Annotated in this window: 54 protein-coding genes and 1 tRNA gene (1 of these 55 only partly in view); 42 read left to right on the forward strand and 13 right to left on the reverse strand. The window is 32.7% G+C overall.

What is annotated here, in order from left to right; genetic code table 11:
- From ABS764_RS13965 to ABS764_RS14110, 30 genes are all read left to right on the forward strand, one after another.
- Window positions 1–756 carry the 3' portion of a TylF/MycF/NovP-related O-methyltransferase gene (locus ABS764_RS13965; RefSeq protein WP_408082402.1) on the forward strand. 12 nt of this gene lie to the left of the window's left edge, so only the last 756 of its 768 coding nucleotides appear in the window; its start codon lies off the left edge, out of view; the stop codon is at window positions 754–756.
- Window positions 753–1,460, forward strand: a complete 708-nt coding sequence (locus tag ABS764_RS13970) for a class I SAM-dependent methyltransferase (RefSeq protein ID WP_408082403.1) — start codon at window positions 753–755, stop codon at window positions 1,458–1,460. The genes ABS764_RS13965 and ABS764_RS13970 overlap by 4 nt, the downstream gene beginning before the upstream one ends.
- Window positions 1,441–2,562, forward strand: coding sequence for a glycosyltransferase (locus ABS764_RS13975; RefSeq protein WP_408082404.1), 1,122 nt, complete (start codon window positions 1,441–1,443; stop codon window positions 2,560–2,562). The genes ABS764_RS13970 and ABS764_RS13975 overlap by 20 nt, the downstream gene beginning before the upstream one ends.
- Window positions 2,555–3,520: a glycosyltransferase family 2 protein gene (locus ABS764_RS13980; RefSeq protein WP_408082405.1), complete on the forward strand. Its 966-nt coding sequence runs from the start codon at window positions 2,555–2,557 to the stop codon at window positions 3,518–3,520. Before ABS764_RS13975 ends, ABS764_RS13980 begins: the two co-directional genes overlap by 8 nt.
- Before the next feature lie 51 nt (window positions 3,521–3,571).
- A complete protein-coding gene (locus ABS764_RS13985; protein ID WP_408082406.1) occupies window positions 3,572–4,684 on the forward strand; it encodes a glycosyltransferase WbsX family protein in 1,113 nt (370 codons plus the stop codon).
- Window positions 4,685–4,712: 28 nt separating this feature from the next.
- Window positions 4,713–5,618 carry a glycosyltransferase family 2 protein gene (locus ABS764_RS13990; protein ID WP_408082407.1) on the forward strand — a complete coding sequence of 302 codons (906 nt, stop codon included), beginning with the start codon at window positions 4,713–4,715 and terminating at the stop codon, window positions 5,616–5,618.
- The gene (locus ABS764_RS13995) at window positions 5,615–6,517 is read left to right on the forward strand and encodes a glycosyltransferase family 2 protein (protein ID WP_408082408.1); all 903 of its coding nucleotides are present in this window, start codon (window positions 5,615–5,617) and stop codon (window positions 6,515–6,517) included. Before ABS764_RS13990 ends, ABS764_RS13995 begins: the two co-directional genes overlap by 4 nt.
- A complete protein-coding gene (locus ABS764_RS14000) occupies window positions 6,514–7,731 on the forward strand; it encodes a hypothetical protein (protein ID WP_408082409.1) in 1,218 nt (405 codons plus the stop codon). The genes ABS764_RS13995 and ABS764_RS14000 overlap by 4 nt, the downstream gene beginning before the upstream one ends.
- Window positions 7,732–7,748: 17 nt before the next feature.
- Window positions 7,749–8,429: an FkbM family methyltransferase gene (locus ABS764_RS14005; RefSeq protein WP_408082410.1), complete on the forward strand. Its 681-nt coding sequence runs from the start codon at window positions 7,749–7,751 to the stop codon at window positions 8,427–8,429.
- 21 nt (window positions 8,430–8,450) lie between these two features.
- Window positions 8,451–9,437, forward strand: a complete 987-nt coding sequence (locus ABS764_RS14010; protein WP_408082411.1) for a glycosyltransferase family A protein — start codon at window positions 8,451–8,453, stop codon at window positions 9,435–9,437.
- Window positions 9,434–10,333 carry a glycosyltransferase family 2 protein gene (locus ABS764_RS14015; protein ID WP_408082412.1) on the forward strand — a complete coding sequence of 300 codons (900 nt, stop codon included), beginning with the start codon at window positions 9,434–9,436 and terminating at the stop codon, window positions 10,331–10,333. The genes ABS764_RS14010 and ABS764_RS14015 overlap by 4 nt, the downstream gene beginning before the upstream one ends.
- A gap of 8 nt (window positions 10,334–10,341) precedes the next feature.
- Window positions 10,342–11,256, forward strand: a complete 915-nt coding sequence (locus ABS764_RS14020; RefSeq protein ID WP_408082413.1) for an alpha-1,2-fucosyltransferase — start codon at window positions 10,342–10,344, stop codon at window positions 11,254–11,256.
- Entirely contained in the window at window positions 11,253–11,918 is a 666-nt protein-coding gene (locus ABS764_RS14025) for an acylneuraminate cytidylyltransferase family protein (RefSeq protein ID WP_408082414.1), read from the forward strand. Before ABS764_RS14020 ends, ABS764_RS14025 begins: the two co-directional genes overlap by 4 nt.
- Before the next feature lie 50 nt (window positions 11,919–11,968).
- The gene (gene neuB / locus ABS764_RS14030) at window positions 11,969–13,009 is read left to right on the forward strand and encodes an N-acetylneuraminate synthase (protein WP_408082415.1); all 1,041 of its coding nucleotides are present in this window, start codon (window positions 11,969–11,971) and stop codon (window positions 13,007–13,009) included.
- 105 nt (window positions 13,010–13,114) lie between these two features.
- Window positions 13,115–13,519 carry an endonuclease domain-containing protein gene (locus ABS764_RS14035; protein ID WP_408082416.1) on the forward strand — a complete coding sequence of 135 codons (405 nt, stop codon included), beginning with the start codon at window positions 13,115–13,117 and terminating at the stop codon, window positions 13,517–13,519.
- 40 nt (window positions 13,520–13,559) lie between these two features.
- On the forward strand, window positions 13,560–14,681 hold the full coding sequence (gene neuC, locus ABS764_RS14040; protein ID WP_408082417.1) for a UDP-N-acetylglucosamine 2-epimerase: 1,122 nt from the start codon (window positions 13,560–13,562) through the stop codon (window positions 14,679–14,681).
- A gap of 103 nt (window positions 14,682–14,784) precedes the next feature.
- Window positions 14,785–15,408, forward strand: a complete 624-nt coding sequence (locus ABS764_RS14045) for a transposase (RefSeq protein ID WP_408082418.1) — start codon at window positions 14,785–14,787, stop codon at window positions 15,406–15,408.
- Between the two features lie 57 nt (window positions 15,409–15,465).
- A complete protein-coding gene (locus tag ABS764_RS14050; RefSeq protein ID WP_408082419.1) occupies window positions 15,466–16,857 on the forward strand; it encodes a CDP-glycerol glycerophosphotransferase family protein in 1,392 nt (463 codons plus the stop codon).
- Window positions 16,848–17,933 (forward strand): glycosyltransferase family 4 protein, encoded by a 1,086-nt coding sequence (locus ABS764_RS14055; RefSeq protein WP_408082420.1) that lies wholly within the window; start codon window positions 16,848–16,850, stop codon window positions 17,931–17,933. Before ABS764_RS14050 ends, ABS764_RS14055 begins: the two co-directional genes overlap by 10 nt.
- An 82-nt stretch (window positions 17,934–18,015) precedes the next feature.
- Window positions 18,016–19,449, forward strand: a complete 1,434-nt coding sequence (locus ABS764_RS14060) for an MBOAT family O-acyltransferase (protein WP_408082421.1) — start codon at window positions 18,016–18,018, stop codon at window positions 19,447–19,449.
- A 298-nt stretch (window positions 19,450–19,747) separates the two neighbouring features.
- Complete coding sequence (locus ABS764_RS14065) at window positions 19,748–20,080, forward strand: GIY-YIG nuclease family protein (RefSeq protein WP_408082422.1); 333 nt, start codon at window positions 19,748–19,750, stop codon at window positions 20,078–20,080.
- A 306-nt stretch (window positions 20,081–20,386) separates the two neighbouring features.
- A complete protein-coding gene (locus tag ABS764_RS14070; RefSeq protein ID WP_408082423.1) occupies window positions 20,387–21,259 on the forward strand; it encodes a hypothetical protein in 873 nt (290 codons plus the stop codon).
- 48 nt (window positions 21,260–21,307) lie between these two features.
- The gene (locus tag ABS764_RS14075) at window positions 21,308–22,453 is read left to right on the forward strand and encodes a glycosyltransferase family 4 protein (protein ID WP_408082424.1); all 1,146 of its coding nucleotides are present in this window, start codon (window positions 21,308–21,310) and stop codon (window positions 22,451–22,453) included.
- A 2-nt stretch (window positions 22,454–22,455) separates the two neighbouring features.
- On the forward strand, window positions 22,456–24,000 hold the full coding sequence (locus ABS764_RS14080) for a glycosyltransferase family 2 protein (protein ID WP_408082425.1): 1,545 nt from the start codon (window positions 22,456–22,458) through the stop codon (window positions 23,998–24,000).
- Window positions 23,997–24,992 (forward strand): glycosyltransferase family 2 protein, encoded by a 996-nt coding sequence (locus tag ABS764_RS14085; RefSeq protein ID WP_408082426.1) that lies wholly within the window; start codon window positions 23,997–23,999, stop codon window positions 24,990–24,992. The genes ABS764_RS14080 and ABS764_RS14085 overlap by 4 nt, the downstream gene beginning before the upstream one ends.
- A complete protein-coding gene (locus ABS764_RS14090) occupies window positions 24,992–25,975 on the forward strand; it encodes a glycosyltransferase (RefSeq protein WP_408082427.1) in 984 nt (327 codons plus the stop codon). The genes ABS764_RS14085 and ABS764_RS14090 overlap by 1 nt, the downstream gene beginning before the upstream one ends.
- 412 nt (window positions 25,976–26,387) lie before the next feature.
- Complete coding sequence (locus tag ABS764_RS14095; protein WP_408082428.1) at window positions 26,388–27,509, forward strand: glycosyltransferase family 4 protein; 1,122 nt, start codon at window positions 26,388–26,390, stop codon at window positions 27,507–27,509.
- Window positions 27,506–28,591 (forward strand): glycosyltransferase, encoded by a 1,086-nt coding sequence (locus tag ABS764_RS14100; RefSeq protein WP_408082429.1) that lies wholly within the window; start codon window positions 27,506–27,508, stop codon window positions 28,589–28,591. Before ABS764_RS14095 ends, ABS764_RS14100 begins: the two co-directional genes overlap by 4 nt.
- Entirely contained in the window at window positions 28,584–29,930 is a 1,347-nt protein-coding gene (locus tag ABS764_RS14105) for an O-antigen ligase family protein (RefSeq protein ID WP_408082430.1), read from the forward strand. The genes ABS764_RS14100 and ABS764_RS14105 overlap by 8 nt, the downstream gene beginning before the upstream one ends.
- A 168-nt stretch (window positions 29,931–30,098) precedes the next feature.
- A complete protein-coding gene (locus tag ABS764_RS14110) occupies window positions 30,099–31,487 on the forward strand; it encodes an exopolysaccharide biosynthesis polyprenyl glycosylphosphotransferase (RefSeq protein WP_408082431.1) in 1,389 nt (462 codons plus the stop codon).
- Window positions 31,488–31,506: 19 nt separating this feature from the next.
- Here the strand turns inward: ABS764_RS14110 and ABS764_RS14115 are convergent, their stop codons facing one another.
- The gene (locus ABS764_RS14115; protein WP_408082432.1) at window positions 31,507–32,646 is read right to left on the reverse strand and encodes a lipoprotein N-acyltransferase Lnb domain-containing protein; all 1,140 of its coding nucleotides are present in this window, start codon (window positions 32,644–32,646) and stop codon (window positions 31,507–31,509) included.
- A 182-nt stretch (window positions 32,647–32,828) separates the two neighbouring features.
- Between ABS764_RS14115 and ABS764_RS14120 the strand changes: the two genes are divergently transcribed.
- Both ABS764_RS14120 and ABS764_RS14125 read left to right on the forward strand, forming a co-directional pair.
- Window positions 32,829–33,551, forward strand: a complete 723-nt coding sequence (locus ABS764_RS14120) for a CDP-alcohol phosphatidyltransferase family protein (protein WP_408082433.1) — start codon at window positions 32,829–32,831, stop codon at window positions 33,549–33,551.
- Window positions 33,535–34,398 carry a glycoside hydrolase family 25 protein gene (locus ABS764_RS14125; protein ID WP_408082434.1) on the forward strand — a complete coding sequence of 288 codons (864 nt, stop codon included), beginning with the start codon at window positions 33,535–33,537 and terminating at the stop codon, window positions 34,396–34,398. Before ABS764_RS14120 ends, ABS764_RS14125 begins: the two co-directional genes overlap by 17 nt.
- A gap of 96 nt (window positions 34,399–34,494) precedes the next feature.
- On the opposite strand, the gene lptB is transcribed toward ABS764_RS14125, so the two are convergent.
- The 3 genes from lptB to ABS764_RS14140 form a co-directional block, all read right to left on the reverse strand.
- Window positions 34,495–35,235, reverse strand: a complete 741-nt coding sequence (gene lptB / locus ABS764_RS14130; RefSeq protein WP_408082435.1) for an LPS export ABC transporter ATP-binding protein — start codon at window positions 35,233–35,235, stop codon at window positions 34,495–34,497.
- A 90-nt stretch (window positions 35,236–35,325) separates the two neighbouring features.
- Window positions 35,326–36,147 (reverse strand): twin-arginine translocase subunit TatC, encoded by an 822-nt coding sequence (gene tatC, locus ABS764_RS14135; protein WP_408082436.1) that lies wholly within the window; start codon window positions 36,145–36,147, stop codon window positions 35,326–35,328.
- On the reverse strand, window positions 36,147–37,112 hold the full coding sequence (locus ABS764_RS14140; RefSeq protein ID WP_408082437.1) for a KpsF/GutQ family sugar-phosphate isomerase: 966 nt from the start codon (window positions 37,110–37,112) through the stop codon (window positions 36,147–36,149). Before ABS764_RS14140 ends, tatC begins: the two co-directional genes overlap by 1 nt.
- Before the next feature lie 85 nt (window positions 37,113–37,197).
- Between ABS764_RS14140 and ABS764_RS14145 the strand changes: the two genes are divergently transcribed.
- Entirely contained in the window at window positions 37,198–39,393 is a 2,196-nt protein-coding gene (locus tag ABS764_RS14145; protein ID WP_408082438.1) for a RecQ family ATP-dependent DNA helicase, read from the forward strand.
- A gap of 107 nt (window positions 39,394–39,500) precedes the next feature.
- Here the strand turns inward: ABS764_RS14145 and ABS764_RS14150 are convergent, their stop codons facing one another.
- Window positions 39,501–39,740 (reverse strand): hypothetical protein, encoded by a 240-nt coding sequence (locus tag ABS764_RS14150; RefSeq protein ID WP_408082439.1) that lies wholly within the window; start codon window positions 39,738–39,740, stop codon window positions 39,501–39,503.
- Window positions 39,741–39,881: 141 nt separating this feature from the next.
- Here ABS764_RS14150 and ABS764_RS14155 point away from each other — a divergent pair, with 141 nt between their 5' ends.
- A complete protein-coding gene (locus ABS764_RS14155; RefSeq protein ID WP_408082440.1) occupies window positions 39,882–41,462 on the forward strand; it encodes an NAD(P)/FAD-dependent oxidoreductase in 1,581 nt (526 codons plus the stop codon).
- Between the two features lie 15 nt (window positions 41,463–41,477).
- Here the strand turns inward: ABS764_RS14155 and msrA are convergent, their stop codons facing one another.
- Both msrA and msrB read right to left on the reverse strand, forming a co-directional pair.
- Entirely contained in the window at window positions 41,478–42,092 is a 615-nt protein-coding gene (msrA, locus tag ABS764_RS14160) for a peptide-methionine (S)-S-oxide reductase MsrA (RefSeq protein WP_408082441.1), read from the reverse strand.
- Window positions 42,093–42,121: 29 nt separating this feature from the next.
- Window positions 42,122–42,673, reverse strand: a complete 552-nt coding sequence (gene msrB, locus ABS764_RS14165) for a peptide-methionine (R)-S-oxide reductase MsrB (protein ID WP_408082442.1) — start codon at window positions 42,671–42,673, stop codon at window positions 42,122–42,124.
- Window positions 42,674–42,982: 309 nt separating this feature from the next.
- On the opposite strand from msrB, the gene idi reads away from it, so the two are divergent.
- From idi to ABS764_RS14190, 5 genes are all read left to right on the forward strand, one after another.
- Window positions 42,983–43,510: an isopentenyl-diphosphate Delta-isomerase gene (gene idi, locus ABS764_RS14170; RefSeq protein WP_408082443.1), complete on the forward strand. Its 528-nt coding sequence runs from the start codon at window positions 42,983–42,985 to the stop codon at window positions 43,508–43,510.
- Between the two features lie 29 nt (window positions 43,511–43,539).
- Window positions 43,540–43,950 carry a 6-pyruvoyl trahydropterin synthase family protein gene (locus ABS764_RS14175; RefSeq protein ID WP_408082444.1) on the forward strand — a complete coding sequence of 137 codons (411 nt, stop codon included), beginning with the start codon at window positions 43,540–43,542 and terminating at the stop codon, window positions 43,948–43,950.
- Window positions 43,951–44,018: 68 nt separating this feature from the next.
- A complete protein-coding gene (locus tag ABS764_RS14180) occupies window positions 44,019–44,987 on the forward strand; it encodes a type I phosphomannose isomerase catalytic subunit (RefSeq protein WP_408082459.1) in 969 nt (322 codons plus the stop codon).
- Window positions 44,988–45,044: 57 nt separating this feature from the next.
- On the forward strand, window positions 45,045–45,311 hold the full coding sequence (locus tag ABS764_RS14185) for a hypothetical protein (RefSeq protein WP_408082445.1): 267 nt from the start codon (window positions 45,045–45,047) through the stop codon (window positions 45,309–45,311).
- Window positions 45,312–45,389: 78 nt separating this feature from the next.
- Window positions 45,390–45,463, forward strand: a tRNA-Thr gene (locus tag ABS764_RS14190).
- A 126-nt stretch (window positions 45,464–45,589) separates the two neighbouring features.
- Here the strand turns inward: ABS764_RS14190 and lgt are convergent.
- The 5 genes from lgt to ABS764_RS14215 all read right to left on the reverse strand — a co-directional run bounded on the left by lgt (window position 45,590) and on the right by ABS764_RS14215 (window position 50,511).
- The gene (gene lgt, locus ABS764_RS14195; RefSeq protein WP_408082446.1) at window positions 45,590–46,516 is read right to left on the reverse strand and encodes a prolipoprotein diacylglyceryl transferase; all 927 of its coding nucleotides are present in this window, start codon (window positions 46,514–46,516) and stop codon (window positions 45,590–45,592) included.
- A gap of 58 nt (window positions 46,517–46,574) precedes the next feature.
- On the reverse strand, window positions 46,575–46,823 hold the full coding sequence (gene yidD / locus ABS764_RS14200; RefSeq protein WP_408082447.1) for a membrane protein insertion efficiency factor YidD: 249 nt from the start codon (window positions 46,821–46,823) through the stop codon (window positions 46,575–46,577).
- 63 nt (window positions 46,824–46,886) lie between these two features.
- Window positions 46,887–48,365: a cysteine--tRNA ligase gene (cysS, locus tag ABS764_RS14205; RefSeq protein ID WP_408082448.1), complete on the reverse strand. Its 1,479-nt coding sequence runs from the start codon at window positions 48,363–48,365 to the stop codon at window positions 46,887–46,889.
- Between the two features lie 79 nt (window positions 48,366–48,444).
- A complete protein-coding gene (gene folE, locus ABS764_RS14210) occupies window positions 48,445–49,116 on the reverse strand; it encodes a GTP cyclohydrolase I FolE (RefSeq protein WP_408082449.1) in 672 nt (223 codons plus the stop codon).
- Window positions 49,117–49,314: 198 nt separating this feature from the next.
- On the reverse strand, window positions 49,315–50,511 hold the full coding sequence (locus ABS764_RS14215; protein ID WP_408082450.1) for a pyridoxal phosphate-dependent aminotransferase: 1,197 nt from the start codon (window positions 50,509–50,511) through the stop codon (window positions 49,315–49,317).
- 125 nt (window positions 50,512–50,636) lie between these two features.
- Here ABS764_RS14215 and ABS764_RS14220 point away from each other — a divergent pair, with 125 nt between their 5' ends.
- Window positions 50,637–51,953, forward strand: coding sequence for an aspartyl protease family protein (locus ABS764_RS14220; RefSeq protein ID WP_408082451.1), 1,317 nt, complete (start codon window positions 50,637–50,639; stop codon window positions 51,951–51,953).
- 41 nt (window positions 51,954–51,994) lie between these two features.
- Here the strand turns inward: ABS764_RS14220 and ABS764_RS14225 are convergent, their stop codons facing one another.
- Window positions 51,995–52,384: a DUF1573 domain-containing protein gene (locus ABS764_RS14225; protein WP_408082452.1), complete on the reverse strand. Its 390-nt coding sequence runs from the start codon at window positions 52,382–52,384 to the stop codon at window positions 51,995–51,997.
- A gap of 236 nt (window positions 52,385–52,620) precedes the next feature.
- Between ABS764_RS14225 and ABS764_RS14230 the strand changes: the two genes are divergently transcribed.
- Together ABS764_RS14230 and ABS764_RS14235 are read left to right on the forward strand one after the other, a co-directional pair.
- Window positions 52,621–55,254: a valine--tRNA ligase gene (locus tag ABS764_RS14230; protein WP_408082453.1), complete on the forward strand. Its 2,634-nt coding sequence runs from the start codon at window positions 52,621–52,623 to the stop codon at window positions 55,252–55,254.
- A gap of 845 nt (window positions 55,255–56,099) precedes the next feature.
- Window positions 56,100–57,314: a 3-oxoacyl-[acyl-carrier-protein] synthase III C-terminal domain-containing protein gene (locus ABS764_RS14235; RefSeq protein ID WP_408082454.1), complete on the forward strand. Its 1,215-nt coding sequence runs from the start codon at window positions 56,100–56,102 to the stop codon at window positions 57,312–57,314.
- Window positions 57,315–57,671: the final 357 nt, after the last annotated feature.

Here is a 57,671-nt window from a genome sequence, read left to right on the forward strand (position 1 = left end):
TATAGAATTAAAACAAAAATAACCACATATTTTAGAAAGAATAAAAAAGAGCATTCTTCAGAAAAAAAATCTTCAGTTAATAATGATTTTACCCTATTTGAAAAAAATGTAATAAGTCAGGTCAAAGATTTTACAATGACGTCTCCTGAAAGAATAGTTTCTTTAATCAGAGCTATGGAATATATTAATATAAATAATATTGAAGGTGATATTGTAGAATGTGGAGTTTGGAAAGGAGGTAGTATAGGTGCTTGTTTGTTAACATTAATAAAGTTAAATAAATTGGATAATAAAATATGGTTGTATGACACTTTTGAAGGAATGAATGAACCTACTGATTTGGATTTAGACATAAACGGAAATTTAGCATCTGATAGAATGCAAAATGAAGATATTGAAATTTCATGGCTGTGGGCTAAGGCAGAACTGGATATTGTTAAAAAAAACATCAATAGTTTCGAATATCCAAAAGAAAATATTTACTATGTAAAAGGTCCTGTCGAGGAAACTTTAATGACTAAGCAAATACCTGATAAAATCGCATTTTTGAGATTAGACACAGATTGGTATGAATCAACTAAAATAGAATTAGAAATTTTATATTCCAGATTAGTGCCAGGCGGGGTTTTAATAATTGATGATTATGGACACTGGGGTGGATGTAGAAAAGCAGTTGATGAATTTTTTGGAAAAATGGATTTTATTCCTTTTTTTAGTCGTATTGATTATACAGGAAGAATTATAATCAAACCATGAAACCAGATAATTTTATAAATATTCCCTTCAATAATAGCAATCTGGACAGATATTATATCCGTACTTCCATTTTTAACGCTATAAAGGATATAATTCCTAAATTTAAACACAATTTGTTGGATATAGGTTGTGGTAAAATGCCTTATAAAGATTATATTTTAAAAAATTCTAAAGTAATAAATTATGTAGGATTGGATATTGAGGATGCTTTAGAGTATGATCAGTCAGTAAAAGCTGATTATACTTGGGATGGAAAAACAATGCCTTTTGAAGAGGCTAGTTTTGAATGCGCTTTTGGAACAGAAGTTTTAGAGCATTGTCCAGAGCCTGAAGTAGTACTAAAAGAAGTATATAGGGTTTTAAAACCGGAAAGTATTTTCTTTTTTACTGTTCCTTTTTTATGGAATTTACATGAAGTGCCTCATGATGAATATCGATATACTCCTTTTTCTTTAAAACGGCATTTAGAAAATTCAGGATTCAGAGATATTGAAATCAAAGCATTGGGAGGATGGCATGCTTCAATGGCGCAAATGTTAGGATTGTGGGTAAGAAGAAGTCCAATGTCTAAAAGAAAACGTAAATACTTATCAATTTTCTTAAAACCAATAATAAGCTATTTGATAAAAAGAGAAAAGAATACCGATGTGAATTTTATTGAAGGTCAAATGATAACAGGATTGTATGGAACAGCAAAGAAATAGAATAGCTATGGTTTCCCCTTCTCAAAATGCTTACTCAGAGACCTTTATACAGGCACAAAAAGAAGGTTTAAAAGGAGAAGTATTTTATTATTACGGAGGGCATTTACCGCAATACTTAGAAGGTCGCGGTTTATTAAATAGCAATTGGAATAAAGTCACAACCAAGTTGAAACAAAAATTGAAATTAACCCAATTTTCAAGTGGTGAATTAGCTTTTATACAATCGTTGAAAAAAAATAAAATTCAACTGACTTTTGCTCAATATGGAATTACAGCTCATAAAATTGTCAAAATTTGTAAGTATTTAAAAATCCCCTTAATTACCCATTTTCATGGCTATGATGCGTCAGTTAATCGAGTTATAGAAGACTGTAATAATTATAAAGAAGTTTTTGATTATAGCGCCTATGTTATTGCCGTTTCTCATTCTATGAAAAACAAATTAAAGGAATTGGGTTGTCCTGAAAAAAAAATAGTTTACAATACTTGCGGACCCAATGACAGTTTCTTTGAAATTAATCCTCAATTTTCAGAATCTATTTTTGTTGGATTGGGAAGATTTGTTACAAAAAAAGCGCCTTATTATACCATTTTAGCTTTCAGTCAGGTGGTTCATAAATTTCCGCTAGCAAAATTAGTTATCGGAGGACAGGGTGAATTGTATGAACTGTGTAAAAATCTAGTGCGTTATTATCAATTAGAAAAAAATGTAATTCTTCCGGGAGTATTATGCAGGGAAGAGTTTACAGCCTATTTAGCTAAAGGTTTAGCTTTTGTACAACATTCAGTAACGGCTGATAGTGGAGATCAAGAAGGAACTCCGGTGGCGGTTTTAGAAGCAAGTGCAGCAGGATTACCAGTAATTGCTACTCATCATGCAGGCATTCCCGATGTTATTCTGGACGGAGAAACAGGATTATTAGTTGATGAACATGATGTTGAAGCCATGACTCAAAAAATGATACAGCTTCTGGCTAATAAAAAATTAGCTCAACTGATGGGAGAAAAGGGAAAAGAAAGAATTAGGAAATATTTTTCTTTAGAAAAGCATTTAGAAACTCTTGACCAAATAATAGATAAAACCGTTCTTGAAAATGAATAATCCTCTTGTTTCCATAATCATACCAACTTTAAATAGAGCACATCTTATTGGTGAAACCCTCGATAGTGTTTTAGCACAAACCTATAAAAATTGGGAATGCATTATTGTTGATGATGGCTCAACTGATAATTCTATGAATATAATTTCTAACTATGTTGATGCAGACTCACGTTTAAAATTCTATAATCGTCCAATAGATCGAATCAGAGGAGCAAATTCTTGTAGAAATTACGGTTTTCAATTAAGCAAAGGTGAATTAATTCAGTGGTTTGATAGTGATGATTTAATGTTGCCAGATTATATATCGGAAAAAGTAATTTGTTTTTCTGAGGATTTAAATATGGTTATGTGTTCAGGATTTTATTGGTATCCTATAACAGGTGAAAAAATACCTTATGATTTAGTAGTAAAAAATTATTTATTTAATGATTATGTTCGTTGGGAAAGTAAGGTATTAACCCCATCTGTTTTATTCAAAAGAAAATATCTTTCTGGAAAAAAAATATTTAATACTAAAATGACAAGAGGACAGGAATTTGAATTGTTTTCGCGTTTGTTTTTTAATTTAAATGAAAAGGATTATTACATAATTAATAAATCATTGTTCCTTTATAGACAACATTCGAATTCAATTTCTCTGCAGGATAATGTTTATATTAAACCTAATAAAGAATCGATGGTTTTTATAGCATTAAAAAATTTGGAAAGAAGTATTGAAATAAAAGATGTCGAATTAATAAAATATCAGGTATATAGAATAGTAAATTATTATATTCAAAGTGTTGAAAATAATCATTATAAAAACATTTTTTATGTTTTTTTTAAATTTTCGGCACTCTTATTAAAAATTAAATTTCTTTTTTTTGCAGAATTTGCTTTTTGGGGAAGTCTGTTTTTTATTATAAGAAAAAGAAGTTATAAAATCGAAAAGCGAATACGTAATTATAAAATTCAGTAGTTGATTATCTAAAGGGTCTTAAAAAGATGAGTTTTAGAGTATATTTTTGTAATGATAAAAAAAATTAGATTTCTAGCTTATTATTTGCCACAGTATCATCCAATTCCAGAAAATGATAAATGGTGGGGAAAGGGTTTTACAGAATGGACGAATGTAGCCAAAGCAAAACCTTTATTTAAAGGGCATTATCAGCCCATTTTGCCTGCTGACTTAGGTTTTTATGATTTAAGAGTACCAGAAGTTCAAGAACAGCAATCGGAATTGGCATTAAGGTATGGTATTGATGGTTTTATCTATTATCAATATTGGTTTGGAAATGGAAAAATGCTTTTAGAAAAACCTGCTGAGGCAATGCTTAAAAATAAGAACATTAAAATTCCCTTTTGTTTTTGTTGGGCTAATGAAACTTGGAAAGGAATTTGGCATGGTTTAGATAATCCTAATGTTTTAATAGAGCAAACTTATCCAGGGGAACAGGACTATTGCAATTATTTCAACTATTTACTCCCTTTTTTTAAAGATGAACGCTATATCAAAGTGGATAACAAGCTGGTGTTTCATATTTATAGATTGGATGACATTCCGGATTTAGATTTTTTTTTAGATATATTTAATCAATTAGCTATTAAGAATGGATTTGAAGGTGTTTGGTTTGTAGCTACTCATGCTAATAGTAATATTGTAATTCAGAATACTAAAATTTATGGACATGTAGGTCTTGATATTTTTAATTCAATGAGATATGAACAATCTTTTAAGTACCGTTCAGGAACTTTTTTAGGTAAAGTAGAACGAAAACTAAATAAAAAATTTAAAATTTCATTAGTGAATTGGAATCCATTCATATTAGATTATAGAATTGCTATTGAAAAACTACATGTTAATTTTATTCATAAAAAGTATATTGCTTGTGTTTTTCCAAATTGGGATAATTCAGCTAGGGCAGGAATAAAAGCTATGATTTTTAAAAATTCTAATCCTGAGATTTGGAAGCAACATTTAAGAGTTACCTTGAATGAAATAGAAAAAAATAGTGAAAATCCACCTTTTTTAATTGTTAAATCATGGAATGAGTGGGCAGAAGGGAATTATTTGGAACCAGATACTAAATTTGGTATGCAATGGTTAGAAGCATTAAAAGAGATGAAAGATATTTTTTTGTAACAGGAGACTTAATTAAATATTTGTTTGAATGATGAAACCATTAGTGTCGATAATAATTCCTTGCTATAATCAAGGGGAGTTTTTGGATGAAACTTTAACATCTGTATTAAACCAAACCTATAGTAATTGGGAGTGTATAATGATTGATGATGGTAGTACTGATAATACAGCATTAATTGCTCAAAGTTGGATACAAAAAGATACACGATATGTTTATTTAAAGAAGAAAAATGGAGGGGTAAGCAGTTCTAGGAATTTAGGGATTGAAAAAGCTAAAGGAGATTTTATACAATTTTTGGATTCGGATGATTTACTAGCAAACGCCAAAATTATGGATTCGATTCAAGTAATTCAAAAATACAGTGTAGAAGTGGTGTGTTCTAATTATATTATGTTTACTGATACCAATAGTAATTATGAGTCTCCTTTTTCTCAAATTGGAGATTATGATTTTACATTTTACAACTTAGCTCGATATTGGAATAATGGTTTTACAATTCCAATTAACTGTTGGTTTTTTAAAACAAGTTTGTTTGATGATATAGAATTTCCTTTAGGTTTAACAGCACAGGAGGATTGGTTTACTTGGTTGAGGATTTTTAAAAAAAAGCCTAAAACGTATTATATTTCTCAACAGTTAGCTTTCTATAGGATGAATGTTAATGGGAGAACTAAATCAGGTAGCTTTTTTGACGAAACGCTTCAGGTAATTAATTGCTTAAAATCATTTTTAACCGAAGAAGAATTTAAAATAGTTTATGAATCGGCTATAATTCGCTATAATGAAGGGATGCTATATTGGAGAAATAGAGAAAATAATTTAAAAAATTCAAATACATATCAATTTGGTTTGCTTTGTAAAAAAGTAATAAAAAAACTAGGTTTATTACCCTTAGGGAAAAAGCTATTTCAATATTTAAAATTTCTTAAATGATTCCATTAGCAATAGTCATCCCATATTATAAAATCAATTTTTTCGAAGTCACATTGGATTCTTTGGCGAATCAAACCAATCAACAATTTAAAGTTTATATTGGCGATGATGCAAGTCCTGATAATCCAGCTATTTTACTAGAAAATTATCAAAATAAGATTGATTTTGTTTATCAGCGATTTGAACAAAATTTGGGAGGGAAGTCATTGGTACAGCAATGGAATCGATGTCTGGATCTTTGCAATGGTGAGGAGTGGATTATGATTTTAGGAGATGATGATGTTTTAGAGCCTCATTGTATAGATGCATTTTATACTCATTTAGAAGAAATACAAAGTTTAAATATTTCGGTAGTACGTTTTGCTACACAGGTTATTGACAAGGATGGAGTGACTATTTCACAAGTTCATCTGCACCCTAAAACAGAAAAAGCTGTTGATTTTTTAATTCGTAAATTAAAAGGAGGAACAAGAAGCTCTTTGAGTGAATATGTTTTTAAAAAAGAGTTGGTATACTATATACAATTTAAAGATTTTCCTTTAGCATGGTATAGTGATTTATTGGCAGTCTTGGAGTTTTCAAATTGGAAGCAAATTTTTACAATCAATGAAGCAATAGTCTATTTTAGACTAAGTGGTCTTAATATTACAAGTAGGAAAGATGATTTGACACTAAAAAATGTAGCTACTTTTAATTTTTACTATTATTTATTATCAAATTGTGATATTCATTTTTCGAAGGAAGAAATAGAGAAACTTTTAGATAATGTAGAAAGGACATTCTTGGATAATAAAAAGAATGTTCGACATTGGATTCAATTGTTTATGTTATATTTCATGTTTTTTCAATATAAACGTTTTCTAAAATTGGGTTTTAAAGTAAAAAAGAGTATTAGATGAGATTTTTAATTATAACCCAAGATTTAAGGGTTTCAGGAACCAGCCAAGGAATTATTGAACGCTCTTTTTTAGCTAAATTACGTAAATCCTATCCCAAATCTGTAATTGATGTGGAATACATCATCCATACTGACACAGAAGATGATTTGCATTTACTACCAGTAGATCATATTCAAAAAGATATAGTTAATATTAAAATTCCTTTTTCTACTATTTTTTTTAATCGGTTTTATTGGAGATTGTTTCATGTCTCATTAAAAGAACTTTATATTCAGAAGCAATATGCAAAAATTATATCGGTAATTGATTATCGTGATTATGATTATATTTTTATAAGAAGTGCAGGCATTGATTGTGAATCGATATTAGCAGCCCATAATCTGCCAATTTTAAAAAAGGCATATATTACTTTTAATGAGCCATATCCTTACTTTTGGTGCGCCGGTAATTATGAAGGATTAAGTAAACTTCATTTATATAGATTGAAAAAAATGCTAAGTGTAGTTGAGCAGGCCAAAGGTTGTATCGCTACAAAATTTTTAGCTAGAGATATGCAATTTTTGTACGGGACTAGAAAATCATTTTTTAATCTACCCCATCAATTCGTAGATTCTGTTTTTGAAATTAAAAAAACGAAAAGTTCTTTTTTTAAAAGTAAAAAAGTTTCAATTTCATATCATGGAGCTATACAGTTTGGTAGAAATCTAGATGACCTATTGGATGTATATTGTGAACTAGTCAAAGAAAATAATAGTATTAAAGAAAATACAGAATTTTTTGTAAGATTGAAAAGTTCTGAATACAATAGACTTAAAGCAAAATATTTGGAAACTGATAATATTTATATTTTAGAAGGAGTTGATTTTTCTACTTCATATTATGAACAAAGTATCATATCAGATATTAATATTTCATTAGAAAATGGACCAATATATTGTAGTGTCTTATTAGGAAAAGCTCCGTTATTAGATTTTGTTAGAAAGAGGATTTTATCATTAAGCCCATTGAGTAGTGAAATGAGAGAAATTATAAAAAATGATAAATATGTTGCTACATATGGTAATAATGAAGAAATCAAAAATAAACTTAAAGTTTTAATTGAAGAGGTCTTGAAAGATGAAATTTATGATGGAGAGGTTTTTAATAACTATTTTTCAGATGCAAATTTTAAAAAACAATTGGATGAAATTTTACAGTCGAAAAAATTATTTTAAACAGTTAAAATAAATCAATGAAAAATAAAATAAGAGAATTTATATTCAGGAGATATAATATCAGTTTTTCTCAAGGAGGAGGTGATGATATTCAATTGAATAAATTATTAAAAGTAAACACTCCGGGGGTTTATTTAGACATCGGTTGTTGGCATCCAGTTAAGGCATCAAATACTTATTTTTTTTATTTAAGAGGATGGAAAGGTATTTGTATAGATCCTAATCCTGATTTGAAGGATACTTATAATTTTTTTAGACCAAAAGATAAGTTTATTAATTGTGCTATTGGAGCACATGAATCAATTATGTCTTATTATAAATTGAATGATAATTTTAGTGCAATGAACACTCTAAATTATGATTTTATTGAAAAACATAATTTAAAAAATGAAATTAAGTCTGTCATAGATGTTCCTGTATATAATTTGAAAAATATTTTAGATAAAAATATTATTGAAGGTGATAGGTTAGATTTTTTTGATATTGATGTTGAAGGTTTTGATATTGAGGTGTTGAAGTCAAATGATTGGGTTAAATACAGACCAAAAATTATACTTGTTGAAAGTAATTTATCATTTCAAAATGATATTAATTCAGAAATTGTAAATTATTTAGAAGCAGTTGATTATAGGTTGGTGGCAAAATCTGTAATTAATGGAAATTTAGGAAATCTATTTTTATTAGATAATAAACAATAATTTTTACAGATGCGAATAGGAATGAATCCTCAAAAAGAGGAAAAAAAAGTTAACATGACAACCTATCATCGAATTGTGATGGTGGTTTATATCCCTAATGAAGAAGGATTTTATCAGAAATCATTAGAGGTTTTTAAAAGATGTTTAGACTCTTTGATTGCAACAATAAACCCAAATGCAGCTATAACTGTAGTGAACAATGGATCGTTTGACAAAGTTAATTCATTACTTAATTCCTATTTAAAAGACAATAAAATAAACACTTTAATTTCTCATAATTTTAATATAGGTAAAATAGATGCTCAAATTGGAGCAGCCAGGTCTTCTAGAGAAAAATTGATAACACTTACAGATGCTGACATATTATTTGTAAAAGGGTGGCAAGAGAAAGTGGAAGAAGTTTTTGCAGCATTTAAAAATGTAGGATCTGTTTCTCCAATTCCAGTGAGGACTGGTGTTTATGCTTACACAAGTTCTGTGCTGAAACAGATATTGCTAAAAAGAATAAAATTTAAATATCTCTCAATTCCTGAAAATTTTCATAATTATAATAGATTTTTAGAGAGTATAAACTGGGATTTAGATACTAATATAAATAATAAATGGGCAGTAATAGAGTCTAATGGGATAAAAGCCATTATTGGGAGTGCACATCAGGTGCTTACGATTGATAGAGACATCTTATTTATGACTTCACCATCAAATCCCTCCTTAACTCTGGTGGGTAGTAATTCGGAACATAATTACGTTGATGTGCCTATAGATAAAGCAGGGAAACTTAGACTAGCTACTTTTAATAACTATGCTTTTCACATGGGGAATAATTTAGAAGATTGGATGGAATCAATTACGTTCAATAATCAAACTAATGAGAGTTTAAAAACGTTAAAAATAGTAAATCCAATTTCTTTTGATTTGTTCAATACAAAAGCAAACAATAAATTATACAACCTTAAAAAGAAGATAGTGAAAAAGCTATTTTCATTATTCTATAAAAGAAGCGTATGAGTTGTAAATACTCCATCTTAATTACCTCCAAAAATAGGCTAACGGATTTAATTTTTACATTAAATAAAATCAATTATTTAATAGAAAGAACTGATGTAGAATGTTTGCTTTACGACGATGCTTCAACTGATGGAACATATAATTATGTAAAAGAAAATTTTCCTAAAATCATTTTATTAAGAAATGAGAATTCATTGGGTTTGATTCATAATCGCAATGTTTTATTGAATAATTGTTCAGGAGAATATGCCATTTCATTAGATGATGATGCTCATTTTGAATCAGAAAATGTACTGGAAATTATAGAAAATCATTTTAAAACTAATTCAAAATGCGGTGTCATTGCTTGTCGCATTTTTTGGGGTTTAAAGTTGCCTAATACTAGCATTTTGAATGAAGAAATAATACGTACCAAAGCTTTTGTGGGTTGTGGTCACATTTGGAATATCAAAGCATGGCGGGAAATTGCCAACTATCCAGAATGGTTCGTGTTTTATGGAGAAGAAGAATTTGCTGCTTTTCAATTATTTAAAAAAGCTTGGGAAATACAGTATGTTCCTCAAATTCTAGTTCATCATCGAGTGGATATAAAATCACGTAAACAAAAAAGCGATTACCAAATTCGTTTACGTCGTTCTTTACGTTCGGGTTGGTATTTGTATTTTTTGTTTTATCCCTGGAATCAAATTCCTAAAAGATTCAGCTACACCTTATGGATTCAAATTAAAAAAAAGGTTTTAAAGGGAGATGTAAAAGCTACTTTTGCTATATTACAAGCGTTAGGAGATGTTATAATTCATTTCCCTAAATTGATGAAAATTTCAAATAGATTAAATAAATCAGAATTTGATTCTTTTAATAAATTTGAAGAGACAAAAATATATTGGAATCCTTAAAATAATTTATGGTAGTTTATTCAAGACTTGGCAGTAAAGGGAATTTAGGAAATCATTTATTTCAAATAGCTTCTACTATTGGAATTGCAATCAAAAACGGACATGCGTTTAGTTTTCCTGAGTGGATATATTCTAAAAGTTTTAAAAAAAGTTTACCCGTTTATGATACAACATTAGAATATAAAAATATAAAGGAGAAAGCCTATAATTATTCTACTATACATTTGGATAAAGGAAATTATGATTTGAATGGCTGGTTTCAGTCTGAAAAATATTTTGATACAGAAGCAGTAAAAAAACAGTTCCAATTTAATGAGGAGTTAGTAAACGAAGTTAAAGAAAAATATAAAAAAACACTTTCTAAAAAGAATTTACTAATTTCAGTAAGACGAGGTGATTTTGTCAATAATCCCTACTATTATCAATTAGATTATAAGTATTATTTTTTAGCAATAACTACAAAGTTCCCTGATTGGAAAGAAAGAAATTTAGTTTTTACTAGTGACAGCATCAATTACTGTAAACAACATTTTAAATTTTTATCAAATGCAATTTTTATAGATAAATCAAATGTTGTTGAACAGTTAGTTTTAGCTTCGCTTTGTGATGATTATATAATAAGTAATTCTACTTTTTCTTGGTGGCAAGCGTGGTTGGGAGAAAAAGAAAATACGAAGATAGTGAGGCCAATTCAGAATTTTAGGGGAGATTTTAGCATAAAAAATAATGATAAAGATTATTTTCCAGACCGATGGAGCCCATTTAATTCAGTATCTGAAACAATACCATATAGATATTGGGTATTAATTTTGAAAGGAGAATATTTTAAATTTTTGGACTTGATAAAATATAAAAATAAATTTTATCAAAAGAAGTTGAAAAAGTTCATCAAAAAAATAATCAAAAAAGAGGAATACTATTGAAAACTATAGCCATAATCCCAGCTCGAGGAGGCTCAAAAAGATTACCTGATAAAAATAGAATTCCCGTAGGAGGGATTCCTTTATTGGTGCATTCTATTCGATATGCCCTAGCTAATACAGCAATTGTTGACGAGGTGTATGTTTCTACAGATGATGAAACGATAAAAAAAATTGCTTTAGACTACGGGGCAAAAGTTATTGACAGACCTAAATTAATTTCTGGCGATCTTGAACCTACGATTTCAGCCTTGAAACATGTTTTGGAAACGGTTGAAACAGAAGTGGAAAATGTTATTTTATTACAACCTACAAATCCACTTCGATCAGAAAATCTTTTAAAAGAAGCTTTTGAAATATATCAAAAAGATAATTACGATAGTCTGTTTACCGTAAGTCGTTCCGAACAAAAATTAGGTAAAATCAATAACAATCTATTTGTACCTTTTAATTATACCATTGGTCAAAGAAGCCAGGATATTGAACCTTTGTATTTTGAAAATGGATTGTTATACATCACTAAAGCATCGTTAATTTTAGAAGATATTATTATTTCAGAAAAGGCTTTTCCATTCGAAGTAAATCATATTTTTGCTAAGGTCGATATTGATACACAAGACGATTTAGATTATGCAGAATATTTATTAGAGAAATTTAAAGATTAGGCTTATCAATTTTTAAATCTTTAAATCATTTAGTTTTTCAATTTATAAAAATGAACCCACATATAGAAATAGCAGGCAGAAAAATAGGTCTCGATTATCCACCATTAGTCATTGCCGAAATTGGAATCAATCACGAAGGTTCTTTAAAAGTAGCTAAACAAATGGTCGATGCAGCGCATAGAGCAGGTGTTGAGGTAGTCAAACATCAAACTCATATTGTCGAAGACGAGATGAGCGGAGCCGCTAAAAAAGTGATTCCAGGAAATGCAGATGTTTCTATTTACGAAATTATGGAACGTTGTGCGCTAAATGAAGAGGATGAATTAGAATTGAAAAATTATGTGCAAAGTAAAGGAATGATTTTTATATCTACGCCCTTTTCCCGTGCGGCAGCGGAAAGATTGAAGAAGTTTAATATTCCGGCATACAAAATTGGTTCAGGAGAATGCAATAATTATCCTTTATTAGAGCATATTGCCTCTTTTGGGAAACCCGTTATTTTGAGTACAGGAATGAATACCATTGAAAGTGTTCAAAAGGCAGTAGCTATTTTTGATAAGCATAATGTCCCTGTAGCATTATTGCATACGACTAATCTTTATCCAACACCAATTCACTTAGTGCGTTTTGGAGCAATGACCCAATTACATCAGGCTTTTCCTGATAAAGTGTTTGGTTTGTCTGACCATACATTGAATAACAATGCCTGTTTAGGCGCAGTGGCTTTAGGCGCCAGTATTTTAGAACGCCATTTTACCGATACGATGGAAAGAACCGGTCCGGATATTGTATGTAGTATGGATGAAAAGACCTGTCAGGAATTAATTAATTCAAGTGCAGAAATTGCCCTAATGAGGGGCGGAACAAAAAAACCAGCTTTAGAAGAACAAGTCACCATAGATTTTGCTTTTGCAACAGTATGCAGTATTCAATCAATTAAAAAAGGGGAACTATTGACTAAAGAAAATATTTGGGTCAAACGCCCAGGAACAGGAGCAATTTTAGCAGAACAGTATACTGATATACTAGGGAAAACAGCTACTAGGAATATTGATAGTGATGAACAATTAGATTTTTTTGATTTTGAATAGTTCAAGAATATTTTTTTGATAAAAACTCCATCGCATCTACAGATGTATTCCCCTCTTGAGAGGGGTTAGGGGTGTGTTCCTTTAAAGTTAAAATAAAAAAAAGTTATGAAAAGAAAAATCATTCCTTACAATTCTAAATTAAAAGAATTAGCACGTGATCTGCGCAACAATTCTACAAAAGCCGAAATTATTCTTTGGTTAAAAGTAAAAGGAAAACAAATGTATGGATATGATTTTCACCGACAAAAACCAATTGATAATTACATCTTAGATTTTTTTTGTCAAGAATTAATGTTAGGAATTGAAGTCGATGGATACTCGCATGAATTTCTAGAAATCCAGCAGAAAGACTCCATTAAAGAAAAAAGAATGAACGAATTGGGGATTTTAGTACTTCGGTTTTCAGATTATGAAGTATTGAAAGATATGGAAAATGTAATCAGGGCGATCGAGTTTTACATTCAAGAATTCGAAAAACACACCCCTAACCCCTCTCAAGAGGGGAACTGAAGTAAATTGCGAATAAATGACCAAAGAACAAAAAATTAAAATGAAAAAAATCCTATTCCTAACTGGCACTCGTGCTGATTTTGGTAAAATAAAATCTTTGATTTCAATTGTGGATGAGAATCCATATTTTGAAGCCTGTGTTTTTGTAACAGGAATGCATTTGCAGAAAGAATATGGTTATACGTTGATTGAAATTGAACGTTGTAATTTTAAAAATGTTTATACTTTTGAAAATCATACCCATGAAACCACCATGGATTTGACATTAGCCAAAACCATTGAAGGGCTGTCAAATTATTGTAAAAGTAGTAATCCTGATATGATTGTAGTACACGGTGATCGATTGGAAACCCTGGCAGGAGCAATTGTAGGTTCGTTAAATAATATTTTGGTAGCCCATATTGAAGGAGGAGAATTATCAGGAACAGTGGATGAATTGATTCGGCACAGTGTTTCCAAATTAAGTCATATTCATTTTGTATCCAATGAGGAAGCAGCAAAACGCCTGGTTCAAATGGGCGAAATCAAAGAATCAATTTATACTATTGGCTCTCCGGATATTGATATCATGTTTTCAGATAATTTACCCGATTTAGAGACTGTGAAAAAGTACTATGAAATCAATTTTGAGGATTTTGCTATTGTTCTATTTCACCCAGTGACTACCGAAGCAAGTGATATGAAATTATATACTAAAAATTTTGTTTCAGCATTGTTAGAAGATACTCATAATTATATAGTTATATTTCCTAATAATGATTTAGGTAGTCAGTACATTATTGATGCTTACCAAAAATTAAAAGAAAATCCAAGATTTAGAATTATTCCATCGCTTCGTTTCGAATACTTTTTAACATTATTAAAAAATAGCCAATTTATTATAGGCAACAGTAGTGCTGGAATTCGAGAAGCACCCTATTATGGAATTCCAATTATAAATATAGGTTCACGCCAGAAAAACAGAGCTGTAAACGCCGATATTGTCAATGTAGATTATACTAAAGAAAGTATTTCAGGAGCATTAAACAGAATAGACTCTCATAACATGCAAACCATAATCTCAAATTTCGGAAGCGGTAATAGCACACAATTATTTTTTAAAGCAATTCAAAATAGAGATCTTTGGGAAATTAATCATCAGAAACAGTTTAGAGATTCGTAATAAGCTGTAAACTCTTTCTCTAACCCTTTCAGAGTTCATACCCTTTCAGAGTTCAAAACTCTGAAAGGGTTTAAAAATAAAAAATAACTAAAAACCGTTATCTATGAAAAACGATAATTACCAAAAACAACCTTTAGTTCCGGGAAATTATTATCATATTTATAATCGTGGGAATAATGGTATTGCTGTTTTTTTTGATAAGGGTAATTACGAGTATTTCTTAAAGTTATATCAACAATACATTTATCCAATCGCTGAGACCTATGCCTGGTGTTTGATGAAAAATCACTTCCATTTTTTAGTTTATATTCGCTCTGAGAATGAAATAAAAAAAGAAGCTTTAGAATTTTCGACAGTAGAAAAACCTAAAATTTTAGATGCATCAAAACAGTTCGGACATCTTTTTAATGCTTATACACAGGCTATTAATAAAAAATACAATCGGACGGGCAGTTTGTTTGAAAAACCATTTGAAAGAAAACGGGTTGATTCGGAAAAATATTTAAAGAATTTAATTTATTATATTCATAATAATCCCATTCATCATGGTTTTGTGAAAAATAGTATTGAATACCCATGGTCTTCTTACGAAACGGTCCTGTCCAATAAACCTACCAGATTAAAGAGAGAAGATATTATTGAAATTTATGGTAGTAAAGAAGCTTTTATTAGCTATCATCAAGAAAAACAAAATTTGGAAAACATTGTAGAACTATTGTTAGATTAGAGTTCAAAACCCTTTCAGAGTTCAAAACTCTGAAAGGGTTTAATAAAACAAATTATAATGAAAAAACTTGGCGTAGTAATCACAGATGGAGTAGGTTTTCGAAACTTTATTTGGAGTGATTTTTTAGTAGAGGCAGAGAATATATTTGATGAGGTAGTAATTTTATCTTGTTTGCCCCAAGAAGTATATACCGGTTATGTCACCAAATCCAGAATACAGGAACTCGAAGTTTTTGAAGAAAAATTTCCTACCTGGTTTTTTAGGAAAGCCAAAGAAGTAGCTCATTTAAAATTACATCAAAAAAATAATTTTGGAATTCAGGATAGTTTGCGTATCAATCATTCTAAATTAAAAACGCCCAGAGGTTATGCTACACGTTTCATTTTTAAACTGACTTCTGTTTTACGTTCAGAAAAATGGATTCAAACATTCAATTCCTGGCAGCAGAAAACCTTTAAAAACAATCCGGTTACTACAGGATATAAGAAAATTTTAGAAGAGCATAATTTTGACATATTGTTTTTCACCCACCAGCGTCCGCCTTTTATAGCCCCTTTAGTATATCAGGCAGAAAAGTTAAAAATTAAAACAGCTTCGTTTATTTTTTCATGGGATAATCTGGCTTCCAAAGGCAGAATGGCAGCTAATTTTGATTATTATCTGGTATGGAGTGATTTAATGAAAACCGAACTGCAACAGTTTTATACATCAGTTAAAAACCAAAATATTAAGGTAGTGGGTACACCCCAATTTGAACCCTATGTTTTAAAAAGATATGAGGTTGTTAAGGAGGAATTTGTAGCAAAATTTAATTTAGACACTTCTTTAAAAACGATTTGTTTTAGTTGTGGGGATAGTTCTACCAGTAAAAATGATGAATTATATATTACAACAATTGCCAATGCTATTATAAATCAACAAATAGAGCATGTCAATTTTATTGTTAGAACCTCTCCTGCAGAGGATCCTGTTCGCTTTGCTTCATTTGTAGAACGTTTCCCATTTATAAAATGGAATTATCCCCGATGGACATTATCACGCACAGGGCATCAGGAAGTTTGGTCGCAACGTATTCCATCGGTTGAAGATGTGAAGGATTTAAGAGGTCTGTTAGAATTTTCAGATTTAAACATTAATATGTTATCCACCATGAGTTTGGATTTTATGGTATTTGATAAACCTGTAATTAATACCGTTTTTGGAAATCCTGAAAACGGATTATACAATGATCAGCGGTTTTTAAACTACGCTCATATTGTAAATGTTGTCAATAGTAAGGCAACTAAAATAGTGAAAGATCAGGAAGAATTGATTACAGCAATAAATCAATATTTAGAGAATCCAAATTTAGATTCAGAAAACAGAAAGCAATTGCTACAATTACAGCTAAGTAAACCGTTACTCAATACAGGAAAAAGAATCGCTCAAACTTTGTTACAATGGGCATAAGTAAAAATAAAATAGCTATTCTTTGTGATTATGAATTACTTCCGGAACGAGTAGGAGGTATGGATTATTTTTTTTGGGCATTTGACGAAAAATGTAAAGAAAATAATATTCAGGTAGATTGGTTTTTTCCCAATGTTTCCACACATGGTAAGTATGCTAATCTAAACATAAAGAGTACAAATTATCAATCATTAGAGCATTTTTTCATTGATTTTCACAATAAAAACCACACGGCATATTCGCATATTATTACCCATTTTTTAGAATTGTGTACTCCTTTTTATTCTAAATTAAGTAAAATATCAACTGCTAAAGTTATTGCCGTAGATCATAATCCCAGACCTCTAAATGGCTATCCATTGAAGAAAAAAATACAAAAAAGGATTAAGGGACTATTATATTCCAGATACATTAATACTTTTATAGGAGTTTCAAATTATACAAAAGAAGAACTCATCAAAGATTTTGGAACTCAAATTAAGAAGAAGATTAAACTTATTTACAATGGGATTGTATTAGAGGATATTCAGGTAAGACAAAAAAGAAGTGAAACTAAGCCACGTTTTTTAACTGCTTCTCATCTTCGGGAATCCAAAGGAATTCAGGATTTAATCCATGCTGTTTTTTTATTATCAGAAACTATAAAGGAGGAAATAGTGATTGATGTTTATGGAGATGGTCCTTATAAAACAGAATTACAAAATTTAGTTATAAGTTTAGATTTGTCAACTTGTTTTAATTTTAAGGGAAGTACTTCTAATTTAAAATCGGTTTATTGTAACTATGATTATCTATTGCAACCCACACACATGGAGTGTTTCAGTTTGTCTGTTTTAGAAAGCCTTGCGGCAAATGTACCCGTTATCACAACGAATGTTGGAGGAAATCAAGAAGCTGTAACAGATGGTATAAACGGCTATATTGTTAATGCTAAAAACATAGAGGAACTCACAAACATAATTCAAAGCACTTATTTTGGGGATAAAAAAATAGAAATAAATACCAGAACATTAATTGAAAATTCTTTTTCATTAAAAAAAATGGTAGAAAACCATTGGGAGTTAATTAGGGAATAAATAATTTTTAATTTTGCACTCACAACTCATCCCGATAGCTATCGGGACTCACAACTCACAACTCACAACTCACAACTGAAAAATGTTCTTCAACTCCTTCGCTTTTGCGATTTTTTTACCCCTAGTATTTGTACTGTACTGGTTTGTGTTTAATAAAAACAAAACCACACAAAACACCCTTTTAATACTGGCCAGTTATTATTTTTATTCCTGTTGGGATAGGCGGTTTTTATTTTTATTGGTTTTTTCCACATTCTTAGATTATTACACCGGAATCCGAATCGAAAGGAGCAAAAAAGAAAACAGCCGGAAATTTTGGTTCTGGTTAAGTATCGGAATCAATCTGGGATTTCTGGGAATGTTCAAATATTACAACTTCTTTGCCGCTTCTTTTGCCGAAATGATGTCTGGTTTTGGTCTAAAAACATCTCCGTTTTTGCTCGATGTCGTTTTGCCTGTCGGAATTTCATTCTATACTTTTCACGGTCTGTCGTATGTAATTGATATTTATTATAAGCGAATTAAACCCGAATACAATTTTGTCGATTATTCATTATTTGTAAGCTATTTTCCTCTTCTGGTGGCGGGACCTATTGAAAGAGCGACGCATTTATTGCCTCAGGTCAAAGTAAAAAGGGAATTTAATTTTGGCAGAGCCAAAGAAGGAATGCATCAGATGTTGTGGGGATTATTCAAAAAAGTAGTAATTGCCGATACCTGTGCAACCTATGCCAATGCCATTTTTGATCATTATGAGTCGATGAATACGCTGTCACTGTTGGTTGGTTCCGTTTATTTTGCGTTCCAGATCTATGGCGATTTTTCCGGTTATTCAGATATGGCATTAGGAATGTCAAAACTTTTCGGAATAGATTTGCTTAAAAATTTCAACTATCCGTATTTCTCCAGAGACATAGCCGAATTCTGGCGACGCTGGCACATTTCATTATCCTCATGGTTTCGGGATTATTTATACATCCCGTTAGGAGGTAGTAAGGGCGGACTCTGGATGAAAATCAGAAACACTTTTATTATCTTTTTAGTCAGTGGTTTTTGGCATGGAGCCAATTGGACCTATGTGGCCTGGGGATTCATCAACGCGCTGTATTTTTTACCTTTACTGTTAAGCAAATCCAACAGAAATAATCTGGATACCGTAGTTTTAGACCGAAGCTGGAAAACGCTCAAAACGATAGCACAAATTGGGTTAACTTTCAGCTTAACGTGCCTGGCATGGATTTTTTTCAGAGCAAAAACCATTACAGATGCCATTTTGTACATCAGAAATATGTTTACAAACGGAGATTTCACAGCGCAGTATTTAACCAATGAGAGATACAATTACGAATTAATCATCATGATAATACCATTTGTTATTGTCGAATGGAACAATCGTACCAAAGTTGAACCCATTTCAGGAAAATACCAAACGTTCAAACTAGCTTTGTGCATCGCTGCAATAATCGCATTAGGGACTTACTCAGATTATAAGGAATTTATATATTTTCAGTTTTAATACGATTATCAAATAGAGTGCAGTCTGCATTCTAATGAATTTTTGAATTTATTTGAGTTATTAATAAATTATATGTTTTGTCAAATCGAGCACAGTCGAGATTTTTTTAGTATTATAATTTGCCGACTTGCACAAAATGTTAAAGTATAAATATATTTGTCACCTCGAGCGCAGTCGAGAGGAGAGCGCAGTCGAGAGGCGAGCGCAGTCGAGAGGCGAGTGAAATCAGGAGTAAGTAAATTGAGATGTGTTTAGTTGATTAGGTTTTTTGAAATTATAATTATTTAAATCAATGATTATGAAATTCTATTATGTGTATATTTTAAAATGTAATGATGATTCGTTGTATGTAGGAGTGACATCAGATATTGAAAGGAGATTAATGGAGCATAATGAAGGAAAATATCCGGAAGCTTATACACACAGCCGAAGACCAGTTGAGCTTACTTTTTATCAGGAATTTACAGAACCTAATCAGGCTATTGAATTTGAGAAAAAGGTAAAAAAATGGAGTAGGTCAAAAAAACAAGCATTGATTGATGGAGATTTTGATAGTTTACAAAATTTATCAGAGTGTAGAAATGCAACGCATCATAAATATAAGCCAGATGATGATCGACATTTAGAATAAAGCGTCTCGACTGCGCTCGACGTGACACTAGTTGTGTTATCAGTTTGATTTTTTACGAGTTCTCAAATAGATAGCACTGTAGATTTTAATCTATTTTAAATGTATTGGAGTTATTGATAAATTATATACTTTGTCAAATCGAGCGCAGTCGAGATTTTTTTAGTATTATAATTTACCAACTTGCACAAGATGTTAAAATGTAAATATATCTGTCAAATCGAGCGTAGTCGAGATTTTCCAGTGATATAAAATTTTAATTTTACTCGAAATAAAAATCAAATTTAAATTTTACAAGAATAATATTCAATGAAACAATTTCTGTTATTCACCATAAAAACAATAATTACACTCTTGCTGGTAGCAGTCGTATTAGACTACATCTATACTATTATTTATCTACAGGCAAATAATCGTAATAAAATAGAATACGTCTACAATTCAGCATCTCGAAATTACGATGTCGTTATTTTAGGTTCCTCCAGAGCCAATAATCATTTTGTATCGAAAATGTTCGAAGATAAAGGATTAAAAACCTTTAATTATGGTATGAGTGGCGGACATTTATTTGAAGCTTCGTTACTATTAAAACTGATGCTGGAACGCCAATATAAAATAAATACAATAATTCTTGAAACCGATTTGAATTTATCAAATCAGCATCAGGCAGAAGGTGTAGCAGCTGGATTTTTACCATATTTGCATGATTCAGAAATTATTAAAAATCATTTTTATAAGGAAGCCGGTTTTAAGGAGTTGTATTACATCCCTTTTTATCGTTATGTGAAATATGAAACCAGAATTGGTATTAGAGAAATGTTTTTCAGTTTAATTCATAAAAAATCAAAATTATTAGAGCATGGCGGTTTTTATGCTTTGGATAATAATAAGAAAGGCAATATGAAAAATGACATCAGTACGTTAAAACCATTAAAAAATAAATACTACGAAGAAATTAGGCAGCTTTGTAAAACCAATAAAATCCGTTTGATTTCGGTAATGACACCCATGTGTGAAAATACCAAAGGAATGGACTATTTCGATAAAGTAAAAAAAGCCTATCCGGAAATTCATAATTACGAAAATGTAGTAACAGAAGACAAGTATTTTTCTTCCTGCGGTCACATGAACGCCGATGGTGCTAAAATATTTACCGCCAGAATTATCAAAGATTTTTTTTAAAGTATAGAATTGTGAATGTTAATTCACAATTCACAATTCACAAAGTGTATGAAAATAGCCTTTTTAACACCCGAATATCCACATACAAAAACCGGAAATTCAGGAGGATTAGGAACAAGCATTAAAAATTTAGCAATCGGACTCTTGGAAGAGGGAGTTTCAGTTCGGGTATTGGTGTATGGACAAAGAGAAGATGCTTATTTTGAGGATTCTGGTATACTGGTACAGCAAATAAAAAATGTAAAGTTCAAAGGCTTATCCTGGTTTTTGACAAGAAAAAAATTGCAACGAATAATCAATCAATTGTACTCCAATAAAGAAATTGATATGGTTGAAGCACCTGATTGGACAGGAATTACCTCTTTTATTAAACCTGAAAAATGCCCGTTGATTATTAGACTAAACGGTTCGGACACCTATTTTTGTCATTTGGACAATCGTCCGGTAAAATGGATAAATAAATTTCATGAAAAAAAAGCTTTGCAACAGGCTGATAAATTAATTTCAGTAAGCCGGTTTACGGCAGATCAAACCAATACAGTTTTTGGTGTACACAAAGAATTCGAAATTATTCCCAATCCAATTGATGCCGGATTATTCAAAGCAGATGACTCAGTACAAAAATCAGACAAAAGCATACTGTATTTTGGAAGTTTAATTCGTAAAAAAGGACTTTTAGAATTACCTTTAATTTTTAATAAGGTAGTCGAGAGCAATCCGGATGTCCGCTTAATTTTAATTGGCAGAGATGTTCCCGATATTATAACGGATAATCCTTCGACTTGGAACATGATGCAGCAGCTTTTTTCTGAAAAGGCAATAAAAAATGTCGAATACTTGGGCAGCGTACCTTATGATGAAATAAAACAACAGATTCTCAAAGCAACGGTTTGTGTTTTTCCTTCATTTGCAGAAGCATTTCCGGTTTCCTGGCTCGAAGCAATGGCATTGGAAAAACCTATTGTAGCATCCAGCATTGGCTGGGCTAAAGAAATGATTGATGATGAAGTAAATGGTTTTTTAGTTAACCCTAAAGAACACGAACTGTATGCTGAAAAAATAGCTGCCTGTTTAAATGATGAAAGGTTATGTTTAGATACAGGAAAATTAGCCAGAGAAAAAGTAGAAAAACAATTTGATATAAAAATAATAGCAAAAAAAAATATTGAGTTTTATAAATCGATAATAGTTTAATTGTGATACTAATATACCATGACAATAAAAAGGTAGTAAAAATTATTTCGGAGAATAATGAAATAATCCCTTTCAATAACAAGGCGTCAATCGCTTTTGTATTAATGGAGCTGGCTAAAAAATATTCTCAGTGCAAAATTGTTTGGTGCCATCAAAAGTATAGTGAGGCATTGAATTTAGATAAAATAGATACTGTCTTTTATCATGATAAAATGATGCTCTCTTATAATCCCGATGCTGTAAATTTTTTAGGAAATAGAATTGGTTATGTTGAAGAATCTCCTTTCATAAAGATAAATAAGAAAGTAAGATACCCAACCTGGCAAATGAGTAGCTCAGTAGGAATAATACATTCCGATGTTTTAATGGCAATTGATAACCAAATAAAACAGCAGGCTAATTTTGATTATTATTTGAATTCAATAGCTAAAATTAGTATGCCGCTAGGTTTACTATGTTACTCCGAACCTGAATTGTTAAAAAATCATAGTTTTTTAAGCGAAAGAAAACCTTCAGATTATACTCTTTTTAAATTTGTAAAGCAGCATTATAAAACAAGATGGGTATTTTTATTATTTTTAAATCTGATGATTTATGAATTAAAGTTTCCTTTACTGGCTTTAGTCTACAGTCTTTTTTTTAAAAAAAGGAATGATTATTTGATAAAACTGGACAAGATTGAAGTGAATGTTTCGTCAGCGGATGATTTAAACTCAGAAAAAATAGATGTTATTATTCCAACTATAGGAAGAAAACAATACCTCTATGATGTTTTAAAAGACTTGGCACAACAAACACATTTGCCCCATAAAGTAATTATTGTGGAGCAAAACCCGTTGGAAGAAAGCATTTCCGAATTGGATTATCTTACAACAGAAAGCTGGCCGTTTGTGATCAAACATATTTTTACCCACCAGGCAGGTGCTTGCAATGCCCGAAATCGAGCTTTAGCCGAAGTAGAAAGCGAATGGGTATTTTTGGCAGATGACGATATTAGATTTTCTTCCTTTTGTATTGAAGAGGCATTTGATTTAATATTAAAATATAGAAACAAAGTGGTAAGTTTAAATTGTGTACGAACAAATCAAAAAATGATTAATAATAGAGTGATACAATGGAATGCCTTTGGCTCAGGATGCAGTATTGTTAAATCGAATGTTATAAAAAATATTCAATTTGATAAAAGATATGAATTTGGATTTGGAGAAGATTCTGATTTTGGAATGCAAATTAGGAATACTGGTAATGATATTCTGTATTTTCCAAATCCACAAATTTTGCATCTAAAAGCACCAATGGGAGGGTTTAGAACAAAAACCGATTTAATATGGAATCAGGATAAAATCAAACCCAAACCTTCACCTACAGTCATGTTGTATCAGTTATTACATCATACTAAAGAACAGCAAAAAGGGTATAAAACGACCTTGTTTATTAAATATTACAGTGCACAATCAATTAAAAATCCGTTGATTTACTTTTTTAATTTTAAAAAAGAATGGAAACAGAGTATATATTGGGCAAACTATCTGATGAGTAAACCATGAAATTTACACTAATTATTTGTACCTACATGCGTCCGCTGCCGCTACTGAAACTGCTGCAGTCAGTTAATAGACAAACACTTTATCCCGATGAAATACTAATAGTTGATGGTTCCTTAAATAAGGAAACCCAAGCAATACTCAAAAATTATCCGTTTAAAAACCTAAAATATTTTTTAGTTTCTTATGCGGATAGAGGATTAACGAGGCAAAGAAATTTTGGAATTAGCAAAACAGATAATAATTCCGCAATTGTTTGTTTTTTAGATGATGATACAGTTTTAGAAACAAATTATTTTGAAGAGTTACTTAAGGTTTATCAGAAATTCCCCGAAGCTTTAGGTGTTGGAGGTTATATCGCTAATGAAACCAAATGGGAAAAAGTTACGAATAATTATATACCGAAGATTAATGAATTCTGTTTTGATAGCTGGAAACGCAAAGACGGCAGCCGGTTCATTTTAAGAAAAAAACTGGGATTGGATAGTGATTGTCCGCCGGGTTTTTCGCCATTATTTTCTCATGGACGAAGTATTGGTTTTTTACCTCCCAGTAACAAACTATACGAAGCAGAACTGCTAATGGGAGGTGTTTCTTCGTTTAGAAAAAAAGTATTTGATTCAACCCGGTTTTCAACTTATTTTGAAGGTTACGGCCTGTATGAAGACGCTGATTTTTGTTTACGCTTAGCTAAAAAAGGAAAATTATATGTCAATACAGCTGCTCAGCTGAATCATTTTCATGCAGCTTCCGGCAGACCCAATCAGTATCATTATGGTAAAATGGTAGTGAGAAACGGCTGGTATGTATGGAGAGTAAAAAATCCCAATCCTAACTTAAAAGACAAATTAAAATGGCATGCGATAACCCTATTATTAGCGCTGATCAGATTGTCAAATATGCTGACAGCCAAAGATAAAAAAGCAGCTTTTACAGAGTCTGTAGGAAGATTTTCAGCATGGGGAAGTCTGTTGTTTAATAAATCAGGAAAATAATGATGAAATCAAAAGTATACGTATATGGCTTATGTAATGTATTTTATGATGCCTATTATATTAAGGGATTGAATGAGGTGATTGGAAAAGTTAATTTTAATATTTCTAAATTTCCGCTCTTTAAGCAGGGCACTTTTGCAGTTATTATTGAGAACACTAATTCTGTAAAAAAAATTATTATTGATTCTGGGGACTCAAATGAAATTGATTTAATGAATTTACAGTGGTGTGATGTTTACGGAAAAATTAACTATGATAAAACAGTATGGCAGCATGGTGAAATGGCGAAAAAAATTATTTCGATTGGACCGGGATTTGGGATTAAAATTTGGAATCTTTTCAAGACCCTTTTCTATATGGGAGTAAATTTTTATAAGTTTAAAACACATATTTCCAATAAAAGAGACTTTGTTGCTAATTATTGGAGACAGTATAAGAGATTGTATATAAGTAAATACTATCCTGAAGTTTCATCAAAAAATGAAGTTTTTTTTATAAGTAGTATTTGGAGGAAAGAAAAAGATACTAATGATTATAGAGCCTTATTTATTGAATGCTGTAAGGAGAATCGAAAAGTTGTTTTTGAAGGAGGCTTTGCATCAAGAACAGATGGAAATAATTTAGGGTATGATAATTTGGTAACTTCAGCAAAAATTCCATTAAAAGTGTATGTAAAGAAAATAAAAAAATCTGCAATTGTTTTTAATACTCCTGCAGTACTTTCATGTCATGGATGGAAATTAGCTGAATTTTTAGCTTTAGGAAAAGCAATAATTACAACACCACATTTTAATGAACTACCCGCAGATTTATTGAATTATGAACATCTGATTTATGCAAATAATAAAGAAACAATACAAAAAGCAATTGATGAACTGATCACAGATGAAAATTTAAAGAAACAAATACAAATTGCAGGCAGAGAATACTTTGAGGAATACCTAGCTCCCGAAGCTGTAATCAAAAAAATTTTAAGGCATTAGTTGTATTGGATTGGTTTGTTACAGTAAATAACAACTGAAGGAGTCCCTTACCTAGAATCCCCAACGTTCTAGATTAACACTAACGTTCTGATTTCTTTTTCCCTTTAGTAACAGGGGTAAAAAAGAAATCTACCTTTAGATCGGGAAAAGAAAAAAGCTTTAGGTCAGCAGTAAGAAAAAACTCCTGAATTCCTCCCAATCCACAACTCACAACTCCCGATTCACGATTCACAACTCCCAACTTCTCTAAGAGACATTACGGTGTGTAAAAGGAATGTTTTTTTAAGGAGGATTTTATAGATATAGCAGTGTACCGCTGCAGCATAGTTAAACTAAAGTTTTATAGGTATATTTGCGATACTGTTAATCATCGAACCAATTACAGCTATCGGTCATAAGACTACCTACAAACATGAAATTGTTAATTGTTACACATGTTCCGCACTATAAAGAGCAAAGCAGATATTATGCGTATGCACCCTATGTCCGGGAAATGAACCTCTGGTTGAAAAATGCACCTCAGTGTACTGTTGTCGCGCCAATTAGCACAGAAAAAAAAGGCACTATTGACATCCCTTATGAACATCCGGACATTATTTTTTTTAAAGTACCTGCCATTGCATTAACCTCCTTCATAAAGATTTTAAAAACCATGCTGGTACTGCCGCTGGTGCTGATAAGAATAATAAAAGCGATGCAGCAGGCCGATCATATCCATTTGCGTTGCCCCGGTAATATGGGATTACTGGGCTGCATACTGCAAATAGGATTTCCGTTCAAAACCAAATCAGCAAAATATGCAGGCAATTGGGATCCTGAAGCAAAACAACCGTGGACTTACCGGCTGCAAAAATGGATTTTAAACAATACTTTTTTAACCCGTAGAATGCAGGTGTTAGTATATGGAAACTGGAAGAATCAATCGGAGAATATCCGGCCCTTTTTTACAGCAACCTATTCGGAAACTGAAAAGCAAGCCATTCAAAAAACAGTACATTCCGGAGAAACAATCAGACTGCTGTTTGCAGGGACTTTAGTGGAAGGTAAAAATCCGATATATGCCATTCAGCTATTGGAACAAATAAAAGAAAGCATTCCCAACATACTTTTAGATATTTATGGAGAAGGAAAACTAAGGCGGGATATAGAAAAATATGTGGAAGTCAGTAATTTAAAAGAACATGTGATTTTACACGGGAATCAAAGTCAGAAGATAATTAAAAAAGCCTGTCAGCAAAGTCATTTTGTCGTTCTGCCCTCCAAAAGTGAAGGCTGGCCAAAAGCCATTGCCGAAGGAATGTTCTGGGGTTGTGTACCGCTGGCAACTGCCGTTTCCTGTATTCCGGATATGTTAGCACAGGGAAAACGGGGCGTTTTACTTCAAATGGAGGTTGAAAAAGATGCGTCTGCTATTAATGATTTAATTAATAATCCTTCAGTTTTTGAAAAGAAAAGTAAGGCAGCACAGCAATGGTCACAAAAATATACCTTAGATTATTTTGAAGCAGAAATCCAAAAATTACTGCAACAATGAGAGTAGTGCAATTGATAGATTCCTTAGAAGCAGGTGGTGCCGAACGCATGGCGGTAAATTATGCCAATGTTCTTGCGGAAGAAATTGAATTTTCTGCCATAGTGGCTACCCGCAAAGAAGGGATTTTAAAAAAGCAAATAAGTAATAAAACAAATTATCTGTTTTTAAACAAAAAAAGCACGCTGGATATAAAAGCAGTATTTACACTCAGAAAGTACGTGAAGAAACACCGAATACAAATCATTCAGGCACACAGTTCTTCTTTCTTTTTAGCTGTTTTAATCAAATTGACATTACCAGCCATTAAGATAATCTGGCATGACCATTACGGAAACAGTGAGTTTTTAATAAAAAGACCTAAAGCTATTTTATGGCTGGCTAAGTATTTTTTTACGGGTATAATCACAGTAAACGAAAAACTTCAAGTTTGGGCACAGCAGCAATTGCATTTTAAAAATGCAATATATTTACCTAATTTCGCTGTAATTGGAAATGAAACACACCGACAGACTGTTTTGAAAGGACAGCATGGAAAGCGTATTGTTTGTCTGGCTAATTTGCGTCCCCAAAAGAATCATTTTTTGCTTTTGGAAGTGGCTGCTAAATTAAAAGAATCACATCCGGAATGGACTGTTCATCTGACAGGTAAAAATTTTAAGGATGACTATGCACAAAGGTTAAAGGATGGAATTAAAGAAAAGCAGTTAGAAAATCAGGTTTTTTTATACGATTCCTGTCCGGATATTTCAGGAGTTTTAGAACAGGCAGAAATAGGAATTTTAACTTCAGATTCGGAGGGCTTGCCGGTAGCACTGTTAGAATATGGTTTGCATAGAAAAGCGGTAGTGATGACCAATGTTGGAGAAGTTGCTGCTGTATTGCAAGATAAGAACAATGGTTTTCTGGTGCAGCCAAATAATGCTATGTTGTTTTACAACAGCGTAGTGGAACTGATAGATAATAAAATGCTAAGGGAAAGTTTTGCTGATCAGCTGCAGCAGCGGGTGATGCACCATTTTTCGGCTACTGCGGTGATGGTAAAATACAGGCATTGGATTAGAATAACAATTACAAATGAATAAATCAGAAATCAATTATATCAATCTGGCGCTGTTCCATGTAGGTCTGGCGTTTATTCTTTTTTATATTCCGTTTTTATCTAAAATATATCCGTTGCTGGTGGCAGCTTTTGGCGGTTATTATGTTATTGCTGCTAATAACAGAAATAATGAAGTTTTGTATGTTGTTGCTTATCTGGTAGGTGCAGAGGTTTTTATCAGAATGACAGGTGGTAATTTAAATTACGAATACGTCAAGACTGTGGTTTCGCTGCTAATGCTGTTGGGTTTTGTGTTAAGTGGTTTCTCAAAGAACAGTATCATATACTGGTTGTATTTTCTGTTGTTAGTCCCCTCAGTTTTAATGACAATGAGTACGCAGATAATTGATTTGGAAGTGCGTAAAGCGATTACATTTAATATTTCGGGACCGGTCTGTCTGGGATTGTGTGCGTTGTATTGCTATAAAAGAAAGCTTTCATTCACACAGCTGCAAAATATTATAGTGTTTTTTGGAATACCTGTTATTGCTACGCTGGTATATTTGCTGTTGTATAATCCCAGTGTACAGGATGTAGTAACCGGAACCCAGTCTAATTTTGCCACCTCGGGAGGTTTTGGTCCTAATCAGGTGGCTACCATTTTGGGGCTGGGGATGTTTGTCTTTTTCTGCCAGTTGGTTTTTATGTCCAAATCAAAAATAACTATAGCTTTAAACGGTTTTCTTTTTGTTTTAACAAGCTACAGAGCTATTGTTACTTTTTCCAGAGGAGGAGTAATTACGGGCTTTGCGATGATTGTTTTTATAATTATAGCAGCCTATTTGTTGAGTAATTCTTCAGGAAAAAGAAAACTGAAATGGATTGTAGTATTAAGCAGTATTTTGGTTTTTAGTGTCTGGAGCTATAGTGTAGTTCAGACCAGCGGACTGATTAATAAGAGATATGCCAATCAGGATGCTGCCGGCAGGGAGAAAGAAGACCGTCTGGGAGGACGTGAAGCGGTAATGGGAACAGAAATCGAACTCTTTAAAGAAAATCCTGTAATGGGAGTAGGTATTGGTTTAGGAAAAATATTTAGAGAGCAGGAAATCGGACAGGAAGTGGCTTCTCATAACGAAATTACGAGATTATTAGCGGAACACGGTATGTTTGGCGTATTGATTTTATTAATTTTGTTTATAACTCCTGTGGTACTGTATTTAAATAATTACCAGAATATTTATTTTTTCTCCTTTTATGTTTTTTGGCTGCTAACCATTAATCATGCTGCTATGCGGCTCGCTGCTCCGGCCTTTGTGTACGCTTTAACGTTACTGGATATACAAATTAAACCGGTTGAAAGCAGAACTAAAATAGTGTAAATATCTTATTTTATTTTTCAGATAGTATTTAAACTGAATTTAAAGTCATTAATAGGATATGTTATCATGTCTGAGCAGATAGTTTGTAAACTGGTACAGAAATTATATTTTAAAGTTCATCTGAGTTGACAATTTTACAGATAAGAACTATATTGCCGACAAAAAAGAATGTTACAGGATAAAATACATTTTGAGATTTCCGAAAGGAAAGCAATTCTGCACCTTGTAGATGTATGCGCTGTTGTCATAGCTTTATATAGTTTCGGGTACTTTTTTGATTTGGCATACTTAAAAGCAGCAGTCTCTAATCTGATTTACCTGATAGTTCTTGTATTTTATTTAAAAGTAATTGGTACAATATTAGAGTTTTACAATCTGCAGGTATCCAGTAATGAATACCAGATTATAAGAAGTACTATTCTTACGGTAACCATTACCGTACTGGCGTATTTGCTGACTCCTGTTTATGCTCCTCAATTGCCCTCTAACCGGCTTCAGATTTTGACATTTTTACTGGTTTTTTTCTTTTCATTGCTGGTATGGAGAGTGTTCTATGTTCGGTTTCTGGCATCTCGAAGGTTTTTTCAGAATGCTTTATTAGTTTGTGACAACAATCAGCTCGAAGAACTTATTCTGGGACTTGAAAATATTGATCCGCACTATAAAATTATAGCGTATGTGAATGATTATCCGAGTAGCAAAGAGGGCTTTCATTCGTACGTCGAAGCTGTACAAACGAAAGATTTACTTTGTTACGTAAAAGAAAAGCATATTACTGAAATTGTAATTGGTACTCAGAAACCGGAAAATATTACCACTGAGCTGTACCAGCAATTGTTGAAATTATTACAGTCAGGAAAAGTAATCAGAGAATATTCACAGGTGTATGAGTCAAAAACCCAGCGTATTCCTGTGCAATATGCAGAACGGGATTTTTATCGGTTTTTCCCTTTTAGCCGTAGCAATCAAAACCGCCTGTATTTGGCAATAGTACGGATTCTGGAAATCATGCTTTCGGTTGTGGGCTTGTTCATCACACTGATACTGATTCCTTTTATTTTTGTTATAAATGCTTTTGAAAACAGAGGAAGTTTGTTTTATTCGCAGGAAAGAGTAGGGAAAGACGGGAAGGTATTTAAAATATTAAAGTTTCGTACCATGATTGAAAATGCAGAGGCTGAGAAAGCAGTTTTTGCTACTTGTAATGACAGCAGAATTACCGCATTTGGCAAGTTTATGAGAAAAACCAGAATGGACGAATTTCCGCAGTTTGTAAACATTATAAAAGGAGATATGGCTGTGATAGGACCACGTCCGGAACGTCCTTTCTTTGTAAAAGAAATTGCAGCAAGAATGCCCTTTTATGAAACAAGACACGTTATTAAACCCGGTCTTACCGGATGGGCACAGGTAAATTACAGTTACGGAGAATCTATTGAAGAAAGTTTAATCAAACTCCAGTATGATTTGTATTATATTAAACACCGCAGTTTTTACCTGGATTTTAGTATTACACTGAAGACAATAACTACCGTTTTATTTTACAGAGGACAATAAAATTATTTAGTTGATTATATTATTTAATTTTTGGAACAGCTCTCTTTTTTAGTATCAGTTGTATCAAAAAATAAACAGAAGTGACTACTAATGGCAGTACAATAAATAAGTGCACTTTATTGAGTAAAATCACTACATATATTCCAATTGAAATAAGATTAAATACTGCCAGTCTATAGCTCCATACTTTATTTTTTAAGCTGTAAAACACAGCCAAAACTAATAAAGCGGGATTAAACAATAGTACATTATAATTGTTAGCGAGTTCTAAGTGATTAGAATAGAATCCCATAAAAATAAAGAATAATCCAAGGAATCCCATTATGGTAAAAAAACTCAGGTGTATCATTCTTTTATTCAGAATTACTAATAAAGCTGTAAAAATAAGGTATGTATAAATATTGTTCCACCAGGAAAACGGATGGGAAGGCTCAAAGTTCAAAATAGTTTTGTTTTCCGGTGCTAACGCCTTGTTTTTATAGGTGGTTACCGCTAAACTCTTCTGCAGTTCTATCGGTAAAAATAATTTAGTACCGGGCTCGTCTACCTTGGTTCCAAAAATAATACTTGTACCTAATTTTTCGTAAAAATGATGGTTAAAGTAAGGATATAAAATGGTTCTGTATGTAAGTTCAGTATCTGTTTTTTTTGTAATTACGATGTTGCCCAGTGTTTTATTGATGAGATCAACTACCATTGAAGTACAGTTTTTATCAATAAATTTATAGGTATAATGACTCTCCCCTGAGGCTAAAGAAGTGTTTAGGTTTTCAAATAGCTGTTGTTTCAGTTCCAGAGGAATCTGTAATTCCTGTTCCTCAACCGAACGCCTGTCATAAGCATACTGACTGATAAAGTCAGTGTAGCGGTTAACAACTGCGAAATATTGCAGATCTCCTTTGGCAAATTTAGGAACGAAATTAGGCGTGCTAAAATCAAAAGCACCATAATTATAAACAGCATCTACAAAATTAACAGAGTCTTTAATCCGAATAGCGGTATGCCCGAAAAGAGAATAAGATTCGTTTCCGGTCCCACAGGTAATGACACTAGCAGTGGCTTCTCCGGATAATTGAATATTTTGTGCGCTGACTGCATTGACAAAGCTAAGAAAGAATAGTAATAGGGTTGTTTTTTTTAAAAAGGGAATGTGTGCCATAATAAATGTCGTTACTATTTTTTTTCAAAAGTATCATTTTTTAACGAGCTGGCTTCTTTGTTATTTTAAATAATGAATAATAAATCGGTTGTTGAAAATGATGTTGAAGAAAAAATAAGGAATTGGAAATAACAAAATGTATTGTATTAAATTTGTAGCTATACTTAATAAAGCAAATTAAAATGAATATTAAAAAACACATCCCGAACACTATTACGTTGCTAAATCTTTTTTGTGGTTGTATTGCGATGGTTTTTGTGAGTAAACAAGAGTTTGAAGTCGCCTTTTTTTTTGTTTTTTTAGGGATTTTCTTTGATTTTTTTGATGGTTTTTTTGCACGTTTGTTTAAAGTTACCGGAGAATTAGGATTGCAGTTGGATTCCTTAGCAGATATGGTAACCAGCGGTGTGGTTCCGGGTTATGTGATGTATTTTTTACTGGAAAACAGTCAGCACGAAATTTCAAGCAGTTCTGTTTTTCCTTTTTTAGGTTTTGTAATTACGCTGGGTTCCTGTTATCGTTTGGCTTTTTTTAATATTGATACTCGTCAGACCGAATCGTTTATTGGTTTGCCAACTCCGGCTAATTCATTGTTTGTATTGAGTCTGCCATTAGTGGTAAGCTATTCTGATTCGTTATTTGTATTAGAATTGCTTAGCAGCCAGTGGGTGTTGCTGCTCATTACGGCTTTTAGCGCTTATATTCTAAATGCTGAGATTCCGTTGTTTTCATTAAAAATTAAAAAATTTACTTTCAAAGATAACCTGCTTCAAATAGTGTTTTTAGCACTTTCGGTATTATTAGTATTCTTTTTTCAATACGCGGGAGTTCCACTTGTTATTATCAGTTATGTGTTTTTATCTGTTGTGAATAATAGGTTTTCGTTAGATGGCAAAACAAAATAACAGACGTCGCACTACGACATACAGAAAGCCGAAGAAGAAGTCTTCAGTAGTATTGAAAAAGACAATTAAAACAGGTGTTATTGTTTTTTTTATAGCTCTTTTTTTGGGTACAGTTTACCATTACAGAGATGGATTAGCTTATTATTTCAGTTTTAAAACCGATAAAGTTTTAGACAAAGAAGCCAGAGCTAAAAAACTTTCAGATGTACGTAATTATCAGGTTTTAGAAAAAAATGAAGCCAAAGCTATTGGGATTGATGTTTCAGAATATCAGGGCGATATTGAATGGGATGCAGTAGAAACTTTAGACAATGACTATAAAATTTCGTTTGTTTTTATCAGAGCTACTGTGGGTGATGACAGGCTGGACAAAAGATTTAAGGAGAATTGGCTCAAGGCCAAAGAAAATAAGCTGATTCGGGGTGCTTATCATTATTATCGTCCCAATGAAAATTCAATTGAACAAGCCGAACTTTTTATAAAAAACGTCACTTTGCAAAAAGGGGATTTGCCACCGGTTCTCGATATCGAACAATTGCCTAAAAATCAATCTGTCGGTCGTTTAAAAATAGGACTCAGACGCTGGTTAAATAAAATAGAGGAGCATTATAAAGTAAAACCGATAATCTATACAGGGGAACGCTATTATGATGATTTTCTGAAAGAAGAATTCTCAGATTATTTGTTTTGGATTGCTAATTATAATTTTTACAGAGAGAAATTAGACGAAGACTGGTTGTTCTGGCAATTTACTGAAAAAGCCACTGTTTCCGGTATCAATGGGAATGTGGATGTCAATATTTTTAATGGCGATTTACAGCAATTGCAGTTTATTACCAAAGAGTAGTTTCAGATTTCAGATTTCAGATTAAGACCATTAAACATCGAGTCTAAAATCTAATTTTTATATGCTGCTATTTAAATTCTGCAGACTGCTTTTTAATTAAAATTCTAATTTCTTTTTTCTCAGTTCGAAATTTTGTCCTAAATACACTCTGCGTACCATTTCGTCTTCTACTAATTCTTCCGGTTTTCCGGCTTTTAAGATGCCACCTTCAAACATCAAATAAGTTTTATCGGTAATGGCTAAAGTTTCCTGAACGTTGTGATCGGTAATTAAGATTCCGATATTTTTATTTTTTAATTGCGCTACAATTCTTTGAATGTCTTCAACAGCTACAGGGTCAACTCCGGCAAAAGGTTCGTCCAGTAAGATAAATTTAGGATCAGTAGCCAGGCAACGGGCAATTTCTGTACGACGGCGTTCACCTCCTGAAAGTAAATCACCACGATTGGTGCGGATATGCTCCAGACTAAATTCGGCTATAAGGCTTTCCATTTTTGCAATTTGGGCTTCTTTGGGTAATTTTGTTAATTGTAAAACACTCAGGATGTTGTCTTCAATACTCAGTTTTCTAAACACAGAAGCTTCCTGAGCGAGATAACCAATTCCCTGTTGCGCTCTTTTGTACATTGGGTAATTTGTAATATCAGTATTGTCAAGATGGATGCTTCCGGCATTGGGTTTAACTAGCCCTACGATCATGTAAAAAGAGGTTGTTTTTCCGGCTCCGTTAGGGCCTAATAAACCCACAATCTCTCCCTGATTGACTTCGACCGAAATGCCTTTTACCACACTTCTTCCTTTGTACGTTTTTACTAAATTATCGGCTCTTAAAATCATCTTAAGTTGGGTTGTTTGAGTATCTGTTCATTAGATTCTTCGACAAATTAACGAATAACCAGACAAACAAATAAACACATTAACAATTTATTATTTTTTTAGCGCTAAGCCTTTTTCTTTTTTTACCACTAAAACAGAAAGAAAGATACTCGCTTCATAAATTAATAACATTGGGATAGCAACAATTGTTTGACTTACCACATCAGGAGGAGTAACTATTGCGGCTATAATTAACACCAGTACAATGGCATATTTTCGGTATGTTCTTAGAAAAGCAGGAGTTACCAGTCCCAGTTTAGTCAGGAAATAAATGATGATTGGGAGTTCAAAAAATAATCCGCTGGCTATAACAGAAGTTTTTACCATCCCGATATAAGAATCCAAAGTGAATTGGTTAATTACAGTTGGGCTGACAGTAAAAGTAGCCACAAAATTCACGGACATAGGAATTACGACAAAATAACCAAAAATAACCCCGAGAAAGAATAGCAAAGAGGAGAAAAAGATAAAAACTTTGGCATTTTTCTTTTCGTTCTGATACAAAGCAGGGCTTATAAATTTCCAGACTTCCCATAGAATATACGGGAAACTGAGTATAAAGCCAAACAGGATACATATCCAGATAAAAACATTTACCTGACCTTCCATTTGTGTGTTCTGGATGATAAAAGGCATTTCGGTAATACAGATGCTGTCTGCAAAACCCAGACTATGTGATAATTCGCAGAAGTATACATAAGTAAAAAACCCGGGTCTGGTAGGGCCAAAAATAATAGTGTCAAATAAGTAATCACTAATAAAATAGGTTACTATTGCCATAATAATTACCGCGATAGTGCTTCGGACTAATAACCATCTTAAATCTTCAAGATGATCTAAAAACGACATTTCGTTTGTGTTTTTTTTTGCCATTATAGGATTCCTTCTTTTAGTATGTCATGTAAATGTAGTACTCCTTTGTATTGCTCATTATCAATAACAATAAGTTGAGTAATAGAGTGATTTTCCAAAATTTGTAAAGCATCAATAGCCATGGTCTCTGATGAGGTTGATTTTGGGTTTTTGGTCATAATATCTTTTGCAGTCAAATCGGTAAAAGTATCTCTGTCGTTTAGCATCCTTCTGATATCACCATCCGTAATAATTCCTACTACTTTGTTGTTCTCAATTACTGCTGTTACTCCCAGTCTTTTTTCAGATATTTCAAAAATCACTTTTTTAATAGCGGTATCAGGGCTAACAATTGGTTTCTGACTGTGTGCAATCATGTCTTTTACCCGGAGTAAAAGTCTTTTGCCCAGAGCGCCTCCCGGATGGTATTTAGCAAAATCTTCTGCTTTGAAATCACGCATTTCCATTAGGCAAATAGCAAGTGCATCTCCCATTACTAATTGGGCTGTGGTGCTGTTTGTAGGAGCTAAGTTAATAGGGCATGCTTCTGCATCTACGGTTGTATTGAGAACATAATCGGAACCTTTAGCAAGAGCAGAATTGATGTTTCCGCTAATTCCTATTAATGGGTTTCCGTCTCTTTTTAATAATGGAATAAGTGCTTTGATTTCCGGACTGTTACCACTTTTAGAAATGCAAATGATGACATCGTCTTTTTGGATCATTCCTAAGTCACCATGAATGGCTTCGGCAGCGTGAAGAAACATCGAAGGCGTCCCTGTAGAGTTAAAAGTCGCTACCATTTTCTGACCGATGATAGCACTTTTTCCTATCCCTGTAACTACAAGACGCCCTTTAGATTGAAAGATAATTTCTACAGCTTTTGAAAAATTTTCATCTAGGTAATCAATTAGTTTTACAATTGCTTCACTTTCAGATAATATGGTTTTTTTGGCAATGCCCAATATATTTTCTTTGGATATCAAAACTGAATGTTTAAAATTTGTGTGTGTAAAAGAAATTTGTATCTTTATGTGATGCAAATTTATACAAAATACCATATAATAAAGAATGAATTCAAACGAAATTGATATCCATAAAGAATTAAAGAAATATTTTGGCTTTAGTCAATTTAAGGGATTACAGGAACAAGTGATTACAAGCTTAATGAACAAGCAGAATACATTTGTAATAATGCCTACAGGTGGAGGAAAATCGTTATGTTATCAGTTGCCTGCTTTAATTCAGGAAGGAACTGCAGTGGTAGTTTCTCCATTAATTGCATTAATGAAAAATCAGGTAGATGCGATACGAAGTTTGTCTTCAGAAAACGGCATCGCCCATGTTTTAAATTCTTCACTAACAAAGACCGAAATTGCTCAGGTAAAAAAAGATATTACTTCGGGATTAACTAAATTATTGTATGTAGCCCCGGAATCACTGACTAAAGAAGAAAATGTCAATTTCCTGAAAAGTGTCACCGTTTCTTTCGTTGCTATAGACGAGGCACATTGTATCTCTGAATGGGGGCATGATTTTAGACCTGAATACCGAAATCTGAAAAATATAATTAAACAAATAGGTGAAGTGCCGGTTATAGGTCTTACTGCTACGGCAACTCCTAAAGTACAGGAAGATATTCTTAAAAATCTGGATATGTCTAATGCGGTTACCTTTAAAGCTTCTTTTAACAGACCTAATTTGTATTACGAAGTACGTACTAAGACTAAAAATGTGGAATCGGATATTATTCGTTTCATTCGTCAGCATAAAGGGAAATCAGGGGTTATTTATTGTTTAAGCCGTAAAAAAGTAGAAGCCATTGCCGAGGTATTAAAAGTCAATGGTATAAGCGCTGTTCCTTATCATGCCGGACTGGATGCTAAAACCAGAGCCAAACATCAGGATATGTTTTTAATGGAAGATGTAGAAGTGGTGGTGGCTACGATTGCTTTCGGAATGGGAATTGATAAACCAGACGTTCGTTTTGTAATTCATCACGATATTCCTAAATCATTAGAAAGTTATTATCAGGAAACAGGGCGAGCCGGCCGAGATGGAGGCGAGGGACATTGTCTTGCTTATTATTCTTATAAAGATGTAGAGAAATTAGAAAAATTCATGTCAGGTAAACCGGTTGCCGAGCAGGAAATTGGTTTTGCGTTGTTACAGGAAGTGGTCGCTTATGCTGAAACGTCTATGTCCCGAAGAAAATTTTTACTGCATTATTTTGGGGAAGAATTTGACAGCGAAACCGGGGAAGGAGCTGATATGGATGATAATGTCAGAAATCCCAAAACCAAAGTTGAGGCGAAAGATGAAGTGGTTAAGCTCTTGGAAGTAGTTCGTGATACCAAACATTTATATAAGTCTAAAGAAATTGTTTTTACCTTAATAGGTCGTGTGAATGCTGTTATAAAAGCGCATCGTACCGATTCACAATCTTTTTTTGGTTGTGGTACAGCACATGACGAAAAATATTGGATGGCTCTGTTGAGACAGGTTTTAGTAGAGGGGTATTTGTCAAAAGATATTGAGACTTATGGTATTGTAAAAATCACCCAGAAAGGTTTGGATTTTATTGCTAATCCAACTTCATTTATGATGTCAGAAGATCATGAATACAGTGATGCGGAAGACGAAGCGATAGTAACCGCAGCTAAATCTGCTGGTACTGCCGATGAAGCCTTGATGGAAATGTTACGTGACTTACGTAAAAAAGTAGCTAAAAAATTAGGAGTACCTCCTTTTGTGGTTTTTCAGGAGCCTTCATTAGAAGATATGGCTTTGAAATATCCAATTTCTCAAGCTGAATTGATTAATATTCATGGTGTTGGGGAAGGAAAAGCTAAAAAATATGGTGCCGAATTCATTGCTTTAATCAATAGATATGTTGAAGATAATGACATTATAAGACCAGATGATCTGGTTGTTAAATCTACCGGAACTAATTCGGCTAATAAGTTATATATTATTCAAAATATTGACAGAAAATTATCTTTGGATGATATTGCAAAAGCAAAAGGTTTAACAATGGATGCGTTAATTAAAGAAATGGAGCAAATTGTATATTCGGGAACTAAATTGAATATTAAGTACTGGATTGATGATATGCTTGATGAAGATCAACAGGAAGAAATTCATGACTATTTCATGGAATCCAAAACCGATAAAATAGAAGAAGCCTTAAAAGAATTTGAAGGAGATTACGATATTGACGAATTGCGATTAATGCGTATCAAATTTATCAGTGAAGTAGCAAATTAGATTTATATTGCAGGCTTAAAGTTTCAGATTTCAGATTAATTCTTTTTAATAAAGTGTTAATCTGAATTTTTTTTGCCTTCTGTTTTCTGCCTTCTAAAATCTGCGCTCTATTCGGTGAAAAGTTCCCCACGATGTGGTTTTAAGGTATCTCTTACCTGAATCATATTTTCATCAGTAACTACCATAAAAGCTATGGCTTGCATTTCGCCATGTACCTCAAATCCGGTAATGTTTAAAGGAAGTTTTTCTATCGCAATATATTCTTTTAAATGTATTTCGTGGTGTTCTGCCGTTTTTGCAGCAGCAGGTCCGCGGAAATCCCAAATTAATTTTATTTTTCTGGACATTTTTTATCGTAAAAGTTTCAATTGCAAAAGTACGAAGACTATTTTGAAAATGGATTTTATATTCGTAAACTAATTTTCGATTCAAAATCGTATTTTTGCAACTTCTTTCATAAAAAGAAAGCTAATAGAAAATAAAATACAATGCCAAAAGAACTTTTACTTCAGGTAACTCCGGAAATTGCTGCAAATGAATTGTTGCTTAAAGACTATTTGTCCAAACAAATAAAAGTGATTCCACAGGAAATTGAGCATGTTAGTATTTTAAAACGTTCGATTGATGCCCGACAAAAAGTGGTTAAAATCAATTTGAAAGTACTTATTTATCTTAAAGGAGATACTTTTCAGGAAAATATATTACAACTTCCTGATTATCCTAATGTCTCCAATGCTCAGGAAGTAATTGTGGTAGGTGCAGGACCGGCGGGACTTTTTGCAGCATTGCAACTAATAGAATTGGGTTTGAAACCAATTGTTATTGAACGAGGAAAAGATGTGCGTGGACGACGTCGTGATTTAAAAGCAATTAATCGGGATCATATTGTAGATGAGGATTCTAATTATTGTTTTGGAGAAGGAGGAGCCGGAACCTATTCGGATGGAAAATTATATACCCGTTCTAAAAAAAGAGGCGATGTCAACCGGATTTTAGAATTATTAGTAGCTTACGGAGCTACTTCTGATATTTTAGTCGATGCACATCCGCACATTGGAACGAATAAATTACCAAAGATTATTGAAGACATCCGTGAGAAAATCAAAGAATGTGGCGGTCAGGTCTTGTTTGAAACACGGGTAACCGATATCTTAATTAAGAATAATGAGGTAGAAGGTGTTGTTGTCCAGAACGGGGATCGAATTTTAGCCAATAAATTAATTTTGGCTACGGGGCATTCGGCTAGAGATATTTTTGAATTATTGGATAGAAAAAAAATATTTATTGAAGCAAAGCCTTTTGCTTTAGGCGTAAGAGCTGAACATCCGCAATCCTTAATTGACAGCATTCAGTATAGCTGCGATTTTCGTGGAGAATTGTTACCACCCGCGCCTTATAGTATCGTAAAGCAAGTAGGCGGTAGAGGAATGTATTCTTTTTGTATGTGTCCGGGGGGTGTTATAGCTCCTTGTGCAACCAGTCCCGGTGAAGTAGTGACTAATGGATGGTCGCCTTCTAAACGAGATCAGGCAACAGCTAATTCGGGGATTGTAGTTGAATTAAAATTAGAAGATTTTAAACCATTTGCTAAGTTTGGGGCTTTGGCAGGAATGGAATTTCAAAAAAGCATTGAACAAAAAGCATGGCATCTGGCAGGGCAGACTCAAAAAGTTCCTGCGCAAAAGATGATTGATTTTACCCAGTCTAAAGTTTCAAAAGATATTCCTAAAACTTCTTATGTTCCCGGAACTACACCAGTAGAGTTAGGACAGGTTTTTCCCGGTTTTTTAACGCAAATATTACGCGAAGGGTTTACTGCTTTTGGGAAATCCATGCGTGGCTATCTGACTAATGAGGCTATTTTACATGCTCCTGAATCCAGAACATCGTCGCCAGTAAGAATTCCAAGAGACGGAATTACATTGGAACATCTGCAAATAAAAGGTTTGTATCCCTGCGGTGAAGGAGCTGGTTATGCGGGTGGAATTATTTCGGCAGCTATTGATGGTGAAAAATGCGCTTTAAAAATTGGCGAATCTTTAAATAAAAATCCCCGAATAATTGCTTAGTCGGGGATTGTGAAATTATTTCTTTTTTAATCGGTCTTTAAAAACCTTTTCAAATTTTTCTAATTTGGGTTGGATTACTAATCTACAATAGGGTTTGTTTTTGTTGTATTCGTAATAATCCTGATGGTAATTTTCGGCTTTGTAGAATTTTTTTAAAGGTTCTACTTTGGTTACAATAGGGTTATTGTATACTTTGTTTTTGTTTAAATCATTGATAATGTCTGTTGCCGTTTTTCTTTGTTCGTCATTTCTGTAAAAAATTACCGAGCGATATTGTGTTCCTACATCTGCCCCTTGACGATTCAATGTGGTTGGGTCGTGAACGGTAAAAAATACTTTTAGAATTTCGTCTAAATTGGTTTTGCTTTTATCAAAAGTAATTTGAACAACTTCGGCGTGTCCTGTTTTTCCGGTACATACTTCATCGTAACTTGGGTTAACTGTTGTTCCTCCTGAAAAACCGGAAACGACTGTTTTTACTCCGTCAAGATTTTCAAAGATAGCTTCAATGCACCAATAACAACCTCCTCCAAGAGTTATGGTTTCTGTGTTTGAAGTGTTTTTTTTATTACTATCTTGTCCCATCATGCTTATAGAAAGCAGTAAGAATATTAAAAGTGAATTTTTCATAATGTTGTTTTTTAACTGATGTATCCGAATTATTTGCTGTCAGGGATGAAATCTAATGCAATAGAGTTCATGCAATATCTTTTTCCTGTAGGAGGAGGTCCATCATCAAAAAGATGTCCTAAATGGCCACCGCATCTTCCACAAAGTACTTCTATACGTTCCATGTTGTATGAATAATCGTTTTTATAAGTAACACTTTTTTTATTTTCCTGCTCAAAAAAACTAGGCCATCCACAACTACTAGAGAACTTGGCGGTAGAGCGAAATAATAAATTACCACAGGAGGCACAATAGTAAGTTCCTTTGTCTTCAGTGTTCCAGTATTTTCCTGTAAATGCTCTTTCTGTTTCGGCATGACGCATAACCAGATAAACGTCTTCCGGAAGTACTTTTTTCCATTCGGCATCACTAAGTTTTAGTTTTGTAGTGTCGGTGTTAGAGTAGTATGGATTGCCGGGTTTACTGATTTTATTATCAGATGTTTTTTTAATTGTTACTGTGTTTTTTTTGTTTTGTCCGCAGGCGGTAAACATAAATACAGGCAATAATAAAAGCAGATTAATTAGGGTTTTTGTTTTCATTTTTTTGTCTTTAATGTGTTTTTTTATAATCTAAATATTGCTGTGTAATGGTTTGACACTAACAAAGATAACGGTCGTTTTCAGTTTTTAATGTCGGTTCGTTTACATTTTAACAGCTATTTATGGCTTGTTTAACTTATTATATATACGATTTAAGCATATTTTCGGTTTTAAAAGCAAGGTGTTGTCAGATATTATTATTGTCTCTTTTAGTGAATGAAATTCAGTTTGATTTATATTTTGAAAGAGAACGTTAAAGCCTTATGGTTTCCTTATCTTTTTTGTATTTTTGTCTAGCTATAAAAAAATATGACAGAAGAAAACGTAATACTGGTTAATGAAAATGATGAGCAAATTGGCTTGATGCCAAAATTAGAAGCTCATGAAAAAGCGGTATTACACCGTGCTTTTTCGGTTTTTGTGTTAAATGATAAAAATCAATTGATGCTGCAGCAGCGGGCACATCATAAATATCATTCTCCAATGTTGTGGACTAATACCTGCTGCAGTCACCAGCGTGAAAGTGAAACTAATCTTGAGGCAGGAAACAGAAGACTGATGGAGGAAATGGGGTTTGAAACTCCGCTTAAAGAATTGTTTCATTTTATATATAAAGCACCATTCGATAACGGATTAACGGAGCATGAGTTAGATCATGTTATGATTGGTAATTATAATGAAGCCCCATTGATTAATTCAGATGAAGTGGAGTCCTGGAAATGGATGGATATTGAGGCTGTGAAAGAGGATATTTTAATTCATCCGGAGATCTATACCGTATGGTTTAAAATCATTTTCGATAAATTTTATCATTATCTGGAAGCGCATAAAGTTTAAAACTAATTTTTTGAATCTAAAATTGGATTATGAGAGTAACAATAAGCAGAAAGGCTCATTTTAACGCAGCACATCGTTTGTATCGCAAGGACTGGACTTCTGAGCAAAATGATGCTGTCTTTGGCAAATGTAATAATCCTAATTTTCACGGTCATAATTATGAATTAACAGCAAGTGTTACAGGGGCTATTGATCCTGAAACGGGTTTTGTAATGGATGCGAAGATCCTGGCAGATATTATAAAAAAAGAAGTCGAAGATGCTTTTGATCATAAAAATCTAAATCTGGATGTGCCCGAATTTGAGCATTTAAATCCTACTGCAGAAAATATTGCTGTGGTAATCTGGAATAAACTCAGAATGCATATTGAATCTGAATTTGATTTAGAAGTAGTGCTTTACGAAACGCCCAGAAATTTTGTAAGTTATAAAGGATTGTGATGTATTTAAATCGCTGGAAAACTCATTTATTTTAAATAAAACAGAAACGAGATAAATTTAAACTAAGAATAATGAAGAATATATACCCATTACAATTTGAACCCATTTTGAAGGACCGAATCTGGGGAGGAGAAAAATTAAAAACAGTACTTAATAAACCAATTACTTCACCAACGACCGGTGAGAGTTGGGAATTATCTACTGTTGAAGGAGATGTAAGTGTGATTTCTAATGGTGTTTTAAAAGGGAAATCACTACTTGAACTGATTGATGATATTCCTAATGAAATATTAGGTACAGCAGTTTATAAAAAGTTTGGAAAGCAATTCCCGTTACTTTTTAAATACTTAGATGCCCGTGAAGATTTATCAATTCAGGTGCATCCTAACGATGCTTTGGCAAAAGAACGTCATAATTCTTTTGGTAAAACAGAAATGTGGTACATCATGCAGGCTGATACAGATGCCCGTATTATAGTAGGTTTCAAAGAAAAATCGAATGCAGATGAATATGTTAAAAATCTGGAGAATAAAAGCTTGCTTTCAATTCTGGATGATGTAAAAGTAAAATCGGGAGACGTGTTTTTTCTGGAAACAGGAACGGTTCATGCTATTGGAGCAGGATTAGTAGTAGCTGAGATTCAGCAGACTTCTGATATTACTTACCGTATTTATGATTTTGACAGGGTAGATGCTAATGGAAATGGACGTGAATTGCATATAGATTTAGCATTGGATGCTATTAATTATGAAAAGACAGATACTTATAAACAATATGATAAAGTAGCTAATCAATCGAATGAAGTGGTTGACTGTCCTTATTTTACAACTAACTTTATTCCTCTGGAAGGAGATCTTTTAGCAAAAAAGACAGGAGAAACATTTACAGTTTACATGTGTGTAGAAGGTAGTTTTGAGATTGAATGTAATGGGGCTCAGTATTCTTATAAAAAAGGAGATACGGTTTTAATTCCTGCGGCTATGAGTGAGTTGGTTTTGAGTGGAAAAGCTTCTATTTTAGAAATTTACATTTCATAGTGGCTAATAAAAAGTTTATGTGTACTTTTGCAGACGCAAATTAAAATTAAAATAAAAATGGCAAACGTTAAGAATTTAAAGAAAGACATCAACTACGTTTTAGGTGATATTATAGAAGCGGTTTATTTGTTTGAACTTTCTACTTCAGGAAAACCTACAGAAGAAACGAATAATTTAATTGATGAGGCTATTGCTGCTTTTGATAATTTGATTGCAAAAGTGAATGCTAAGAATGTAGAAAATAAGAAAGCACACTTCAAGCAAATCAATGTAGAACTGGAACAAACTGCAAATCAGCTGATTGCTAAAATCAACGAATTGTAGTCAAAAAAAAGCGAAAAAAGTGTAAATTTCCTTTGGAAAATTAAAATTCAGATGTATATTTGCACCCGTAATAATGACGCCGATGTAGCTCAGCTGGCTAGAGCAGCTGATTTGTAATCAGCAGGTCGTGGGTTCGAGTCCCTCTATCGGCTCAAAAAAAACATCTAATTATTTTAGATGTTTTTTTTTTGTTTTTAGACTTTGTGTTAGTTGATATAAAAAAAATGCCGTCTGTTTGATTACAGACGGCATTTCTTATTATTTCGATTTATTTGAAATTATATTTTTATCGGTTTTTCTGCAGTAAATATAAAATAAAAACCGATAAGTATAAAAGGAATACTTAGCCATTGACCTGTAGAAAGTAATCCTAAGGCGTTTTCAAAACCACCCTGGCTCTCTTTAACAGATTCCACTACCATTCGTACTGAAAATAATAATACTAAAAACAACCCAAATAAAAATCCTGATTTTTCTCTGGTTTCTGTTTTCCAGTATAGGTAAAACAGAATTGCAAATACAAAAACGTAGCAAAATGCTTCATATAATTGTGCCGGATGTTTAACAGGTACCTGAGTTAATAAGTTAGCGAATTTAGGATTTGTAGCAATGGCTGTGTAGGCTTCTTTCGGGTTTGGAATCTGTGTAGCATTTACAGCATCCGCTTTGCTGAAATAATCATGAATAAATTTTACACCAAAAGCAGAGTTAGTTTCTTTTCCAACAATTTCTGAATTGAAAAAATTACCAAGTCTTACAAAGATGGCACCACTGGCTACAGCGATTACCACACGGTCTAAAATCCAGAGCAAAGGTCTTTTTAATATTTTTTTGCTGTAATAATACATAGCAACAATTATTGATATTGCTGCTCCATGACTTGCGAGTCCCTGATATCCTGTGAATTCAAATTTAGGTGAAAATCTGAATGGTAAAAATATTTCAAGAAGATGGTTTCTGAAATATTCCCAATCATAAAATAAAACATGTCCTAAGCGGGCACCAATGAGTGTAGCAAGAACTGTCCAGACAAATAAAGAATCCAGTTTTTCAAGAGATTCATTTTCACGTTCAAAAATGTTTTTCATAATGTACCAGCCTAATCCAAAGGCAACTACAAACATTAAACTGTAGTATCTAATTATAAAAAAGCCTAAGTCGATACCTTCTGAAGGATTCCAAACGATATTTAAAGCGTGTGTCATGTATTTTTTTTTATATGTAAAAGTAAATATTTTAAGTAAAACCGGTACTAATTAAAGGTTAATGTTTGTGACTGTTTCTTTTTTCAGGAACGGGATCGTAACCGCTTTTGCCCCATGGATGACAGCTAAAGATTCTTTTTAGGCCTAAATAGCTTCCACGGAAAAGACCATGAATTTTTAGAGCTTCAATCATATAAGCAGAACACGTGGGTGTGAATCTGCATGTTGCCGGCGTTAGTGGCGAAATGACTAGCTGGTAAATTCGCACCAAAATTACAAACGGCAAGATGATGATTTTTGAAAACATTTTTGCTATTTATGAAATGATTTTAAATTATAATAAAATATTCTCACGTATGATTTTATAAAATCAGATGCTAAAGCTGGTTCCTTCTTTGCTGTCTTTAAGTTGAATTCCTAAAGCTGATAACTGGTCTCTAATGTGATCAGACATGGCAAAATCTTTATCGGCACGTGCTTTATTTCGCATGTTTATTAGCATGTTTATGGTTCCTTCCAATTTGTCATTGCTGCTATCAGCTGTTTTTTGATTCTCTAATCCCAGCACATCAAATACGAAAGATTCCATTGTTGTTGAAAGAATTTCTAAATCTGCAACGCTGATGGTTTCTTTGTTTTCTTTTAACAGATTGACAAAACGTACCCCTTCAAATAATTGGGCGATTAAGATTGGGGTATTAAAGTCATCGTTCATCGCATCGTAGCAAAGTTGTTTCCAGCTTGCAATATCAACTGTACTATTGCCTGCGGTTTTTATTTGCTTTAGCGAATCAATGGCTTCCATTAGTCTTTTATATCCTTTTTCTGCGGCCATAATTGCTTCGTCCGAAAAGTCAAGAATGCTTCTATAATGTGCCTGCAGCATAAAAAAACGCGCTACTGAAGCTGAAAAAGCTTTGCTGAGAATATTGTTTTTGCCTGATAGAATTTCTCCGGGTAAAATATTGTTTCCTGTAGATTTAGCCATTTTTTTACCGTTTAAAGTAAGCATGTTGGCATGCATCCAGTAATTGACAGGAGTTTGTCCGGTGCAGGCTTCATTTTGAGCGATTTCACATTCGTGGTGTGGAAATTTTAAGTCCATTCCGCCTCCGTGAATGTCAAAATGATTGCCAAGATATTTGGTACTCATAGCAGTACATTCTAAATGCCAGCCTGGAAAACCATCACTCCATGGAGAAGGCCAACGCATGATATGTTGCGGTTCAGCTTTTTTCCATAAAGCAAAATCCTGTGGGTTTCTCTTGTCTGATTGACCGTCAAGGTCTCTTGTATTGGCAAGCATATCTTCAATATTACGGCCACTCAATCTTCCGTAATGATTGGTTTTATTGAATTTTACCACATCAAAATAAACAGAGCCATTTGCTTCGTAGCCAATTCCTGAATCAATTATTTTTTTGATGATTTCAATTTGCTCAATAATATGACCTGTTGCGGTAGGTTCTATACTTGGAGGTAAAAAGTTAAATGCTTTTAGAATTTCATGAAAATCTACAGTATAACGCTGTACTACTTCCATTGGCTCTAATTGTTCTAATCTGGCTTTTTTAGCAATTTTATCTTCTCCTTCATCAACATCATCCACAATATGCCCCACGTCAGTGATGTTTCTGACGTATCTTACTTTATAACCCAAATGAATAAAATATCTGAAAATAACATCAAAAGACATAAAAGTCCTTAAGTTTCCAAGATGTACATTACTGTAAACTGTGGGTCCGCAAACATACATTCCAATGCTTCCTTCATTGATAGGTACAAATAGTTCTTTTTCTCCTGAAAGGGAATTGTATATTTTTAGTGTTTGAGTATTGTAGATTGACATGTTTTGTTTTTTGTGAGCTGTTTTTCAGTTTGTTTTCTTTTAAGAAAGGACTGAGTTTTTATGCAAATAACAGTGTTTGTTAGAATTTAGTTTCTAATTTGATATAGTCTAAAAATTCTCTTCTGCATTGTGCTTCTTTGAATTTTCCTCCAAATTCAGATGTTACAGTGCTACTTTCAATATCGCTGATTCCTCTGGAGTTTACACAAAGATGTTTGGCATCAATAACGCAGGCTACATCTTCAGTTCCTAAAGCTTGTTGTAATTCCTGAACAATCTGCATAGTAAGACGTTCCTGTACCTGAGGTCTTTTAGAATAATATTCTACAATACGATTCATTTTGGATAAACCTATTACAGTACCATTAGAAATATAAGCAACATGAGCCCGGCCAATAATAGGTAATAAGTGGTGTTCACAGGTAGAGTAAACAATAATATTTTTTTCCACCAGCATTTCACCATATTTGTAGTTGTTGTCAAAAGTAGAAGCTTTTGGTTTTCTGGCAGGGTTTAATCCACCAAAAATTTCTTTTACAAACATTTTTGCTACACGATTAGGTGTACCTTTTAAGCTGTCGTCGGTAAGATCCATTCCAAGAGTTAAAAGAATGTTTTCGACATCTTTTTTTATTTTTTCAATTTTTTCATCATCCGAAATGGCAAAAGCGTCTTCACGCATTGGATTTTGTGCACTTGAACCAATGTGATTGTCTCCTATGGAATCGTGCAGTTCTTCATTTTGTATCATTAAATACTACTGTTATAATGGGTGTATATTTTTAAGGCTGTAAAGATAATTAATATAAACTAAAGAATTTCTATAGCTTTTAATAAAAAAATAGGCGCTCTTAGGTGTTATTTGTGGTATTATTTAAAATCACAAAGACAATAACTTTTATAATTCGTTATTGTCTTTGTCTTGTGTTTTTAAAAGAAGGTTTTTGTTTTATCTTGCATTGTATGTTGCAATAGCATCTTTTAATATATTAACTGCTTTTGTTAAATCTTCCTTGTTAAGGACATAAGCAATACGTACCTGATTTAAGCCCATTCCCGGAGTGGAATAAAATCCTGCCGCTGGAGCCACCATCACGGTTTCGCCATTTAGATTATAACTTTCTAATAACCATTGTGCAAAAGTTTCGGTGTTGTCTACCGGAAGTTCGGCAATGCAATAGAATGCAGCTTTAGGCGGCGTTACTTTTACACCTTCAATTTTATGTAATTCGGTTATTAAAGTGTCTCTTCGCTCTTTGTATTCTCTGATTACTTCGTCAAAATAACTTTGCGGTGTGTCAATAGCTGCCTCACAGGCAATTTGTTCAATAGTAGGCGGACATAAACGTGCTTGCGCAAATTTCATTGCGGTTGCAATAACCTGTTTGTTTTTAGTAACCATGCAACCAATACGAGCTCCGCACATGCTGTAACGCTTAGAAACCGAATCAATCATAATTACGTTTTGTTCTAAACCGATTAGATTCATTACCGAATAATGGAGGTCTTTTTCATCGTAAATAAATTCGCGATAGACTTCATCAGCAATTAAAAACAAATCGTGTTTTTTTACTAATTCACCTAATTGCTGAATTTCAGATTCTGAATATAAATTTCCAGTCGGATTACTTGGATTACAAATTAATATAGCCTTAGTTTTAGGAGTTATTAATTTTTCAAAAGCTTCAATGGAAGGCAGAGTAAAACCGCTTTCAAAACTTGAATTCACAGGGATTACAGTAGCACTTGATTCTTCTGAAAAAGCATGATAGTTTGCATAAAAAGGTTCTGGGATGATGACTTCATCTCCCGGATCCATAATACTTCCTAATGCAAATAACAAAGCTTCAGAGCCGCCAGTAGTAATCATAATGTCAGTATGATCAACTCTTACATTTTGATTGGTATAAAACTGAGCTAATTTTTTACGATAACTTTCATAACCTGCCGACGGACCATATTCAATAATGTCCATTTTTATGTTTTTAATGGCTTGAATGGCTATTTCTGGACTTTTTATATCGGGTTGACCTATGTTTAAGTGGTATACTTTCAGGCCTTTTTTGTTAGCTATGTCAGCAAATGGTGCCAATTTACGAATTGGCGATTCAGGCATTTTACGGCCTCTTATTGAAATCTCAGGCATCTTATATAAAAATTTGCTACAAATTTGCGATTTTTTTTTTGAACTATGTCACTATCGATTTACAATTTGAAATTATATCATTTTATAAACAAGAAATTTATTAACTTTATAGAAACAGCCTTGCGATGAAAAAAATTATCTTATTTTTTTTGCTCTTTGGTTTTGCGATTTCAGCTTTTTCGCAACAGGACTTTCAATTTAAAAATACAAAAAGTAATAAGATTAGAGTTCCTGTAAAAATAATTAATAATTTAGTTTTTATTCCCGTTAAGGTAAATGGTGTTGAGCTTCTGTTTTTGTTAGATTCCGGCGTTGAAGAAACTATTTTATTTGGACTGGAAGATACTAAAGAACTTAACCTGAATCGTGTTGAGAAAATAAATATCAGAGGATTAGGAAGTAATGAAGCAGTTGAAGGTCTTAAGTCCGGAGGTAATTTATTGGAAATAGATAAATTACAGTCTGAAAATCATATGTTGTATTTAGTTTTAGATCCATTATTTAATTTATCCGCTTTTGTTGGTATTACAGTCAATGGTATTATTGGCTCGTCAGCATTTAAAAATCATTTGGTGGAAACAGATTATCGAAATAAAGTAGTTTTCTTTTATAAAACCGACTCTAAGTATCACCATAAGATTGAAAAAAAATACTCTAAAATCCCCATTTTTATAGAGAAAAACAAACCTTATGTCAATTCTTCGGTGTGGATGGACAGGGATGAAGTTAAGGCGAAACTGCTTATCGACAGTGGCAATAGTGATGCAGTCTGGCTTTTTGATCAGCTTTCCTATAAAATAGATGTACCGCAAAACAATTTTTATGATTATTTAGGACAAGGCTTAAGTGGTACAGTGGAAGGGAGGAGGGCTCGAGTGGTTAAGTTTTCGATAGGTGATTTTCAGTTTGATTTCCCTGTTGTGGCATTCCCTGATGCTGCTTCTATAAAAAATATCAGTTTGCAGTCTAATCGATTAGGATCATTGGGAGGAGCTATTTTGAAACGGTTTTCGGTTGTTTTCGATTATAAAAATAGCTGGCTGTATTTAAAGAAAAATAAATCTTACAAAGCTCCTTTCTATTATAATAAAAGCGGAATTGAGATTTGGTATACAAGTTTGCAGTTAGTGCCGCAAATGGTTATTAGTATGAACAATTCAATAGTTATAAGTGGTGAAGCTAATAAATCCGCTAATAAATACCGACTGGAGTTAAAGCCTGTTTATGAAATTGGTTATGTCCGGGAACAATCGGGGGCTTTTGAGAGTGGTCTTAAAAAAGGGGATCTTTTAGTAGCTATTGACGGAAAACCAGCATATAATTTTTCGTTATCGGAAATTAATTCTCTTTTATGGTCCGAAGAAGAAATCTGGATAGAATTAAGTATTCAGAGGGATGGAAAACTGATGGATTTCAGGTTTCGGTTACTTAATGTTTTATAAAAAAAATGCTTCCTGTTTTAAGAAAGCATTTTGAACAAGTTTTAAAGAGAAACTACTTCGCCTTTTATTTTCAGAGGAATTCTTCCTTCGTGATAATTGATGGCATTTGATTCTACTGTTATTGTTTTTCTGATTGGTCCGGGAGTCATGTCATATTTTATATCAATTTTGCTCGATTTTCCAGGTTGTACTGTTTCGTTTTGTTTTGATAAAACAGTGCAGTTGCTTGTGGAATGAACAGAATAAATGAGTAACGGAGCATCACCGGTATTGGTGTATTCAAATGAGCGAATACCATTGTCGTCTTTTTTATTGACAGTTCCGTAATCAATGGTATTATTTTGGGCTTTAAATTCTATTTTAGCTCCTTTTTGAGCAAATCCTATACCACTAAATAATAAGATTGCTGCTAATGTGGCTATTTTTTTCATGGTTGTTGGTTGTTTAAAAAGTAAATATACTTTGTTTTAATTAGTGCACAAATTTTTATTTCTCTTTTTATAGTGTACTTTATTATTTACTTTTGTTCCCGAATTAAAATACAAAAATCAGACCAAAGTAAATGGTTTATTTGTTGATGTGTTTATTTGCTAATATGGTAGTTGTTTGCTGTTTAGCTCTTTAGCCGCATCTGCAAATTGACAAATAAACGAATCAACATAGAAAAATGACAATTCCCGCACAATTTGACGCTAAAACAATAGAGCAAAAATGGTATGATTACTGGATGAAAAACAACTATTTTCATTCGGAACCGGATCATAGAACACCTTATACCATTGTAATTCCTCCGCCAAACGTTACCGGAGTTTTACATATGGGGCATATGTTGAACAATACTATTCAGGATGTCTTAATAAGAAGAGCCCGTTTAAAAGGATTTAATGCCTGCTGGGTACCTGGAACAGATCACGCTTCTATTGCAACAGAGGCTAAAGTTGTGGCAAAATTAAAAGCAGAAGGAATCAACAAAAACGATTTGACCCGCGAAGAATTTTTAAAACATGCCTGGGAATGGACTGATAAATATGGCGGAACAATTCTTGAGCAGCTTAAAAAATTAGGTGCTTCCTGCGATTGGGAACGTACTAAGTTCACAATGGATCCGGATATGTCAGCTTCTGTAATAAAATCGTTTGTTGATTTGTATAATAAAGGTTTGATTTATCGTGGTTATCGCATGGTAAACTGGGATCCGGAAGCTAAAACAACTTTGTCAGATGAAGAAGTTATTTATGAAGAACAACAAGGGAAATTATTTTTCTTAAAATATAAAATTGAAGGTTCTGAGGAATTTTTGACTGTCGCTACAACTCGTCCGGAAACTATTTTTGGAGATACTGCCATTTGTATCAACCCAAATGATGAGCGTTTTACACATTTGAAAGGTAAAAAAGCAATAGTTCCAATTTGCGGAAGAGTAATTCCGATTATTGAAGATGAATATGTAGATGTAGAATTCGGAACAGGATGTTTAAAAGTCACTCCTGCACACGATATGAACGATAAAACTTTGGGTGAAAAACACAATCTTGAAATCGTTGATATTTTTAATGAAGATGCAACTTTAAATAGCTTCGGATTACATTACCAAGGAAAAGACCGTTTTGTGGTTCGTACTGAAATTGCAAAAGAGCTGGAAGAAATTGGGGCTTTGGCAAAAACAGAAATCCACTTAAATAAAGTGGGGACTTCTGAAAGAACAAAAGCGGTAATCGAACCAAGATTATCGGATCAATGGTTCTTGAAAATGGAAGAATTGGTAAAACCAGCAATCAAATCCGTTTTGGAAGATGGTGATATTAAATTGCATCCAGCTCGTTTCAATAATACGTATGCGCATTGGTTAAACAATATTCGCGACTGGAATATTTCGCGTCAATTATGGTGGGGACACAGAATTCCGGCTTTCTATTACGGAGACGGAAAAGAAGATTTTGTTGTTGCAGAAAATATCGAAGATGCTTTGGCATTAGCCAAAGAAAAAACTTCAAACTCCCAACTTCAAACTTCTGACTTGAGACAAGATGTTGATGCATTAGATACTTGGTTTTCGGCGTGGCTTTGGCCAATGTCCGTTTTTGATGGAGTTGTAAATCCGGAAAACGAAGAATTTAAATATTATTACCCAACAAACGACTTAGTTACAGGTCCGGATATTTTATTTTTCTGGGTTGCGAGAATGATCATTGCAGGTTACGAATATGCTGGCGAAAAACCATTCACTAATGTATATTTAACAGGTTTAGTTCGTGATAAACAACGTCGCAAAATGTCTAAATCATTAGGAAATTCACCTGATCCTTTGGATTTAATTGAGAAATTTGGTGCAGACGGAGTTCGTGTAGGATTGCTTTTAAGCGCTTCTGCCGGAAATGACATTATGTTTGATGAAGAATTATGCAATCAAGGAAAAGGGTTTTCGAATAAAATTTGGAATGCTTTCAAATTGATTAAAGGCTGGGAAGTTTCAGATTCTATTCCGCAACCGGAATCATCAAGAGTAGCTATCGAATGGTACGAAGCTAAACTGCAACAAACTTTAGTTGATATTGAAGATAATTTCGAGAAATATAGAATTTCTGATTCATTAATGGCTATTTATAAATTGGTTTGGGATGATTTCTGTTCTTGGTTTTTAGAGATGATCAAACCGGCTTACCAACAGCCAATTGACAGCGTAACTTTTGCGAAAGCAATCGAAATGTTAGAGAGTAATTTAAAATTACTTCATCCTTTCATGCCATTCTTAACAGAGGAAATTTGGCATTTAATTGCCGACAGAACCCCGGAAGAAGCTTTAATTGTTTCAAGCTGGCCGGAAGTAAAATCATTTGATGTAAAGTTAGTTACTGATTTTGAAAATTCAATTGAAGTAATTTCAGGAATCAGAACGATTCGTAAGGACAAAAATATTCCGTTTAAAGATACCATTGAATTAAAAGGAATCAACAGCGAAAATGTTTCAACTTATTTTGATTCGATTATAACGAAATTAGGAAATGTTTCCGCTTTCGAATATGTTTCTGAAAAAGTAGACGGTGCATTGTCTTTCCGGGTGAAATCAAATGAATATTTTATACCTATTACAGGAAATATCAATATCGAGGAAGAAATCGAAAAATTGAATGCGGAGTTAGTGTATATAAAAGGATTTTTAAAATCGGTGCAGGCTAAATTATCAAATGAAAAATTTGTTAACGGCGCACCGGAAAAGGTAATTGCTAACGAAAGACAAAAAGAAGCGGATGCTTTAGCTAAGATTGAAACGATTGAGCAAAGTTTAGCTGGATTAAAATAAGAAAAACACCTTTTTTTATTACAAAAGCCAAAGTAAATTTTAGGTTTATTTTGGCTATTATTTTTTAGGATAATACTAGTTAAAGTAATTTAAATATTCTTTTTTCTTACCTAAAATGTCTTTTTATCGACAAAATTAACAGATTAACTATTTTAAGTTTTTTTTAACATTTCGTTCATTCATTTACATTTAACTTTGAAAGTCTTATTGTTAAAACGTATACTTAATGATAGGCAGAATGATTTCAGATTTCTTTTTTTTTTGAAATTTTTTTATTGGTATTCAAGTTCCTCAAGCTTGTTTTTTAACCTAAATATGTTTTTTTCATTACTGGAACAAATGTAATTATTAGATATTGGTTAAATTTTATTGTCTTAGACCAATTGATTGATCGCTTCATGTACTATTTTATGAAGTTTATTTTATGAAGGTTTTCTTCCCCTAATCTGAAAACTTAGTTTTAACCGGTTTATTTTTTTAATCATTAACAACTATTTTTTTAAATAGCTTTTTAATGGTGGATATGGAGTGTCACTTATTTTTAAGATTACATTTCATCTATACCTGGATTTTTCTTGTGTAATAAAGTTTTTTCCAAACTTCAATTTTAAATAAATTCTATGATATAGAAATACTTTAATTCATTTATAAGTAGTGCAATGCAATTTTAAATTTTAGGGATATGATTCTCAAAAAAATATCATGGAATGTAGCAGAAAATGAGATTGTTTGGGCTTAATCAGTTCGTTTTTTTTTGCTGATAAAGTATTGAAAACTAAATTGATAATAATATTATTTTTAGAAATTTCATTTTGAAGCTTAATAATGAATTAAAATTAAAGGTTATGAAAAGCATTATTCTTTCCAATTTTCACCCTATCTCAGTTGGTAAATTATTTGAGCAGAAAAAGCTTAATCAGTATACTAAATTTTTATATTATCATTTTCAGAATACTCCTGTAGCTATGCGTTCTCATGAAATTAATGAAGAAAAAGTTAGTTTTGATTTTATTTCGGATCAGGTTGATAAGTATTCTGTTTCTTCTGAAAGTATTAGCAAAAGACAGATTATTATTTTTGAAGAAGTAAAAGAATTTATAGAAAAAATCATGGAAGTTACTTCTCCTGTGGACTATCATTTTCCTGAAGGATTCGAAGTTAAGGAAGGAAAGTCTTTTGGGCCTAAAATAGAAGTGAGAATGGAATGGTTTAAAAACAAAATGAGGTATGTTTTTGATCAGTTTTATTCAAAAAATGACAGTAGACCTGAAAATCTGATCCATGTTACCTGCTCAGGTTATTCCTCTCCAAGTGTTGCTCAGGAAGCTGTTATAGCAAGAAACTGGAGTAGTGTTCAGGTTACTCATTCTTATCACATGGGGTGTTATGGTGCTTTTCCGGCTATTCGTACAGCCAGTAGTCTTATAGCTGCAAGTTTAAATAACGGAAGAGCTGATGTCGTTCATACAGAATTATTGTCTGTCCATTTAAACCTGACTGAATTTTCTCCGGCAAATACCATGATTTGTTCACTTTTTGCCGATGGTTTTATAGGTTATTCATTATATGAAGAAGCATCATTTATGAATGATAACTCCATTTATGAAAAAAGAGGTTTGCGTATTTTAGCTTTTCACGAAGTTATTATTCCCGATTCATTAGAAGATATGTCCTGGGATTTAGGAGAATATAATTTTTTAATGACACTTTCTAAAAGAGTTCCGGTTTTTATACGCAAAAATATTAAATCCTTTCTGGAAACTCTTTGCGGAAAATGCGGGGTAAATCTCGACGAACAAAAATCAGAAATGCATTTTGCAATACATCCGGGAGGACCTAAAATTATTGATTATGTGGTCAGTGAAATTGGGATTTCAGAAAATTTAGCACGTTGGTCGTATGAGGTGTTAAAAGAGCATGGTAATATGTCCTCGGCTACAATACCTTATATATTAAATAATATTATTAATGATTCTGCTATCAAATCCGGAACTATGGTTGTTGCTATGGCATTTGGTCCCGGGCTTACAGCTACTTCATTATTATTAGAAAAACTATAAGTATTTATGGTAAACAACATATAGTTTTTTGTCTTTGGTAAATTAATTTTAAAGATTTAAAATAAAATTTATTTGATGAACTAAAAAAGTTCATATTGTTTCATACAATTGGATTTTTGTATTGATCCTTACTTCATGAATGATGAAGATCAAACTTTTTTTACAGGTTTTCTTACCCCCTGAATCTGAAAACTACTGTTTCTAACCTCCACATTAGTATAATATTTAAAAATAGATTTTTTGGTGTTAGTATGCGATATGCTTTTTTATAAAGGTATCGGATAATGAAGGACTACTTCAGAGTATTACTCTTTGAAGATTACGTTTTTTAGGCATTCCCCAAATTTTTTTCAATTT

The organism is Flavobacterium plantiphilum, assembly GCF_046000495.1.
GTDB lineage: Bacteria > Bacteroidota > Bacteroidia > Flavobacteriales > Flavobacteriaceae > Flavobacterium > Flavobacterium plantiphilum.

What these genes read in the sequence shown, in the direction of transcription:
- ABS764_RS13970 (WP_408082403.1), top strand. Translation starts at nt 753, where the DNA reads ATGAAACCAGATAATTTTATAAATATTCCCTTCAATAATAGCAATCTG.
- ABS764_RS13975 (WP_408082404.1), top strand. Translation starts at nt 1,441, where the DNA reads ATGGAACAGCAAAGAAATAGAATAGCTATGGTTTCCCCTTCTCAAAAT.
- ABS764_RS13980 (WP_408082405.1), top strand. Translation starts at nt 2,555, where the DNA reads ATGAATAATCCTCTTGTTTCCATAATCATACCAACTTTAAATAGAGCA.
- ABS764_RS13985 (WP_408082406.1), top strand. Translation starts at nt 3,572, where the DNA reads ATGATAAAAAAAATTAGATTTCTAGCTTATTATTTGCCACAGTATCAT.
- ABS764_RS13990 (WP_408082407.1), top strand. Translation starts at nt 4,713, where the DNA reads ATGATGAAACCATTAGTGTCGATAATAATTCCTTGCTATAATCAAGGG.
- ABS764_RS13995 (WP_408082408.1), top strand. Translation starts at nt 5,615, where the DNA reads ATGATTCCATTAGCAATAGTCATCCCATATTATAAAATCAATTTTTTC.
- ABS764_RS14000 (WP_408082409.1), top strand. Translation starts at nt 6,514, where the DNA reads ATGAGATTTTTAATTATAACCCAAGATTTAAGGGTTTCAGGAACCAGC.
- ABS764_RS14005 (WP_408082410.1), top strand. Translation starts at nt 7,749, where the DNA reads ATGAAAAATAAAATAAGAGAATTTATATTCAGGAGATATAATATCAGT.
- ABS764_RS14010 (WP_408082411.1), top strand. Translation starts at nt 8,451, where the DNA reads ATGAATCCTCAAAAAGAGGAAAAAAAAGTTAACATGACAACCTATCAT.
- ABS764_RS14015 (WP_408082412.1), top strand. Translation starts at nt 9,434, where the DNA reads ATGAGTTGTAAATACTCCATCTTAATTACCTCCAAAAATAGGCTAACG.
- ABS764_RS14020 (WP_408082413.1), top strand. Translation starts at nt 10,342, where the DNA reads ATGGTAGTTTATTCAAGACTTGGCAGTAAAGGGAATTTAGGAAATCAT.
- neuB (WP_408082415.1), top strand. Translation starts at nt 11,969, where the DNA reads ATGAACCCACATATAGAAATAGCAGGCAGAAAAATAGGTCTCGATTAT.
- ABS764_RS14035 (WP_408082416.1), top strand. Translation starts at nt 13,115, where the DNA reads ATGAAAAGAAAAATCATTCCTTACAATTCTAAATTAAAAGAATTAGCA.
- neuC (WP_408082417.1), top strand. Translation starts at nt 13,560, where the DNA reads ATGAAAAAAATCCTATTCCTAACTGGCACTCGTGCTGATTTTGGTAAA.
- ABS764_RS14045 (WP_408082418.1), top strand. Translation starts at nt 14,785, where the DNA reads ATGAAAAACGATAATTACCAAAAACAACCTTTAGTTCCGGGAAATTAT.
- ABS764_RS14050 (WP_408082419.1), top strand. Translation starts at nt 15,466, where the DNA reads ATGAAAAAACTTGGCGTAGTAATCACAGATGGAGTAGGTTTTCGAAAC.
- ABS764_RS14055 (WP_408082420.1), top strand. Translation starts at nt 16,848, where the DNA reads ATGGGCATAAGTAAAAATAAAATAGCTATTCTTTGTGATTATGAATTA.
- ABS764_RS14060 (WP_408082421.1), top strand. Translation starts at nt 18,016, where the DNA reads ATGTTCTTCAACTCCTTCGCTTTTGCGATTTTTTTACCCCTAGTATTT.
- ABS764_RS14065 (WP_408082422.1), top strand. Translation starts at nt 19,748, where the DNA reads ATGAAATTCTATTATGTGTATATTTTAAAATGTAATGATGATTCGTTG.
- ABS764_RS14070 (WP_408082423.1), top strand. Translation starts at nt 20,387, where the DNA reads ATGAAACAATTTCTGTTATTCACCATAAAAACAATAATTACACTCTTG.
- ABS764_RS14075 (WP_408082424.1), top strand. Translation starts at nt 21,308, where the DNA reads ATGAAAATAGCCTTTTTAACACCCGAATATCCACATACAAAAACCGGA.
- ABS764_RS14085 (WP_408082426.1), top strand. Translation starts at nt 23,997, where the DNA reads ATGAAATTTACACTAATTATTTGTACCTACATGCGTCCGCTGCCGCTA.
- ABS764_RS14090 (WP_408082427.1), top strand. Translation starts at nt 24,992, where the DNA reads ATGATGAAATCAAAAGTATACGTATATGGCTTATGTAATGTATTTTAT.
- ABS764_RS14095 (WP_408082428.1), top strand. Translation starts at nt 26,388, where the DNA reads ATGAAATTGTTAATTGTTACACATGTTCCGCACTATAAAGAGCAAAGC.
- ABS764_RS14100 (WP_408082429.1), top strand. Translation starts at nt 27,506, where the DNA reads ATGAGAGTAGTGCAATTGATAGATTCCTTAGAAGCAGGTGGTGCCGAA.
- ABS764_RS14105 (WP_408082430.1), top strand. Translation starts at nt 28,584, where the DNA reads ATGAATAAATCAGAAATCAATTATATCAATCTGGCGCTGTTCCATGTA.
- ABS764_RS14110 (WP_408082431.1), top strand. Translation starts at nt 30,099, where the DNA reads ATGTTACAGGATAAAATACATTTTGAGATTTCCGAAAGGAAAGCAATT.
- ABS764_RS14115 (WP_408082432.1), bottom strand. Translation starts at nt 32,646, where the DNA reads ATGGCACACATTCCCTTTTTAAAAAAAACAACCCTATTACTATTCTTT.
- ABS764_RS14120 (WP_408082433.1), top strand. Translation starts at nt 32,829, where the DNA reads ATGAATATTAAAAAACACATCCCGAACACTATTACGTTGCTAAATCTT.
- ABS764_RS14125 (WP_408082434.1), top strand. Translation starts at nt 33,535, where the DNA reads ATGGCAAAACAAAATAACAGACGTCGCACTACGACATACAGAAAGCCG.
- lptB (WP_408082435.1), bottom strand. Translation starts at nt 35,235, where the DNA reads ATGATTTTAAGAGCCGATAATTTAGTAAAAACGTACAAAGGAAGAAGT.
- tatC (WP_408082436.1), bottom strand. Translation starts at nt 36,147, where the DNA reads ATGGCAAAAAAAAACACAAACGAAATGTCGTTTTTAGATCATCTTGAA.
- ABS764_RS14145 (WP_408082438.1), top strand. Translation starts at nt 37,198, where the DNA reads ATGAATTCAAACGAAATTGATATCCATAAAGAATTAAAGAAATATTTT.
- ABS764_RS14150 (WP_408082439.1), bottom strand. Translation starts at nt 39,740, where the DNA reads ATGTCCAGAAAAATAAAATTAATTTGGGATTTCCGCGGACCTGCTGCT.
- ABS764_RS14155 (WP_408082440.1), top strand. Translation starts at nt 39,882, where the DNA reads ATGCCAAAAGAACTTTTACTTCAGGTAACTCCGGAAATTGCTGCAAAT.
- msrA (WP_408082441.1), bottom strand. Translation starts at nt 42,092, where the DNA reads ATGAAAAATTCACTTTTAATATTCTTACTGCTTTCTATAAGCATGATG.
- msrB (WP_408082442.1), bottom strand. Translation starts at nt 42,673, where the DNA reads ATGAAAACAAAAACCCTAATTAATCTGCTTTTATTATTGCCTGTATTT.
- idi (WP_408082443.1), top strand. Translation starts at nt 42,983, where the DNA reads ATGACAGAAGAAAACGTAATACTGGTTAATGAAAATGATGAGCAAATT.
- ABS764_RS14175 (WP_408082444.1), top strand. Translation starts at nt 43,540, where the DNA reads ATGAGAGTAACAATAAGCAGAAAGGCTCATTTTAACGCAGCACATCGT.
- ABS764_RS14185 (WP_408082445.1), top strand. Translation starts at nt 45,045, where the DNA reads ATGGCAAACGTTAAGAATTTAAAGAAAGACATCAACTACGTTTTAGGT.
- lgt (WP_408082446.1), bottom strand. Translation starts at nt 46,516, where the DNA reads ATGACACACGCTTTAAATATCGTTTGGAATCCTTCAGAAGGTATCGAC.
- yidD (WP_408082447.1), bottom strand. Translation starts at nt 46,823, where the DNA reads ATGTTTTCAAAAATCATCATCTTGCCGTTTGTAATTTTGGTGCGAATT.
- cysS (WP_408082448.1), bottom strand. Translation starts at nt 48,365, where the DNA reads ATGTCAATCTACAATACTCAAACACTAAAAATATACAATTCCCTTTCA.
- folE (WP_408082449.1), bottom strand. Translation starts at nt 49,116, where the DNA reads ATGATACAAAATGAAGAACTGCACGATTCCATAGGAGACAATCACATT.
- ABS764_RS14215 (WP_408082450.1), bottom strand. Translation starts at nt 50,511, where the DNA reads ATGCCTGAGATTTCAATAAGAGGCCGTAAAATGCCTGAATCGCCAATT.
- ABS764_RS14220 (WP_408082451.1), top strand. Translation starts at nt 50,637, where the DNA reads ATGAAAAAAATTATCTTATTTTTTTTGCTCTTTGGTTTTGCGATTTCA.
- ABS764_RS14225 (WP_408082452.1), bottom strand. Translation starts at nt 52,384, where the DNA reads ATGAAAAAAATAGCCACATTAGCAGCAATCTTATTATTTAGTGGTATA.
- ABS764_RS14230 (WP_408082453.1), top strand. Translation starts at nt 52,621, where the DNA reads ATGACAATTCCCGCACAATTTGACGCTAAAACAATAGAGCAAAAATGG.
- ABS764_RS14235 (WP_408082454.1), top strand. Translation starts at nt 56,100, where the DNA reads ATGAAAAGCATTATTCTTTCCAATTTTCACCCTATCTCAGTTGGTAAA.